Source organism: Streptomyces sp. ASQP_92, assembly GCF_025399895.1.
Taxonomy (GTDB): domain Bacteria; phylum Actinomycetota; class Actinomycetes; order Streptomycetales; family Streptomycetaceae; genus Streptomyces.
In genome coordinates, this window is sequence record NZ_JAODUA010000009.1 from 1 (window position 1) to 55,636 (window position 55,636).

General features: G+C 71.6%; 55 protein-coding genes. 29 read left to right on the forward strand and 26 right to left on the reverse strand.

Translation table 11 applies throughout. The features are described 5' to 3' along the window. Positions 1-59 precede the first annotated feature (59 nt). A complete protein-coding gene (locus N4G70_RS19945) occupies positions 60-608 on the forward strand; it encodes an N-acetyltransferase (protein WP_261714035.1) in 549 nt (182 codons plus the stop codon). A 56-nt stretch (positions 609-664) separates the two neighbouring features. Here N4G70_RS19945 and N4G70_RS19950 read toward each other — a convergent pair whose 3' ends face one another. Together N4G70_RS19950 and N4G70_RS19955 are read right to left on the reverse strand one after the other, a co-directional pair. Then, on the reverse strand, positions 665-1,366 hold the full coding sequence (locus tag N4G70_RS19950) for a response regulator transcription factor (RefSeq protein ID WP_261714036.1): 702 nt from the start codon (positions 1,364-1,366) through the stop codon (positions 665-667). Continuing rightward, positions 1,363-2,562 carry a sensor histidine kinase gene (locus N4G70_RS19955; protein WP_261714037.1) on the reverse strand — a complete coding sequence of 400 codons (1,200 nt, stop codon included), beginning with the start codon at positions 2,560-2,562 and terminating at the stop codon, positions 1,363-1,365. The genes N4G70_RS19950 and N4G70_RS19955 overlap by 4 nt, the downstream gene beginning before the upstream one ends. Before the next feature lie 130 nt (positions 2,563-2,692). On the opposite strand from N4G70_RS19955, the gene N4G70_RS19960 reads away from it, so the two are divergent. Together N4G70_RS19960 and N4G70_RS19965 are read left to right on the forward strand one after the other, a co-directional pair. After that, positions 2,693-3,613, forward strand: a complete 921-nt coding sequence (locus N4G70_RS19960) for an ABC transporter ATP-binding protein (protein ID WP_261714038.1) — start codon at positions 2,693-2,695, stop codon at positions 3,611-3,613. Further along, a complete protein-coding gene (locus N4G70_RS19965; protein ID WP_261714039.1) occupies positions 3,610-4,443 on the forward strand; it encodes an ABC transporter permease in 834 nt (277 codons plus the stop codon). Before N4G70_RS19960 ends, N4G70_RS19965 begins: the two co-directional genes overlap by 4 nt. A gap of 109 nt (positions 4,444-4,552) precedes the next feature. On the opposite strand, the gene N4G70_RS19970 is transcribed toward N4G70_RS19965, so the two are convergent. From N4G70_RS19970 to N4G70_RS19995, 6 genes are all read right to left on the reverse strand, one after another. Continuing rightward, a complete protein-coding gene (locus tag N4G70_RS19970) occupies positions 4,553-6,127 on the reverse strand; it encodes a type IV secretory system conjugative DNA transfer family protein (protein ID WP_261714040.1) in 1,575 nt (524 codons plus the stop codon). Continuing rightward, positions 6,128-7,552, reverse strand: a complete 1,425-nt coding sequence (locus N4G70_RS19975; RefSeq protein ID WP_261714041.1) for an ATP-binding protein — start codon at positions 7,550-7,552, stop codon at positions 6,128-6,130. A gap of 19 nt (positions 7,553-7,571) precedes the next feature. Continuing rightward, positions 7,572-9,119 (reverse strand): SCO6880 family protein, encoded by a 1,548-nt coding sequence (locus tag N4G70_RS19980; RefSeq protein ID WP_261714042.1) that lies wholly within the window; start codon positions 9,117-9,119, stop codon positions 7,572-7,574. Then, a complete protein-coding gene (locus N4G70_RS19985; RefSeq protein WP_261714043.1) occupies positions 9,116-10,483 on the reverse strand; it encodes a hypothetical protein in 1,368 nt (455 codons plus the stop codon). The genes N4G70_RS19980 and N4G70_RS19985 overlap by 4 nt, the downstream gene beginning before the upstream one ends. Beyond that, positions 10,473-11,336 carry a hypothetical protein gene (locus tag N4G70_RS19990; RefSeq protein ID WP_261714044.1) on the reverse strand — a complete coding sequence of 288 codons (864 nt, stop codon included), beginning with the start codon at positions 11,334-11,336 and terminating at the stop codon, positions 10,473-10,475. The genes N4G70_RS19985 and N4G70_RS19990 overlap by 11 nt, the downstream gene beginning before the upstream one ends. 173 nt (positions 11,337-11,509) lie before the next feature. Then, on the reverse strand, positions 11,510-11,818 hold the full coding sequence (locus N4G70_RS19995) for a hypothetical protein (RefSeq protein ID WP_053729027.1): 309 nt from the start codon (positions 11,816-11,818) through the stop codon (positions 11,510-11,512). A 403-nt stretch (positions 11,819-12,221) separates the two neighbouring features. On the opposite strand from N4G70_RS19995, the gene N4G70_RS20000 reads away from it, so the two are divergent. The 4 genes from N4G70_RS20000 (at position 12,222) to N4G70_RS20015 (ending at position 16,945) form a co-directional block, all read left to right on the forward strand. Further along, positions 12,222-13,148, forward strand: a complete 927-nt coding sequence (locus N4G70_RS20000; protein ID WP_261714045.1) for a serine protease — start codon at positions 12,222-12,224, stop codon at positions 13,146-13,148. Positions 13,149-13,223: 75 nt separating this feature from the next. After that, entirely contained in the window at positions 13,224-14,972 is a 1,749-nt protein-coding gene (locus N4G70_RS20005; protein ID WP_261714046.1) for a serine/threonine-protein kinase, read from the forward strand. A 58-nt stretch (positions 14,973-15,030) separates the two neighbouring features. Next, a complete protein-coding gene (locus tag N4G70_RS20010) occupies positions 15,031-16,038 on the forward strand; it encodes a bifunctional lytic transglycosylase/C40 family peptidase (RefSeq protein ID WP_261714047.1) in 1,008 nt (335 codons plus the stop codon). A 202-nt stretch (positions 16,039-16,240) separates the two neighbouring features. Next, on the forward strand, positions 16,241-16,945 hold the full coding sequence (locus N4G70_RS20015) for a phosphatase PAP2 family protein (protein WP_261714048.1): 705 nt from the start codon (positions 16,241-16,243) through the stop codon (positions 16,943-16,945). Positions 16,946-16,993: 48 nt separating this feature from the next. Here the strand turns inward: N4G70_RS20015 and N4G70_RS20020 are convergent, their stop codons facing one another. Both N4G70_RS20020 and N4G70_RS20025 read right to left on the reverse strand, forming a co-directional pair. Next, entirely contained in the window at positions 16,994-18,550 is a 1,557-nt protein-coding gene (locus N4G70_RS20020) for an FAD-binding oxidoreductase (protein ID WP_261714049.1), read from the reverse strand. 91 nt (positions 18,551-18,641) lie between these two features. Further along, positions 18,642-18,812 (reverse strand): hypothetical protein, encoded by a 171-nt coding sequence (locus N4G70_RS20025; protein WP_261714050.1) that lies wholly within the window; start codon positions 18,810-18,812, stop codon positions 18,642-18,644. An 89-nt stretch (positions 18,813-18,901) separates the two neighbouring features. Here N4G70_RS20025 and N4G70_RS20030 point away from each other — a divergent pair, with 89 nt between their 5' ends. Next, on the forward strand, positions 18,902-19,693 hold the full coding sequence (locus tag N4G70_RS20030; RefSeq protein WP_261714051.1) for a hypothetical protein: 792 nt from the start codon (positions 18,902-18,904) through the stop codon (positions 19,691-19,693). 194 nt (positions 19,694-19,887) lie between these two features. Next, positions 19,888-20,106 carry a hypothetical protein gene (locus N4G70_RS20035; RefSeq protein ID WP_261714052.1) on the forward strand — a complete coding sequence of 73 codons (219 nt, stop codon included), beginning with the start codon at positions 19,888-19,890 and terminating at the stop codon, positions 20,104-20,106. Positions 20,107-20,250: 144 nt separating this feature from the next. Here N4G70_RS20035 and N4G70_RS20040 read toward each other — a convergent pair whose 3' ends face one another. Next, entirely contained in the window at positions 20,251-20,595 is a 345-nt protein-coding gene (locus N4G70_RS20040) for a metal-sensitive transcriptional regulator (RefSeq protein WP_114039010.1), read from the reverse strand. Between the two features lie 221 nt (positions 20,596-20,816). Between N4G70_RS20040 and N4G70_RS20045 the strand changes: the two genes are divergently transcribed. Both N4G70_RS20045 and N4G70_RS20050 read left to right on the forward strand, forming a co-directional pair. Continuing rightward, a complete protein-coding gene (locus tag N4G70_RS20045; protein WP_053729022.1) occupies positions 20,817-21,437 on the forward strand; it encodes a DUF47 domain-containing protein in 621 nt (206 codons plus the stop codon). 7 nt (positions 21,438-21,444) lie between these two features. Then, the gene (locus tag N4G70_RS20050) at positions 21,445-22,443 is read left to right on the forward strand and encodes an inorganic phosphate transporter (RefSeq protein WP_261714053.1); all 999 of its coding nucleotides are present in this window, start codon (positions 21,445-21,447) and stop codon (positions 22,441-22,443) included. A 121-nt stretch (positions 22,444-22,564) separates the two neighbouring features. Here N4G70_RS20050 and pstB read toward each other — a convergent pair whose 3' ends face one another. From pstB to mshD, 8 genes are all read right to left on the reverse strand, one after another. Then, positions 22,565-23,341 carry a phosphate ABC transporter ATP-binding protein PstB gene (pstB, locus tag N4G70_RS20055; protein WP_261714054.1) on the reverse strand — a complete coding sequence of 259 codons (777 nt, stop codon included), beginning with the start codon at positions 23,339-23,341 and terminating at the stop codon, positions 22,565-22,567. A 47-nt stretch (positions 23,342-23,388) separates the two neighbouring features. Beyond that, complete coding sequence (gene pstA, locus N4G70_RS20060) at positions 23,389-24,465, reverse strand: phosphate ABC transporter permease PstA (RefSeq protein WP_261714055.1); 1,077 nt, start codon at positions 24,463-24,465, stop codon at positions 23,389-23,391. 150 nt (positions 24,466-24,615) lie between these two features. Then, positions 24,616-25,614 carry a phosphate ABC transporter permease subunit PstC gene (pstC, locus tag N4G70_RS20065; RefSeq protein ID WP_261714056.1) on the reverse strand — a complete coding sequence of 333 codons (999 nt, stop codon included), beginning with the start codon at positions 25,612-25,614 and terminating at the stop codon, positions 24,616-24,618. A 137-nt stretch (positions 25,615-25,751) separates the two neighbouring features. Beyond that, the gene (gene pstS, locus N4G70_RS20070) at positions 25,752-26,894 is read right to left on the reverse strand and encodes a phosphate ABC transporter substrate-binding protein PstS (RefSeq protein WP_261714057.1); all 1,143 of its coding nucleotides are present in this window, start codon (positions 26,892-26,894) and stop codon (positions 25,752-25,754) included. Between the two features lie 263 nt (positions 26,895-27,157). Continuing rightward, complete coding sequence (locus N4G70_RS20075; RefSeq protein ID WP_261714058.1) at positions 27,158-27,586, reverse strand: NUDIX hydrolase; 429 nt, start codon at positions 27,584-27,586, stop codon at positions 27,158-27,160. Further along, positions 27,583-28,629, reverse strand: coding sequence for a CHAD domain-containing protein (locus N4G70_RS20080; RefSeq protein WP_399036274.1), 1,047 nt, complete (start codon positions 28,627-28,629; stop codon positions 27,583-27,585). The genes N4G70_RS20075 and N4G70_RS20080 overlap by 4 nt, the downstream gene beginning before the upstream one ends. 100 nt (positions 28,630-28,729) lie before the next feature. Continuing rightward, positions 28,730-30,946 (reverse strand): RNA degradosome polyphosphate kinase, encoded by a 2,217-nt coding sequence (locus N4G70_RS20085; RefSeq protein WP_261714059.1) that lies wholly within the window; start codon positions 30,944-30,946, stop codon positions 28,730-28,732. A gap of 289 nt (positions 30,947-31,235) precedes the next feature. Further along, the gene (mshD, locus tag N4G70_RS20090; RefSeq protein ID WP_261714060.1) at positions 31,236-32,159 is read right to left on the reverse strand and encodes a mycothiol synthase; all 924 of its coding nucleotides are present in this window, start codon (positions 32,157-32,159) and stop codon (positions 31,236-31,238) included. A gap of 209 nt (positions 32,160-32,368) precedes the next feature. Between mshD and N4G70_RS20095 the strand changes: the two genes are divergently transcribed. After that, positions 32,369-34,183: a bifunctional UDP-sugar hydrolase/5'-nucleotidase gene (locus N4G70_RS20095; RefSeq protein WP_261714061.1), complete on the forward strand. Its 1,815-nt coding sequence runs from the start codon at positions 32,369-32,371 to the stop codon at positions 34,181-34,183. A gap of 620 nt (positions 34,184-34,803) precedes the next feature. Here N4G70_RS20095 and N4G70_RS20100 read toward each other — a convergent pair. The 5 genes from N4G70_RS20100 to N4G70_RS20120 form a co-directional block, all read right to left on the reverse strand. Next, on the reverse strand, positions 34,804-36,198 hold the full coding sequence (locus tag N4G70_RS20100; RefSeq protein WP_399036277.1) for a sensor histidine kinase: 1,395 nt from the start codon (positions 36,196-36,198) through the stop codon (positions 34,804-34,806). 5 nt (positions 36,199-36,203) lie between these two features. Next, a complete protein-coding gene (locus tag N4G70_RS20105; RefSeq protein ID WP_261714062.1) occupies positions 36,204-36,935 on the reverse strand; it encodes a response regulator transcription factor in 732 nt (243 codons plus the stop codon). A 131-nt stretch (positions 36,936-37,066) separates the two neighbouring features. Beyond that, a complete protein-coding gene (locus N4G70_RS37040; protein WP_315904272.1) occupies positions 37,067-38,266 on the reverse strand; it encodes a trypsin-like peptidase domain-containing protein in 1,200 nt (399 codons plus the stop codon). Positions 38,267-38,387: 121 nt separating this feature from the next. Continuing rightward, positions 38,388-39,410: a LacI family DNA-binding transcriptional regulator gene (locus N4G70_RS20115; RefSeq protein ID WP_261714063.1), complete on the reverse strand. Its 1,023-nt coding sequence runs from the start codon at positions 39,408-39,410 to the stop codon at positions 38,388-38,390. A 111-nt stretch (positions 39,411-39,521) separates the two neighbouring features. Beyond that, positions 39,522-40,289: a response regulator transcription factor gene (locus tag N4G70_RS20120; protein ID WP_120722254.1), complete on the reverse strand. Its 768-nt coding sequence runs from the start codon at positions 40,287-40,289 to the stop codon at positions 39,522-39,524. A gap of 312 nt (positions 40,290-40,601) precedes the next feature. On the opposite strand from N4G70_RS20120, the gene N4G70_RS20125 reads away from it, so the two are divergent. The 8 genes from N4G70_RS20125 (at position 40,602) to N4G70_RS20155 (ending at position 46,425) form a co-directional block, all read left to right on the forward strand. Continuing rightward, the gene (locus tag N4G70_RS20125; protein ID WP_261714064.1) at positions 40,602-41,420 is read left to right on the forward strand and encodes an alpha/beta hydrolase; all 819 of its coding nucleotides are present in this window, start codon (positions 40,602-40,604) and stop codon (positions 41,418-41,420) included. A gap of 33 nt (positions 41,421-41,453) precedes the next feature. After that, entirely contained in the window at positions 41,454-41,708 is a 255-nt protein-coding gene (locus tag N4G70_RS20130) for a MoaD/ThiS family protein (RefSeq protein WP_261714065.1), read from the forward strand. Between the two features lie 10 nt (positions 41,709-41,718). Further along, a complete protein-coding gene (locus N4G70_RS20135; RefSeq protein WP_261714066.1) occupies positions 41,719-43,194 on the forward strand; it encodes a hypothetical protein in 1,476 nt (491 codons plus the stop codon). A gap of 200 nt (positions 43,195-43,394) precedes the next feature. Beyond that, on the forward strand, positions 43,395-44,144 hold the full coding sequence (locus N4G70_RS20140; protein ID WP_261714067.1) for a DUF2993 domain-containing protein: 750 nt from the start codon (positions 43,395-43,397) through the stop codon (positions 44,142-44,144). A gap of 444 nt (positions 44,145-44,588) precedes the next feature. Next, the gene (locus N4G70_RS37170; protein WP_350751515.1) at positions 44,589-44,669 is read left to right on the forward strand and encodes an Ms5788A family Cys-rich leader peptide; all 81 of its coding nucleotides are present in this window, start codon (positions 44,589-44,591) and stop codon (positions 44,667-44,669) included. A gap of 190 nt (positions 44,670-44,859) precedes the next feature. Next, positions 44,860-45,705, forward strand: coding sequence for a sulfurtransferase (locus tag N4G70_RS20145; protein WP_261714068.1), 846 nt, complete (start codon positions 44,860-44,862; stop codon positions 45,703-45,705). 53 nt (positions 45,706-45,758) lie between these two features. Then, the gene (locus N4G70_RS20150; RefSeq protein WP_261714069.1) at positions 45,759-46,046 is read left to right on the forward strand and encodes a DUF1416 domain-containing protein; all 288 of its coding nucleotides are present in this window, start codon (positions 45,759-45,761) and stop codon (positions 46,044-46,046) included. A 118-nt stretch (positions 46,047-46,164) separates the two neighbouring features. Continuing rightward, positions 46,165-46,425 (forward strand): DUF3099 domain-containing protein, encoded by a 261-nt coding sequence (locus N4G70_RS20155; protein WP_261714070.1) that lies wholly within the window; start codon positions 46,165-46,167, stop codon positions 46,423-46,425. A 21-nt stretch (positions 46,426-46,446) separates the two neighbouring features. On the opposite strand, the gene N4G70_RS20160 is transcribed toward N4G70_RS20155, so the two are convergent. Beyond that, positions 46,447-46,812: a DsrE family protein gene (locus N4G70_RS20160; RefSeq protein ID WP_261714071.1), complete on the reverse strand. Its 366-nt coding sequence runs from the start codon at positions 46,810-46,812 to the stop codon at positions 46,447-46,449. A gap of 157 nt (positions 46,813-46,969) precedes the next feature. Between N4G70_RS20160 and N4G70_RS20165 the strand changes: the two genes are divergently transcribed. The 6 genes from N4G70_RS20165 (at position 46,970) to N4G70_RS20190 (ending at position 51,892) form a co-directional block, all read left to right on the forward strand. Then, positions 46,970-47,797, forward strand: a complete 828-nt coding sequence (locus tag N4G70_RS20165) for a hypothetical protein (RefSeq protein WP_261714072.1) — start codon at positions 46,970-46,972, stop codon at positions 47,795-47,797. Further along, positions 47,794-48,621 carry a hypothetical protein gene (locus N4G70_RS20170; protein WP_261714073.1) on the forward strand — a complete coding sequence of 276 codons (828 nt, stop codon included), beginning with the start codon at positions 47,794-47,796 and terminating at the stop codon, positions 48,619-48,621. Before N4G70_RS20165 ends, N4G70_RS20170 begins: the two co-directional genes overlap by 4 nt. Then, on the forward strand, positions 48,618-49,544 hold the full coding sequence (locus tag N4G70_RS20175; RefSeq protein ID WP_261714074.1) for a hypothetical protein: 927 nt from the start codon (positions 48,618-48,620) through the stop codon (positions 49,542-49,544). The genes N4G70_RS20170 and N4G70_RS20175 overlap by 4 nt, the downstream gene beginning before the upstream one ends. A gap of 295 nt (positions 49,545-49,839) precedes the next feature. Further along, a complete protein-coding gene (locus N4G70_RS20180; protein WP_120722247.1) occupies positions 49,840-50,412 on the forward strand; it encodes an FABP family protein in 573 nt (190 codons plus the stop codon). 66 nt (positions 50,413-50,478) lie between these two features. Further along, positions 50,479-50,916, forward strand: a complete 438-nt coding sequence (locus N4G70_RS20185; protein WP_261714075.1) for a Fur family transcriptional regulator — start codon at positions 50,479-50,481, stop codon at positions 50,914-50,916. A 10-nt stretch (positions 50,917-50,926) separates the two neighbouring features. Continuing rightward, positions 50,927-51,892 (forward strand): folate-binding protein YgfZ, encoded by a 966-nt coding sequence (locus N4G70_RS20190; RefSeq protein WP_261714076.1) that lies wholly within the window; start codon positions 50,927-50,929, stop codon positions 51,890-51,892. 140 nt (positions 51,893-52,032) lie between these two features. Here the strand turns inward: N4G70_RS20190 and dtd are convergent, their stop codons facing one another. Next, a complete protein-coding gene (gene dtd, locus N4G70_RS20195) occupies positions 52,033-52,458 on the reverse strand; it encodes a D-aminoacyl-tRNA deacylase (RefSeq protein WP_261714077.1) in 426 nt (141 codons plus the stop codon). 168 nt (positions 52,459-52,626) lie between these two features. Here dtd and N4G70_RS20200 point away from each other — a divergent pair, with 168 nt between their 5' ends. The 3 genes from N4G70_RS20200 to N4G70_RS20210 are packed head-to-tail and all read left to right on the forward strand — an operon-like array spanning position 52,627 to position 55,536. Continuing rightward, a complete protein-coding gene (locus N4G70_RS20200) occupies positions 52,627-53,226 on the forward strand; it encodes an ABC transporter substrate-binding protein (protein ID WP_261714078.1) in 600 nt (199 codons plus the stop codon). 59 nt (positions 53,227-53,285) lie between these two features. Beyond that, entirely contained in the window at positions 53,286-54,251 is a 966-nt protein-coding gene (locus N4G70_RS20205) for an asparaginase (RefSeq protein WP_261714079.1), read from the forward strand. Positions 54,252-54,276: 25 nt separating this feature from the next. Continuing rightward, entirely contained in the window at positions 54,277-55,536 is a 1,260-nt protein-coding gene (locus tag N4G70_RS20210) for a GNAT family N-acetyltransferase (RefSeq protein ID WP_261714080.1), read from the forward strand. Positions 55,537-55,636 lie beyond the last annotated feature (100 nt).

Here is a 55,636-nt window from a genome sequence, read left to right on the forward strand (position 1 = left end):
TAGACCGTAGAAATACGGTCACGGTGCGGGGCTTTTTCGCGTTGTGGCACTATTTCCGCATGCAGCACGCCATACGTCCCGTACGCGCCGATGAATGGCGCAAGGTCAAAGAGCTGAGACTCGCCGCGTTGGCCGATCCCGCGGCTCCGCTCGCTTTCCTGGATACGTGGGAGACCGCGTCCGCGCAGCCCGACTCGTTCTGGCAGGAACGTGCTGCGGGTGCTGCCCAGGGCGACTCCGTGCGGCAGTTCGTCGCCGAGGGGCCCGACGGCGCGTGGGCCGGCACCGTTGCGGTACTGGTCGAGGCCGGGGGCGCCGACGACATCTTCGGGACCCGCGTCGATACGTCACAGGGCCACCTCGTGGGCGTCTTCGTCAGGCCCGAGTGCCGGGGGACCGGGCTGACCGAGCTGCTGGTCGCGGGTGCGCTGGAGTGGGCCTGGTCGCTGGAGGAGCCGCGGCTGAACCGGGTTCGCCTCTTCGTGCACGAGGACAACGCGCGGGCCCAGGGTTTCTACCGCAAGGCCGGGTTCGTGGCGACCGGCGTCACCGCTCTGTTGACCGGGGACGGCCGGCACGATCTGGAGATGGAGATCGGGCGGCCGTAGCGCGGCTGGGGGTCGTGGCTTCCTGAACCCAGGTGAGCCGTAGGGACAGGACCTGCTCAACGGGGCAGGGTGACGAGCCCCATCTCGTAGGCGGTGATGACGAGTTGGACGCGGTCCCGGGCGTCCAGCTTGGCGAGCAGGCGCGACACATGCGATTTGGCGGTGGCCACGGTGATGAAGAGGTCCTCGGCGATCTCGGTGTTCGACCGGCCGCGCCCGATCAGGGCCAAGACCTCGCGTTCCCGTTCGGTGATGCCTTCCACCGGCCGTGGGGGGCGCACCGGGGCGGTTTCGGGGCGCCCGGCGAACTCCGCGATCAGACGGCGCGTGACACCGGGCGCGATCAGCGCGTCCCCGGCGGCGACCACGCGGACGGCCCCGAGGATGTCGTCGAGCGCCATGTCCTTGACCACGAACCCGCTCGCCCCGGCGCGCAGGGCACCGTAGACGTAGTCGTCCTCGTCGAAGGTGGTGAGGACGAGGACGCGCGTCGTGGTCGGCCCTTCGGTGATGAGGCGGGTGGCCTCGATGCCGTCCATGACGGGCATCCGGATGTCCATCACCACGACATCGGGGGCGAGTTCCTCGACCAGGCGGACCGCTTCGACGCCGGTGGACGCCTCGCCGACGACGTCGAGATCGGGGTGGTCGGCCATGATCACGCGCAGTCCGGACCGAACCAGCGGCTGGTCGTCGGCGAGCAGGACACGTACGGGAGCGTCGGCCGTCGGGCTTCCTGTCGTCGGGCGGTCCGTCATCGTGACTCCGCCGGGACTCCCACGGGTTCGGCCAACGGGAGGCGGGCCGTTACGCGGAAGCCGCCCTCGGGGCGTGGTCCGGCGGTGATGCGGCCGTTCAGGAGGGCCACGCGCTCGCGCATGCCGACGATGCCGAAGCCGTGGGGCGGGCCGTCCTCGGTGGTCCCGCGCCCGTTGTCGACGATGTCCACCGTCAGTTCCCCGTCCCCGTAGTCGACGGCCACCCGGCAAGCCGCGGTGCCCGCGTGACGGACCACATTGGTCAGCGCCTCCTGGACGATACGGTAGGCCGAGAGGTCGATGTCGACGGGCAGCGGGCGCTGTTCCCCGCTGCGGCGCAGGTCGACGCGTACACCGGCGTCCGCCGTCACCGTAACCAGCTCCTCGAGGTCGGCCAGGCCGGGCGACGGCGCGAGCGGCGCCCGTCCCGAGGGTTCCGCGTCGGGGTCGGCCTGGCGGAGTGCCACCAGGGTGCGCCGAAGGCCCGACAGGGTGTCCCGGCTGGTGGTTTCGATGGCCCGCAGCGCCTCCAGGGCCTCGGCGGGCTGCGTCTGGATGACGCGGCTTCCCACCCCGGCCTGGATGGCGATGATGCTGATGCTGTGCGCGACCATGTCGTGCAACTCCCTTGCGATCCGCAGCCGTTCGGCGACCACGGCCTCGGCCACCTCCTGTGTGCGCAGCGCCACCGCGTGCTCGCGCCGCTCGGTGACCAGCAGCCCGGCCGTGCAGGCCGCGGCCATCGCCAGGACGGCGATCACAACGTTGACGGTCAGGGACTCCCCGGACGCGAAGCCCCCCACGAGCAGCAGTTGGACGACGAGGGAGACGGCCACGGCGACGGTCGAAGCCCGCCGCGCGCGGGTGGCGACGAGGTGGGCCAGCACGAGGTCCACCGCAAGGAACGCCAGGAACTGGCCCTGATACGCGTCCGACTGGCCCGCGTCGCCGGTGCTCAAGCGGCCCGCCACCACGGCGGTGGCACCGAGAAGGACCAGGATCAGTGTCAGCACCGGCCCGCGGCGCAGGACGCCGACGAGCAGGGTTGCCGCGAGCAGGGCGCCGATGCCCTGGACCGTGCCGGAAGCCCGGGGCGCGCCCCCGATGAGCAGGCCCACCGCGAGGACGTACAGCACGCCTCCCGCCCAGGCGGTGACTCGTGTTCCCGTCGGGGCGGCGGGCGGTATGTCGTTCATCCCGTGAGGCTATCCAGCCGCCGCCCCTCTGGCTTCCGCCCGTGGGCTTACGTCCACGGGCGCATGCGGGCCCGGCATTGCCGCCCATGGCCCGCTGTCCTGAACGCGCCTGCCCGGCAGGGTTGTTCAGGTGATCGAAGTCAATGAACTCACCAAGCGCTACGGCGGCAAGACCGCCGTCGACCAGCTGTCCTTCACCGTGCGACCCGGCCAGGTCACCGGCTTCCTCGGCCCCAACGGCGCGGGAAAGTCCACCACTTTGCGGATGATCCTCGGCCTGGAGAGCCCCACGGCGGGGGCCGCCACCGTCAGCGGGGTGCCCTTTCGCCGTCATGCCCGGGGACTGCGGCACGTCGGCGCGCTCCTCGACGCCGGCCAGGTCCACGGCGGACGCACCGCCACGGCCCACCTGTCCGCCCTGGCCCGGAGCAACGGGCTCTCCCCGCGCCGGGTGGGGGAGGTACTGGACGCGGTGGGGCTGGCCGAGGCCGCGAACCGCCGGATCGGCGGGTTCTCGCTCGGCATGAAGCAGCGGCTGGGCGTCGCCACGGCCCTGCTCGGCGATCCGCCGGTGCTGATGTTCGACGAGCCGGTCAACGGCATGGACCCCGAAGGCGTGCTCTGGATGCGGCGCCTCTTCCGGCGCCTCGCCGCCGAGGGCCGCACGGTCTTCCTCTCCAGTCACCTCATGTCGGAGATGGAGAACACCGCCGATCAGCTGGTGGTCATCGGCCGGGGCCGGCTCATCGCGGCGGAGTCCGTGCGGGACTTCGCGGCGCGCAGCACCGGCGTCGGGGTCGTGGTGGGTACGCGGCAGGCCGCCGAGCTGGCGGCCGTACTGACCGCCGCGGGCGCATCGGTCGAACCGGAGGGGTCGGCGGGCGCCGAGAAGCTCGCCGTGACCGGGCTGGCAGCCGACCGGATCTCCGTACTCGCCTTCGAGAACGGGATCCTCCTGAACGAACTGACCACCCGCACCGCCTCGTTGGAGGAGGCCTTCATGGAACTGACCGCCGACAGCGTCGAATACCAGGCAGGACAACCACGATGACCACACTCGCCCCCGCCGCCGGGGCCGGCACGGCCGCGTCCCTCGCCGAGCCGCCCGCCCGCTTCGGTGATCTGATCGCCTCCGAGTGGATCAAGACGCGGTCCCTGCGCTCCACTCCATGGGTTCTCGCGCTCATCACCCTGTTCGTGATCGGGTCCGCCGTCGTGGCAGCGCTCGCGGACAAGGCCGCGGGCTCGCGGCCCGGCGCGTTCCTGCCCTACGACGCGTTTCCCTCGACCGGATACCTGACGCTGATACTGGTCGCCACCAGCATGGGGGCCCTCGCCGTCGTCAGTGAGTACAGCAGCGGTCTGATCCGCACCACCACCGTGGCCGTCCCCGCCCGGGGTGCGGTGGTGCTGGCCAAGGCGGTCGTCACCGCGGGGCTGTGGACCGCGGCCGGCACGGTCGCCTCGCTGGGTTCGTTCCTGGCGTCCCAGGCCGTCCTGAGCGGGCACGGGGCCGCGGTATCCCTCAATCACCCCGACGTGGTGCGGCCGTTGGTGGCCTCCGCGTTGCTGGCGCCGGTGTGCGCTCTGACCGGGCTCGGTCTGGGCGTTCTGCTCCGCCATGCCGCCGGGACCATGATCACCGGTGTCTTCGCCCTGCTGATGCTGCCCACCATGTTCTCGGAAAGCAGCCGCTGGTCGGCGGATTTCAGGCACGCGATGGTGTCGGCCGCCTGGACGCGCCTGGTCGCGATCTGGGAGCCGGACCCCGGATCCCTGGGCTACACCGCCACGGTCCTCGGCTCTTGGGCCGTCTATGTCCTGTGGCCGCTGCTCGCGGTCGCCCTCGCGGTGGTCGTCGTACGGCGCCGGGATGTGTGAACGCGTCTCCCGGAGGGGCTCGGCGATACGGGAACGGCGAGACGGGAACGGCGATAGAGGAACGGCGATAGAGGAACGGCGATACGAGCTCCTGGTGTCGCACCCGGACTTACGTCAGGGCCTCGGTCCAGCGGGCTCGGGCCTGTTCGGGGGAGCGGAGCAGGGCCAGGGGGTGCAGGCCGCGGCTCTGGCCGGTCGACAGGAGCTCCGGCAGCCGGGGGAGTGGGGCCACGGCCGCGACATCGTCCAGGACGAGCGTCATTGGTGGGTCGAGGCGACCGTCAGATGACCGTTCGGCCATGCGGCGGCCGCGCTCGACCACGTCTGAGGCGAGTGCCGTGAGCAGAGGCATCGCGGCGGGACGGGACCGGGGATCCTCGATCGCTTCACCCACCACATAAAGAGTGCCCCCCTCGTTCACGAATGATTCCAGAGCGAGCGAATCCGCTCGGTTCGGTGTGCACGCCTCGCGGATGTGGATCGAGGAGAGGCAGTCGAGGGCGCGGGCCGTCAACTGCTGTGCGATCTCCCGGCGTTCGGGATACGCGGTGAGGGCGGACTCCAGGAGCCCGGCACTGCCGCTCTGCGCCTTGGGGTGGGTGCGCAGGATGCGTACGGCCTCATGGGCGGCCGTGCCCTGGGCCCAGCGGTGCAGTTGCTTGATCGCCCTGCCGTCCCGGCTCTCCAGGGCGGCCGCGTGCAGCCAGCACCGCAGGAGGGTCTCCGCGGTGTCGGCCATCGCCGCGTCCATCCGGGCCTGGGGGCGTACGGGGGCGAGCAGGGCGGCGGCCCGGGCGGTGGCGGTGTCCTGGTCCTCGCAGCCGGCGGTGGGGGACCAGTGGAGGCGGGCGGGGGTGTCACAGCGGTGGGTGGGGTCGTAGACGTGGACGGGGCCGAGCTTGGCCCGGGCGTCCTTGGTCTCGGCCCACAGGGTGGCGTCCGAGGTGACCACCAGGGCGGGCCCCTCGGCGTCCTGGATCGCCTGGACGGCGGCGGGCCTTCGGGATTCGGGGGCGCCGAAGAGCAGCCGGGGGGTGGCCTGTTCGGCACGGGGGAGCGGAATGTGATCCGCGGGGGCGGTCGCGTACTCCCCTGTGGGGTGCGGGAGTTGGGGCGCCGTGGTGGCCGCCGCTACGGGCGCGGGATGGACCGGGGGCGCGGGGTCGGTGGGCCGCGTGGTGTGGATGGGCGGTGCGGTCTCGACGGGTTGTGCGGGGTACGGGAGCGGGGGCTCGGCGGCCGGGGTTCGCGGTGGGTGGGTGCCGGCGGGGGCGTCCGGAACGGGGGTCGCGGTGGCGGGGGCGGTCGCGGAGGTGAGTTTCGCTCTCGCGCGTACCGCGCGCCATCGGGTGAACGTTCCCAGAGCGAAAATCGTCAGAACGATCACGATGAGCAGTTCGCCGATCAGCAGACCCCAGAACAGGCCGTACCCCGACAGGGCCGAGGGCGGGGTGTCGGGCCAGGCCGCGGGCAGGTCGTGGGGGGCCGTGACCAGGGCGCGCAGGGCCATCGGGCTGTGCGTGAACGATACGCCTGGGGGCCAGGCCCCCTGGGTGAAGAGGCCGCCGAGGCCGGTGGCCGTCCACACCAGGACGGTCAGGCCGAGCAGAAAGGCCAGCAGTCCGACCAGGAGGGAGTCCGGGATGCCTCGCTGGTCGCCTCTCGGGGTGCCCGCCGCGCTCATTCAGGCCACCGTGGACTCGGGGGAGTCGGATGCCAGTCGTTGCCGTTCCATCGTCGCCGCTCGCCGTTCCGTCTCGGATTCGAGTTGGGAGTCCAGCTCCGAGGCCAGGATGTCGTCCGTGGCCGCGGATTCCGTCATGGCGCGGTCGGTGAAGACCAGGGGCCGTTCCCGCTCGGTGATCAGGTGTTTCACCACCTGGACGTTGCCGTTCACGTCCCATACCGCGATGCCGGGGGTCAGGGTCGGGATGATCTCCACCGCCCAGCGGGGCAGGCCGAGGACGCGGCCGGTGGCCCGTGCCTCGTCGGCCTTCTGGGCGTAGATCGTCCTGGTGGAGGCCATCTTCAGGATCGCGGCCGCCTCCCGCGCCGCGGCGCCGTCCACGACGTCGCTGAGGTGGTGGACCACCGCCACGAACGACAGGCCGAGGCGGCGGCCGAACTTCAGGAGGCGCTGGAAGAGCTGGGCCACGAAGGGGCTGTTGATGATGTGCCAGGCCTCCTCGACCAGGAAGATGCGCTTCTTCCGGTCGGGGCGGATCCAGGTGTGCTCCAGCCAGACGCCCACGATCGCCATCAGGATCGGCATCGCGATCGAGTTGCGGTCGATGTGCGAGAGGTCGAAGACGATCAGCGGGGCGTCCAGGTCGATGCCGATCGTCGTCGGGCCGTCGAACATGCCGCGCAGGTCGCCGTCGACCAGACGGTCGAGGACGAGGGCGACGTCAAGGCCCCAGGCGCGCACGTCTTCTATGTCGACGTTCATCGCCTCGGCCGATTCGGCCTCGGGGTGGCGCAGCTGCTCGACGATGTCGGTCAGGACCGGCTGGCGGTCGGTGATCGTGGCGTTGACATACGCGTGCGCCACCTTGAGAGCGAAACCCGATCGTTCGTCCAGGCCATGACCCATCGCAACTTCGATGATCGTTCGAAGCAGGGCGAGCTGGCCGGTCGTGGTGATCGCCGGGTCCAGGGGGTTGAGCCGGATGCCGCCGTCCATCGCGGTCATCGGGTCGAGCCGGATGGGAGTTATCCCCAGCTCGCGCGCGATGAGGTTCCACTCGCCGACGCCGTCCTCGCCCTGGGCGTCCAGGACCACGACCTGCCGGTCGCGGAACCTCAACTGCCGCAGCACATACGTCTTTTCGAGCGCCGACTTGCCGTTGCCGGACTCGCCGAGCACCAGCCAGTGGGGCGCCGGGAGCTGCTGCCCGTACAGCTGGAACGGGTCGTAGATGTAGCCCTTGCCGCTGTACACCTCGCGACCGATGATCACGCCGGAGTCGCCGAGGCCGGGGGCGGCCGTCGGCAGATAGACGGCCTGGGCCTGGCCCGTGGAGGTGCGGACGGGCAGCCGGGTGGTCTCCACCTTGCCGAACAGCAGGGCGGTGAAGGCGTCGGTGATGAGAGACAGCGGATCTCGCATGGCGGGTACTGCCTCTCAACTAGCGGCGGATTCCGGTCGCGAACGGCAAGGTGTTGACGAAGGCCCGGTGGTGCTCGCGGTCGCACCACTCCAGCTTCAGATACGACTTGCCCGCCGAGGCCCTGATGGTCCGCTTGTCGCGGGCCAGCGCCTCCGGCGAACGCGAGGACACCGTGATGTAGCCGACCAGGTTGACGCCGGCCGCGCCGCTCGCGAGGTCCTCGCCGCGCTGGTCGAGACGGCCGTGGGCGGCGATGTCGCGGGGGTCGACGGTGCGGTTCATCTTGGCCGCGCGGGACGCCTCGGCCTCGTCGTTGGTCTTCTCCGTGAGCATGCGCTCGATCGCGACTTCGGTGGGTTCGAGGTCCATGCAGACGGCGACCGTACGGATCACATCCGGGGTGTGGACGAGCAGCGGGGCGAGGAAGTTGACGCCGACCGGCGTCATCGGCCACTCCTTCACCCAGGCCGTGGCGTGGCACCAGGGCGCCCGGGTCGAGGACTCCCGGGTCTTGGCCTGGAGGTAGGTCGGCTCGACGGCGTCGAGCTCGGCCGGCCAGGCGTTGCGCTTGGTCATGGCCTGGATGTGGTCGATGGGGTGGTCCGGGTCGTACATGGAGTGCACGAGCGAGGCGAGCCGGCTCTGGCCCAGCGGCTGGCGTACCCGGATGTCGGCCTCGGCCAACCGGGCGCAGATGTCGGTGAGTTCGCGTGCCATGACGACCGCGAGGCCCGCGTCCCGGTCGAGCTTGCGGCCGTGCGGGTTGGCGGCGCGGGCCATGGCGTGCGCCTCGGCGGCGAGTTCGCGGCTGTACTGCATGCACGCGACGAGGTAGGCGCGGTGCTGCTCGCTGGAGGTGGACACCATCGACTGGAGCTGCTCGTAGGACTCCTGGAGCCAGCCCGGCGCCTTGGGGTCGCCGCGCTGGGAGACGTCCTTGGCGTGGGCGTCGGGGTCGGCGGGCAGGGTGCGGGCCAGCATCTGGAGGCGCGTCACGAAGCCGTCGCCGTTGGCGACGTGCTTGAGGAGCGTGCCGAAGCGGTCGACGAGCGCCTCCTGGTCCTCGCTGTCGCGCAGGCCGACGCCGGGCCCCTCGATCTCGATCGCGGCGGTGACGGTACGGCGGTCCGCGTGCAGCAGGACCGCGAGCTCGTCGGGGCCGAAGGGGGCCGCGAGCCAGTTGACGTGGCCGATGCCGGGCGGCGGCCCGACCTCGATCTCGCGCCCGTCGAGCCGTACGCCTGCCTCGGCCACGCCCGAACGGTAGGCGGTGCCGCGGCGCAGCGACCGCTTGTAACTGCGGTTGATCTCGAACCACTTGTAGAACGTGCGGTGCTTGTACGGGAGGTAGACCGCGGCGAGCGCCAGGAACGGGAAGCCCATCAGGAGCACGATCCGCAGCGACAGGACGGGGACCAGGAGTCCGCACATCATGCCGAGGAACGCGCCGCCGATGATCAGGACGATCTCGCCGGTCTCGCGGTTCTTGCCGACGACGGCCGACGGCCGGGCACGGCCGATCAGATACGTACGGCGGGGCGCGACCGGTTGGGACTGGGTCGTCAACGCCCTCCACCTCCAGTGTTCTTGTTACCTGCGGTGCCGCCGGAGTTGCGGCGGTGGGTGTGCGGGGTGCCGGACGTGGGTCCGGAGCCGCTGCGGGGCGGGGGTGCGGCGGAGGGGACAGTTCCGCCGCCGGCCCCGCCGGCCCCGCCGGAGCCGCGGCTGCTGTGGGCGGCCACGCCACCGGACAGGGGGTTGGTGGGGCGGGCCTGGGCGGCGCCGCCCCCCTGGTTGCCCCGGCCGCTGTGGGTCTTGATGCCCTGGGAGACCAGGGCGGCGGGCGAGGAGATGAGGGCCGCGGCCTGGGAGCCGTCGGTGGCCTGCTTGCGGTTGGTGCGGGCGGAGGCGATCTCGTCGCCGAAGCCGGGCACGAAGCGGTAGATCATCGCCGAGGCGAAGATCGCGAGCAGGATGATCGCGAGGCCGGAGACGACGGCCGAGAACGAGTCGGGGCCCTTCCCGGAGGAGAGCGCTCCGGCGAGCCCGAGCACGATCACGATGACCGGTTTCACCATGATCACGGCGATCATGATGCCGGCCCAGCGGCGGACGTGGCCCCACATGTTCTTGTCGACGAGCCCCGCGTACACCACGGTGCCGAGCAGCGCGCCGACGTACAACAGGGCCGCCCGGACGACCAGTTCGAGGAAGAGGATGCCGGAGGCGAGGATCGAGACGAGCGAGACGACGATCAGCATGATCGGGCCGCCCCCGATGTCCGTGCCCTTCTTGAGCGCGGCCGAGAACGACCCGAAGAACACGTCCGACTGGTTGCCGGTCGCGTTGGAGATCGCCTCGGTCACGGCGTCCGTCGCCGATACGACGGTGTAGAGGATCAGCGGGGTGAACGCGCAGGCGAGCACGGTCAGCCACAGGAAGCCGACGGCTTCCGAGATCGCCGTCGACAGCGGCACCCCCCGGATGGCCCGCTTGGCGACGGCCAGGAGCCACAGGACGAGGGTGAGGAAGGTGGCGGCGGCGAAGACGACGGCGTACTGGGTGCGGAAGCTGTCGTTGGTGAAGTCCACGGTGGCCGTGTTCTTCACGGCGTCGGAGAGCTTGCCGACGATCCAGGCGGCGGCGTCGGCGCAGCCCTTGGCGAGGGAGGTGAGGGGGTCGGCGGTCCCGGCCGGGTCGGGAGCCGTGGTTTTGGAACCGCCCTTGGCGCTGCCGTTCTCGCAGTACTCCTTGGCGAGGCCGACGATGAGGTCGCAGGGGTTGTTGCTGCTGCTCGGGCTGGGGCTCGGACTGCCGGCCGGTGTCGGCGTCGGGCTGGGCGCCGCCCAGGCGCCGGAGGCGAGCATCACCACCGAGGGTGGCAGGGCCGCGAGCAGGGAGTACGAGAGCGCACGCCGGCTACCGGGCATAGGTGAAGCCTCCGTATCCCTGAACGGCCTTGGCGATCTCGTCGGCGGTCGAGGCGCGGTTGTCGCCGCTGACGGGGGTGGGCCCCTCCGCCTGCGACGAGGACGCGATCTTCCAGTCCCCATCGATCCACTTGAGCTTCTCGGTGAGGGTGAACCAGGTCTGGGTCACGGGCTTGGTCGACCCCGCGCCGGCCAGGCCGACGAGGCCGGTGCACCAGACCTCGACCGTGGCGGACGTGCCGTCCTGCTGGGTCGCCTTGGTGCCGACCGGGACGGTGCGCGACACGAAGGTGAGCCCCGAGGGCGTGGAGCCGTCGTCGTTAAGGCCCACGTTCTTGAAGAAGCTCGGGGTGTACGCCTGGTCGAGCCTGCCGAGCAGCCCGTCCACGATGGCGGGGTCATGGGTGGCCCGCACGATCTCCCCGCGGGTGCTGGGCTTGAACATGCCGTCCGACCCCAACGCCACCGCGTAATTCGCCGCAGCCGACTGCGCCCCCTGCTCGGTCTGGGGAAAGCCCGAGGCGATTCCGGACTGCTTGCCGGACACCGGCTTCGTGCCCGTCGCCGCCGTGGACTGGGCGGTGCCCGGCTTGGCCGCGTTGTCGGGGGACGTGGCCGCGTCGTCGCCGCTGCGGTTCGCGAAGGCGATCGCCGCGATCAGGAGGACGACGACGCCGACCACCATGACCAGGGAGCGGGAGGTGCGCGGGGGCCGGCGGGTGGCGCCGTAGCCGTCCGTGGGGCCCTCGGGCATGCGGGTGCGGGTCTGGCGGGTGCCGCCGAGCGTGTTGAAGCGGTCGTCGGCGTGGCCGGAGTCGCCCCCGCCGTGGCCCGGCTCGTCGTCGAAACTCATGCCTGCGCCCCCTCGACCGTGTGCGGTTCCGCGTAGTACGACGGTAGCCGTGCTGGTTGCCGCGCGGGCGCGGTGTGGTGACTCGACATCAGGGGGACGCAACCTCTGCCGGTGGGCGCGACGGACGGATGGTGTGAGGGGGACGGGAGGGGAGAGGTTCGACTGACGCCGGGTCAGACAGCCATCCCGTACACGATGGTGAAGAGCGTGCCGAGCGAGCCGATGATGAAGACTCCGGTCAGGCCGGCCACGATCAGGCCCTTGCCCTGTTCGGCGCTGAAGGTGTCGCGCAGCGCCGTCGCTCCGATCCGCTGTTTGGCCGCACCCCATACCGCGATGCCGAGGCAGAGGAGGATGGCGACCGCCATCACCACCTCCACCATGATGCGGGCCTCGTTGCCGAGCGTCCCGAACGGCCCCCAGTTGGGGGCGATTCCGCCGATGATGGTGGTGATGTCGCCTTTTCCGGCTGCCAGGTACATGTAACTCACCGCCCCTGTCGGGTAGTTCGATGCCCCTGCCCCATGGCATGGGTCAGGTTCTATCTTCGCTGATGAAACCGCCGGAGTAGGACGCCTTCGCGCCTCTCTTTACCCGCTTTCGCACACCAGTGCCGGTCCGACCGCCCTGACCTGCGGCGAACCGGCTGTTGACGAAAGTGCGTATGGTCACTCTGTGTATCACGCAGGGTGACTCCGGGCAATGACTGTCGTTGTTACACCCTTGGGCCGCTTGTCGTGTCGGCGGCCGACGGCGCAGGTGGGGACCGGGGGCCGTTCATAGAAAGTTCTCAGAAAAGGTTCATGGTCGCTCTCAGTCGGGGCAGCGAGAGTCACAGTGTTCGCAGTCAGCAGCACGCCCGCCGACCACCAGGAGACGCACCGTATGAAGCGCACTGGCATCTTCGGGAAGAAGTTCGTGACCGGGCGCGGAAGATTCGGCGCGCTGTCGGCCGCCGTGGCGCTCCTCGTCATACCGGCGTACGGGGGCCAGGCCGCGGAGGCGAGCGGCCGGACGGCGCCCGCGCCGGCCACCGCCGAGAACGCCCGGGTGGGGGCGCTGTTCAAGGGGGGCCTGGGCGACGGGCACTACTGCACGGCGTCGGTGGTGCGCAGCGCGGGCCGCGACCTCATCGTCACCGCCGCGCACTGTCTGCCCGCGGACGAGTCGGAGGGTGGCAAGGCGGTGTTCGTGCCGGGCTACCGGGACGGGTCGGCGCCGTACGGGACCTGGCCGGTGGAGTCCGTGTACGAGGACGACCGCTGGAACGAGGACGGGGACCAGGACAGCGACGTCGCCTTCGCCGTGCTCGGGCCCGGCTCGGAGGGCGGCAGGAAGATCGAGGACGTGGTGGGCGGCGCCCCGCTGTTCGCGGGCCGCGCGACCGGGATGGCCGCCACGCTGACCGGTTATCCGTCCGATGCCGAGGTCCCCCAGGTCTGTACGAACACCGCCGTCGCGTACGGGAACACCCAGCAGCGGATCGACTGCCCCGACTTCCCCGGCGGCACCAGCGGCAGCCCCTGGGTCGTCGAGGGCGGGGCGGTCGCGGGGGTGATCGGGGGCTACCAGTTCGGCGGGGACGACCCCGACGTCTCGTACAGCGTCGTCTTCGGGCCGCGCACCAAGGCGCTGTTCCGGCTGGCGGAGTCGGCGGGTGCCCCGAAGACGGCGGCGGTGGCGAAGGCGGCCGCGCCCCAACCGGTCGCGAGCGGCGGGTCGCTGACCACACCTCAGCCCGCGGCGCCGGATGGGGATGCCGGGTCGGCTCCGTCGGGGCGGCCGATGGTGTGTGCCTGTCTGATGCCGTGAGGGCCCTTGCGGCGGTGTGAATCCCGGGCGCCACCCCGCAGTTGAACGCGCACCGTCACATGGCAGGGTTGAGCGGTGGACACGCTCAGGCCTTCGCAGGATCCGGAACGGATCGGTACCTACGCATTGCTCGCCCGGCTCGGGGCGGGTGGCATGGGGATGGTGTACCTCGGGCGGTCGCCGGGCGGGCGGCTCGTCGCGATCAAGGTGATCAAGGACGAGATCACCGACCACCCCGAGGCCCTGACCCGCTTTCGCCGCGAGGCGGAGACCGTACGGGCGGTGCGCAGCGCGTACACCGCGAACCTCATCGACGCGTCGCTGTCCGCGCCGCCGTACTGGCTGGCCACGGAGTACGTCGCCGGGCCGACCCTTTCCCACGCCGTGCGTGAGCGGGGCGCGTTCCCCGCGGACACCTGTCTGCGCCTGTTCGCGGCGCTCGCGGAGGGGCTCGCGAGTGTGCACGGGTACGGGGTGACCCATCGCGACCTGAAGCCCCAGAACGTCATCCTGTCGCCCCAGGGACCCCAGCTCATCGACTTCGGCATCGCCAAGGGCGCGGAGGACACGGCCCTCACCCGCACGGGCCTCGCCCCCGGCACACCGGGGTTCACGGCGCCCGAGGTGCTGATGCGCAATCAGGTGGGCGCGGCGGCGGACGTGTTCGCGCTGGGGGCGACGATCGCGTTCGCGGCGACGGGGCGGGCGCCGTTCGGTTCGGGTGCGATGGAGTCCGTCTCGTACCGGGCCGTGCACGAGGACATCGACGTCGAGGGCGTCGAGCCGGGGCTCGCGGCCCTGATCCGGGCCTGTGTGGCCAAGGACCCCGCGGACAGGCCCGGCGCGGGCGAGGTCATCGCGGCGTGCGGGGTGGACTCGGCGCTGGTGGAGGACCGGTTCTACCGGCCGCTGATGAGCCTCGGCGACGCGATCCCGCAGTACGCCGTACCGGCCACCCCCGCTCCCTCGGCCACGCCCGCGCAGGCCACCCCCGCGCTGGTGCACGACCTGCCCACGGCGGCGCCCGCCCAGCCGTCCGCACACCCCGCGACCTATGTGCCGACCGCGCTGGGCGCCCCCGCCAGGCGCCGCGCCACGCCCTGGCTCGCGGCGGGCGCGGTCGCGGTGGTGCTGGGCCTGGTGGGGGCCGGTCTGGTGTGGTGGCTGCCGGGCCGGGGCGAGGGCGCCGGGACCGCGCACGGCACCGCCACGCCGGCCCCGAAGGCCTCGGTGTCCGGCGCCCCGGGGCCGACCCCCGCCGCGGACACGACCGGCGGCGCGGTGAAGCCGGTGGGCCTGCCGGGGTACATCGAGCAGACCAACCCCTCGCGGGACTACTGGAACTCGCCGTCGGGGACCTGCGGGCTGCCCGTCGAGGAGCGGCTGAACCCGAACTTCCCCGCGTACTCGGTGACCGAGGCCGGAAGCCCGGAGCACAAGGAGGTGCTCAAGGGGAAGCTGAAGGTGGGCTTCATGATGAAGGCGTACGCCGACGGCCAGGTGAAGGCGCCCTATTACGTGTCGCTCGTCGTCAAGCCGCCGCACGCCATCGACCCGGACACCGGGGCCCCGGCGGCGGGCGTGCTCCAGCCGAATCTCTCCCTCGGTTATGCCAGCAAGCCCGTCGACCTCTTCGCCAAGGGCCTGGGACAGTGGGTCGAGTTCACCTATCCCGACGACTTCACCGAGACCGTCATGGGGAAGCCGCATCCCGCCGTCGAGGTGGGCAAGGACCCCGGGGACTGGACACTGCTCGTCGAGCATGTGAAGGGGCCGAAGGAGTACGCCTCCATCGTGTGCACGGGCTTCAAGGCGGGTGGCTGATACACGCCACTCCGGGAGAACGCCGGTGAATCCGGCCCGGATGGGGGAGGGTTGAGGGGTGCGCAAGGTCTGGTTGGTCGGCGGTGTCGGGCTCGGGGTGTGCCTGAGCTTCATCGCGCTGCTCGTCGTCGGCACGTATTCGGCCGCCGCCGGGCTCGCGTCCGGTTCCGGCTCGGCGGTGGGGCTCGCCAAGGGGGCGGTGCCCGCCGCGTATCGGGCCGTGGTGCAGAAGTGGGGCACCCTCTGCCCGGCCATCAACCCGGCCCTGCTCGCGGCCCAGCTCTACCAGGAGAGCGGTTGGGACCCCAAGGTGGTGAGCTCGGCCGACGCGCGCGGTATCGCGCAGTTCATCCCCGGTACGTGGGAGACCCACGGGATCGACGGCAACGGGGACGGCAAACGGGACATCTGGGATCCCGAGGATGCCATTCCGTCAGCCGCCTCGTACGACTGTGAATTGGCCAAATACGTCAAGGACGTACCCGGGGACACGACCGACAACATGCTCGCCGCGTACAACGCCGGGGCGTACCGCGTCATCCAGGCGCGCGGTGTTCCGGGCATCCGCGAAACCCAGGGCTACGTGAAAACCATCCGCTCCCTGGAGAAGAGCTTCGCCGCCCCCGTGGGCCGCGTGCAGCCCTCGCAGCAGGCGGCGGGGGCCATCTACTACGCGCAGCAGAAGCTCGGGACTCCCTACCTCTGGGGCGGGGAGGGGACGCCCGAGCAAGGGGGGCGGTTCGACTGTTCGGGGCTTACGCAGGCCGCGTACCAGAGCGTGGGGATCACGCTGCCCCGGGTCGCCAACGACCAGTACAACGCCGGCCCGCACCCCGCCCGCAACGAACTGCTCCCGGGGGACCTGGTGTTCTTCTCGACGGACCTCGGCAACTCGCGCGCCATCCACCACGTGGGCCTCTATGTGGGTGGCGGGTACATGATCAACGCCCCCTACACCGGCGCCGTCATCCGCTTCGACAAGATCGACGCGCCCGACTACTTCGGCGCGACCCGGGTCACCAAGGACGGTGCGGCCGCGCTGCCCGGCTCCAAAGCGGGGGCCTGAACACGGCCCCTCGATGGCTGGAACTCTCCGTGAAGCCAAGGCCCTGAGCTGGGACGACGAGTCACTCTTCGATAACGTCGGCGTGATCATTCGGTGGAGAGTGGAACGCGGCGGGCGCCGAGGGCGTTCCCTGGACAGTGACTGATGTACGTACTGACCACGGGGGTTGGTAGCAGGACGCAACAAGGCAAGGGGCCGCAGCATGGCTGGACTCGCATTCGACGGAGCGAATCCCGATGTCGGCCTGCTCTACGACATCAACGGCCTCGCCCAGGACGCCCCGTCCTGGTTCGACCGGGCGATGGCCTTCGTCGGGGAGTACGGCCTCCTGCTGGGCCTCGTGCTCGTCGTGCTGTGGTGCTGGTGGAGCGTGCGGCGCGCGGAGGACCGGCAGTCGGCGGTCGCCTCCGTCGCCGGGATCGTGTGGGCGCCGCTGGCCGCCGGGATCGCCGTCCTGGTCAACATCCCCATCCGCGGCTTCGTGCAGCGGCCGAGGCCCTTCCTCGACCACAAGGGCCTCGACGTCCTGGTCGACGGCAAGAGCGACTTCTCGTTCGTCAGCGACCACGCCACCCTCGCCATGGCCATCGGCACCGGACTCTTCGTCGCCAACCGCAAGTTCGGCCTGATCGCGCTCGGCCTCGCCCTGCTCGAAGGGTTCAGCCGGGTCTACATGGGAGTGCACTACCCGACCGACGTCGTGGGTGGTTTCGCGCTCGGCACCGCCGTCACGCTGCTCCTCGCGCCGCTCGCCCAACTGCTGCTGACCCCGGTCGTCGCGGCCGTCGCCCGCTCCCCCCGGCTCGGCCTCCTGGTGCACTCACGCCGGGCTCTGACGGTCGTTCCGGCCGCGCCCGGTGGCGCCGTCGGCCGGCCGGGCACCGAGGAGCGCGACCTCGCGGCCTGACCCGTGGACGACGCAGCTCCGCGTCCCCGTGGACGACCCGCCTGCGCGTCACAGCGCCTGCGGGAAGTCGAAGAGCCTGCCGGGGTCGTACTGCCGCTTCAGCTGCGCCAGGCGCCCCGCGTTCGCGCCGTAGTAGGCGGTACGCCAGTCGTTGAGCGCGGGGTCGGGATAGTTCTGGTAGGCCGCGCCCGAGGCGTAGGGGCGCATCGCGTCATGGGTACGGGCCAGCCAGGACTGCTGGGTGGTGCCGGGGGTGCCGGGGACCCACGAGGCGATGTACTGGGCGAGCACCCGTGAGGTGCGGTGCACGAAGGCGGTCGCGTCCGGGGCGACCCGGTTGATCGCGCCGCCGAGCGCGGTGAGCACGAGGGTGCCGCCGCCTCCGTTGTCGCCGGGTGCGATGCGGGTGAACTCCTCGGCGGATGACAGGAGTTGGCGTACGCCAGGCTCGGGGAGCGCCTTCGTGTAGAAGTCGGACTTCGCGGCGTACGTCTCGCGCTGGAGCACCCCCTGCGGGGAGCGGCCCGGGGTCGTGCCGGGCAGATGGCACTGGGCCTGGCTGAAGGTGGAGCACCCCGCGTACAGCAGCATCGCGTCCTGGAATCCGGTGCGGTGCAGGGCCACCGTGGAGGCGGGGGCGCCCGCCCGGTCGGCGAGGCGGTCGAGGGCGTTCTGGAGATCGCCGTAGGAACCGATCGAGAACGCGGCGACGTTGACGGTCGGATCGGCCCCGCCGACCGCGCCCGCCACATGGGCCGCGGACCAGATCTCGTCCGGCTGGTCGGGGCCCCACTCCTGCCAGGCCTCGATCACCCCGCGCGCGTGCCGCCAGGGCCAGGTGAGGAAGGCGGTCACCCCGCGGGGCGCCTGGTGCGTACGGAAGGTGAAGCCCGTGACCACGCCGAAGGTGCCGTTGCCCGCGCCGCGCAGGGCCCAGAACAGGTCCGGGTTCTGGTGCTGACTGGCCGTCAGTTCCCGTCCGTCGGCGGTGACGAGGTCGATCGAGGTCACGCTGTCGCAGGTGAGGCCGTAGGCGCGGGCCGTGACGCCGTGTCCGCCGCCCAGGGCCAGGCCCGAGACGGCGACCGTGGGGCAGGAGCCGCCGGGGATGGTGCGCCCGCCGCGCGCGAGGCCGGTGTAGACGTCCAGGAGGCGGGCGCCCGCGCCGATGGTGCCGTCGGCGCCGACCGTGTTCAGGCGCGATACGTCGATCACCAGGCGCCCGGTCCCCGAGGACCAGCCCGCGTAGTCGTGGCCCCCGCTGCGGACGGCGACCGGGGTGTGGTGGGCGCGGGCGTAGGACAGGCACTCCTGGACGTCCGCGGCGTGGGCCACATAGGCGACGGCGTCCGGCTTCTGGCCGTCGAAACGGGTGTTGTAGAGCTGGCGGGCGGTGGCGTAGTCGGCGTCGCCGGGGCGGACGAGCCTGCCCTCCAGGGAGTGGGCCAGCGCGTTCCAGTCGGCGGGCGCCGGGGGGCTCGGGGACGGAGTGCGGGTCGCGGTCGGGGTCGGCGTGGGCTCGGGGTGCCCGGAGGCGCCGCACGCGGAGGCGGTGAGCGCGGCCGCGGCGCCGGTGGCGGCGGTCAGGAGGGTGCGGCGGCGCATGGGGGCTCCCGGAGGGCGTGGGGCGGGCGCTGTGCCCGCTTCTTCCCCGCCCAGCCCCACGCCGAACCGGCCGCCCGCGACGGGCGCCGCCTCAGGCGTCGACGGGGTCCGGGGGAGCGGGGGGAGGGGGAAGCGCGAGGGCGTGGGTCTCGGCGTCCAGGCGGGCTCTGTCGCGGCTTCGGCGGGCCGGACCGGCCCAGCCGCAGGAGCAACGGGCCACGGCGAAGCTGCCGCGCTCCGTGAGGGAGGTCTGGTGGGACACCTCACCACCGTACTGCGGGCGTGACGGGGGCCGTACCGCGGTCGTTAGGAGGTACGGGCCAGTCCAAGGGCGTTGGGGGTTCGGCGGCGATGGTGGTGCAACGGCACGGAGCCGGGCGAGCGGGTGCGATCGTGGCCGCCGCGCTGGTGGGCGGCGTGATCGCGGGCGTCGCAGGGTGCGGCGGAAGCAGTGCGGAGATCGCGAGCGGGTCCGCGCCCGATCCGGCGGCGCTGGTGCGGGCGGCGGCCGATCGGCTGGTGGCGGCCGGGAGTTCGCGGGCCACCACCTCCATGGAGATGGCCACCGGGGGCACCCGGGTCACGATCCGGGGCATGGGCACGTACGACTTCCGGCGCAGAACCGGGGAGTTGACGGTGCTGCTGCCCCAGGACGCCAAGGGCACCGAGGAGCGGCGGCCGCTCACCGAACTCCTCGCGCCGGGCGCGCTCTACATGAAGAACCGGGGCGCCGGGGTGCCCGCCGACAAGTGGGTGCGCGTCGACACCACCACGCTCCCGGACGGCAACCTGGTGACGGGCGGCGCCACCGAGCCGTACGCGGCCGCCGCCCTGCTGCGCGGCGCCCAGGACGTGACGTACGTCGGCGAGGAGGACCTCGCGGGGGTGTCGGTGCGCCACTACCGGGGAAGCGCGGCGCTGCCCGCCTCGGTGACGAAAGGGTTCTCCCGAGCGGTCGTGCCGTTCGACGCGTACTTCGACGCGGCGGGACGGCTGTGCAAGGTGCGCCAGCAGTTCAGCTACGTCAACCGCGGCCGGCCCGTCGCGGTCGCCTCGACGACGCTGCTGTACGCGTTCGGGACGGCCGTGAACGTACGGCTGCCGGACGCGCGGGACATCTTCGACGGGAAGATCCAGCCGTAATCAGCCAGACATGGCCCCCTCAGGGGGGCCGGTGGTGGCGGAAATGGTCCGTCCGTGCCATGCGCGGTCCCTGCCCCTCTCCCTACGCTGGGAAGCCGACGAGGCAGCAGACCCGGCGAACAGATCGAGCGAGCGAACCGACCGAGCGAACGGCAGCGAGCGACGACCGGTGGGAAGAGGTCGAGGAAGAGGTGATGTGCGTGGCTTCGCTTCGCGGTGCGACCGTCCAGGACCACGTGGCCCTCGTCGAGATCGAACTGTGCGGTGAGTTGATGATCGCGGCGTCCGCCGCCGAGGGGGACCGGCTCAGCCCGGACCTCATCGACGAGGTGCTGAACGTGGGTCAGTCCGGTGCCGGGCAGTCGGCGGAACGGTCCTGCGGGGTGGCCGGTCGCGGGAGCGCCCGGCCCTGAAGCCCGGCGGGCCGCCGCCGTCGCGGTGCCGGCGGCGCGACGTCTTCGGGCGCGGCGCCTTGGGCGCGGTGCCTTTCGGGCGCGGCCGGGGCTGGTTCCGCCGCGCCCGGGCGTGGGGCGCCCGCGCCGGACGGGGCGGGGGAGTCAGGTGCGCATCATGCGGGCGATGGCCTTGGTGGCCTCCTCGACCTTGGCGTCGATCTCGTCGCCGCCCTTGACCGCCGCGTCCGCCACGCAGTGGCGCAGGTGCTCCTCCAGGAGCTGGAGGGCGAAGGACTGGAGGGCCTTGGTGGACGCGGAGACCTGGGTGAGTATGTCGATGCAGTAGACGTCCTCGTCGACCATGCGCTGGAGGCCGCGGATCTGCCCCTCGATCCGGCGCAGCCGCTTGAGGTGCTCGTCCTTCTGCTTGTGGTAGCCGTGCACGCCGTGGTCGTGATCGGTCAGGGGGGGCTCGACCGGGGGGCCGGCTGCCTCGGTGGTCGTCATCGCGTCCTCCCGTTGTCCTTCATGTGCCAAGTGGCTGCCTTGTGCGGCAAGGGGCTTGATACCCCTCATGGGTATATGGTAACGAATTTCCGGCCCCCCTGGCGGGGGTCCGTGCTGATCACTGTGCCCGATGGGCGACACTGAGGAACGCCGGTTAGCCGTGGCCGGATGATGCGCCTAGCATCAGCCTGACCGAATCCCAAGCACTCCGAGGACCCCACGTGCGCTTTCGTCTGACCCCCAGGGAGACGAGCTTCTACGACATGTTCTCCGCATCAGCGGACAACATCGTCACGGGCTCGAAGCTCCTCATGGAACTGCTCGGAGCGGACTCCGCGTCCCGGGCCGAGATCGCGGAGCGTATGCGGGCGGCGGAGCACGCGGGCGACGACGCCACCCACGCGATCTTCCACCAGCTCAACTCCTCCTTCATCACGCCGTTCGACCGCGAGGACATCTACAACCTCGCCTCGTGCCTCGACGACATCATGGACTTCATGGAGGAGGCCGTCGACCTGGTCGTCCTCTACAACGTGGAGGAGCTGCCCAAGGGCGTCGAGCAGCAGATCGAGGTGCTCAACCGGGCGGCCGTGCTGACCGCCGAGGCGATGCCCAACCTGCGCACGATGTCCAACCTGACCGAGTACTGGATCGAGGTCAACCGCCTGGAGAACCAGGCCGACCAGATCCACCGCAAGCTGCTCGCCCACCTCTTCAACGGCAAGTACGACGCCATCGAGGTGCTGAAGCTCAAGCAGATCGTGGACGTACTCGAAGAGGCGGCGGACGCGTTCGAGCACGTGGCGAACACGGTGGAGACCATCGCCGTCAAGGAGTCCTGACCCAGTCATGGACACCTTTGCGTTGATCGTGACCATTGGCGTCGCGCTCGGATTCACGTACACGAACGGCTTTCACGACTCGGCGAACGCCATCGCCACCTCGGTGTCGACCCGGGCGCTCACCCCCCGGGCCGCGCTCGCGATGGCCGCCGTGATGAACCTCGCCGGTGCCTTCCTCGGCAGCGGCGTCGCCAAGACGGTGAGCAAGGGCCTGATCTCCACGCCCGAGGGCAACAAGGGCATGGGCATCCTGTTCGCGGCGCTGGTCGGCGCGATCATCTGGAACCTGGTCACCTGGTACTTCGGGCTGCCGTCCTCGTCCTCGCACGCCCTGTTCGGTGGCATGGTCGGCGCGGCGCTCGCGGGCGGGACCACCGTGTACTGGTCCGGTGTGCTCGACAAGGTCGTCATCCCGATGTTCATCTCGCCGGTGATCGGCCTGATCGCCGGTTACCTCGTGATGTGCGCCATCCTGTGGCTGTTCCGCAAGTCGAACCCGCACAAGGCCAAGCGCGGATTCCGTATCGCGCAGACCGTCTCGGCGGCCGGCATGGCGCTCGGGCACGGCCTCCAGGACGCGCAGAAGACCATGGGCATCGTGGTGATGGCGCTGACCATCGCCGATGTGCAGTCCGCCGGCGACGAGATCCCGATCTGGGTCAAGTTCGCGTGTGCGGCGATGCTGTCGCTCGGCACGTACGCGGGCGGCTGGCGCATCATGCGCACCCTGGGCCGCAAGATCATCGAGCTGGACCCGCCGCAGGGCTTCGCGGCGGAGGCCACCGGTGCCTCGATCATGTTCGGGTCGTCGTTCCTGTTCCAGGCGCCGATCTCCACCACGCATGTGATCACCTCGGCGATCATGGGTGTGGGCGCCACCAAGCGGGTCAACGCGGTGCGCTGGGGCGTGGCCAAGAACATCATCCTGGGCTGGTTCATCACCATGCCGGCGGCGGCCCTGGTCGCCGCGGTGAGCTACTTCGTGGTGCAGCTCTTCTTCGGCTAGCCCCGGCAGCCGTACAGAGCGACACCCGTACAAGGCAATGGGCCCGCCTCCCCTGAGGGAGGCGGGCCCTTCGTCGTGCGGTGGCACCGCCATGCAGCACCGCAGACGGTCGGGGGCGGGCCTAGCCGAAGCGGCCCGAGATGTAGTCCTCCGTGGCCTGCACGGAGGGGTTGGAGAAGATCCGCGCGGTCTCGTCGAGCTCGACCAGCTTGCCGGGCTGCCCGACGGCCGCCAGGTTGAAGAAGGCCGTACGGTCCGAGACGCGGGCCGCCTGCTGCATGTTGTGCGTCACGATGACGATCGTGAAGCGCTCCTTCAGCTCCCCGATCAGATCCTCGATGGCGAGGGTGGAGATCGGGTCGAGGGCCGAGCACGGCTCGTCCATCAGCAGGACGTCCGGCTCCACCGCGATCGCCCTCGCGATGCACAGGCGCTGCTGCTGGCCGCCGGAGAGGCCCGAACCGGGCTTGTTGAGGCGGTCCTTGACCTCGTTCCAGAGGTTGGCGCCCTTGAGGGACTTCTCCACCACGTCGGCCAGCTCGCTCTTCTTGAACTTACCGTTCAGGCGAAGCCCCGCCGCCACGTTGTCGAAGATCGACATCGTGGGGAACGGGTTGGGGCGCTGGAAGACCATGCCGACCGTGCGGCGCACCGCCACCGGGTCGACCGCGGAGCCGTACAGGTTCTCGTCGTCCAGGAGCACCTTGCCCTCGACACGGCCGCCGGGGGTCACCTCGTGCATGCGGTTCAGGGTGCGCAGGAACGTCGACTTGCCGCAGCCGGACGGGCCGATGAAGGCGGTCACCGAGCGCGGCTCGACGGTCATCGATATGTCGTCGATCGCCTTGTGGGCGCCGTAGTAGGCGGAGAGGCCGGATACGTCGATTCGCTTGGCCATGGCTAGCTCACTGTCTTTCGGGAGGACTGGTCGCTGAGGGGGTCGCGTCAGCGACCGGTCTTGGGGGCCTTCCAGCGGGCGATGCCGCGAGCCACCAGATTGAGGATCATGACGAAGGCGATCAGGACCAGGGCCCCGGCCCACGCGCGGTCGTACGCCGCGTCGCTGCCCACCCGGTACTGCTCCCAGATGTAGAAGGGCAGCGAGGACTGGGCGCCTTCGAAGGGGTTGGTGTTGATCAGCTGGCTGCCGAAGACGAGCAGCATGATCGGGGCGGTCTCACCGGCGATGCGGGCGATCGCGAGCATGACGCCCGTGGTGATGCCGCCGATCGCGGTCGGCAGGACCACCTTCACGATGGTGCGCCACTTGGGCACGCCGAGGGCGAGGGAGGCCTCCCGCAGCTCGTTCGGGACGAGCTTGAGCATCTCCTCGGTGGAGCGCACCACGACCGGCATCATCAGGATCGCGAGCGCCAGCGAGCCCATGAAGCCCGAGGGCTGGAGCTCGAACATCAGCATCAGGGTCAGGATGAACAGGCCGGCCACGATGGACGGGATGCCCGTCATGACGTCCACGAAGAAGGTGACGCTCTTGGCGAGCGCGCCCTTGCCGTACTCCACCAGGTAGACCGCGGTCAGCAGGCCAAGCGGCGCCGAGATCAGGGTGGCGAGGCCGACCTGTTCCAGGGTGCCGATCAGGGCGTGGTAGACGCCGCCGCCGGTCTCGAAGCCGGGGACGCCGGCCATCGAGTGGGACAGGAAGTACCCGTCGAGGACCTTGGTGCCGCGGCCGATCGTCGTCCACAGCAGGGACGCCAGCGGGATCACGGCGAGGATGAAGCAGACCCAGACCAGGGAGGTCGCCACCCGGTCCTTGGCCTGCCGCTTGTTCTCGACGGCCGTGGTGACCGCGTACGAGACGAGGATGAACAGCAGCGCCGCGATCAGGCCCCACTGCACCTTGCTGTGGAGGTCGAAGGCGAGGCCGATGCCGACGGCGAGCGCGATCGAGACGGCCGCGAAGCCGGCCCCCGCCCAGCGCGGCAGGGCACGGTGGCTGAGGCTGCCCTTGCGGGGGGCCGGGGTGGCCGGCCGGGCGTCCTGGACGACTGCGTGGCTCATGCGGGGCTCCCTTCGGGGCGGAGGTTCGGGCGGGGTCGGCGCCGGTGGGCTGCGGCCGGGTGTCCGGGGGCTGTCCCCCGGGGGAGCGCGGCGCTCATGCGGGGCTCCCTTCGGGGGCGGCGGTAGGGACGTCCCGGGTGCGGTCGGCGCTCATGCGGCGGCCCCCGAGTACTCCTTGCGGCGCGCGATGATCATGCGGGCGGCGCCGTTGACCAGCAGGGTGAGGACGAACAGGACCAGACCGGAGGCGATCAGGGCGTCCCGGCCGAGCTGGTTGGACTCGTCGAACTTCGCCGCGATGTTCTGCGCGAAGGTGCCGCCGCCCGGGTCGAGGACGTGCAGCGACAGGACGTAGCTCGGGGAGAGGACCGTGGCGACGGCCATCGTCTCGCCGAGCGCGCGGCCCAGGCCCAGCATCGAGGCGGAGATGACGCCGGAGCGGCCGAAGGGCAGCACGGACAGGCGGATGACTTCCCAGCGGGTCGCGCCGAGGGCCAGGGCGGCCTCCTCGTTCATGCGCGGGACCTGGAGGAAGACCTCGCGGCTGACGCTGGTCACGATCGGCAGGATCATGATGGCGAGCAGGATGCCGACGGTGAACATCGAGCGGGCGACGCCGACTTCGGTCTTCTCGAAGACGAACATCCAGCCCATGTAGGTGTCGAGCCACTCGTTGAGGCCGCCGAGGTAGGGCACCAGGAACAGGGCGCCCCAGACGCCGTAGACGATCGAGGGCACCGCGGCGAGCAGGTCGACGACGTAGGCGAGCGGCGCGGCCAGCCTGCGCGGCGCGTAGTGCGAGATGAACAGGGCGATGCCGACGGCGACCGGGACCGCGATGGCCATCGCGATGACCGAGCTGACGACGGTGCCGAAGAGCAGGACCGCGATGCCGAACGCGGGCGGCGAGCCGGCCGGGTTCCAGTCGAAGGTGGTCAGGAAGTTGCCCTGGTCCTGCGAGATCGCGATGCCGGCGCGGACGCTGAGGAAGGCGGCGATGGCCGCCATCACGACGAGCAGCAGGATGCCCGAGCCCCGGGAGAGCCCGAGGAAGATCTTGTCGCCCGCGCGGCCGGTGGCAGCCGTGCGCAGGGCGGAAGAGGAGCCGGGAGCGGGTGGCGGTGTGTCGCTAACTATGGAAGAAGCCATGGTCTTTCCGGTCTGTGGGCGGGAACCGGACGGGTTCCCTGGCGGCGGTGCACCGGATGGTGTGCGGCGGGGGCCGGATCGGGGCCCCCGCCCCACGCGAACCGCCGGGTCTTCGGCCCGGCGGTCCAACTGTGGCCTTACGAGAGGGAGTTGACCGTCTCGATGACCTTGGCGTTGATCTCGGCCGGGATCGGCGCGTAGCTGGCGTCGGTGAGCAGCTTCTGCCCGTCGGCGCCGGCGGTGTAGGAGAGGAAGGACTTGACCGCGGCGAGCGTCGCGGGCTTGTTGCCCTTGTCGCAGGCGATCTCGTACGTGACCAGGACCAGCGGGTAGGCGCCGTCGGCCTTGGTGGTGTAGTCGAGCTTCAGCGCCAGGTCCTTGCCGGTGCCGGCGATCTTCGCGGCGGCGATGGCCTTGGAGGCGTTCTCGGCGGTCGCCTTGACCGGGGCGGAGGCGCCGGTGTTGATGTCGACCGTCTTGATGGACTGCGAGGCGGCGTAGGAGAGCTCGAAGTAGCCGATCGCGCCGTTGACCTGCTTGACCTGGGCGGCGACGTCACCCGAGCCGGAGGCGGCCTGGCCACCGGAGGCGGCCCACTTCTTCGCCGGCGGGTAGGGCCAGTCGGCCTTGGCGGCGGCGGAGAGGTACTTGGTGAGGTTGTCGGTGGTGCCGGAGTCCGTGGAGCGGTGGAAGGCCTGGATCGCCAGGTCCGGGAGCTTGGCGTTCGGGTTCAGCTTGGCGATCGCCTCGTCGTTCCACTTGCTGATCTTGCCGTTGAAGATCTTGGCGATCGTGGACGCGTCCAGGACCAGGGTGTCGACGCCCTCGACGTGGAAGCCGATCGCGATCGGGCCGCCGACCATGGGCAGGTTGATGCCCTGGCCGCCGCCGGTGCAGACCTTCTTGGAGTCCTCGACCTGCTGGGCGTTGAGCGGCGAGTCCGAGCCCGCGAAGCCGACCGTGCCCTGGGTGAACGCGACGATGCCGTCACCGGAGGAGGAGGCCTTGTAGTTGATCTGCGCGTCCTTGCAGGCCGCCATGTAGTTCTTGACCCACAGGTCCATGGCGTTCTTCTGGGCGGAGGAGCCGGAGGCCAGGAGCTGGCCCTTGGCGCCGTCGCACTTCACGCTGGAGGCCGCGCCGGTGGTCGCGCCGCCGCCGCCCGTGCTCCCGCCGCCGCTGTTGTTGTCGCTGCCGCACGCCGTGAGGGCCAGGGCGCTGGACACGGCGATGACGCCGAGGGCGGTGGCGCGGAGCCGGTTCTTGCGCTGAAGCTTCACTGTCGGGTGTTCCTTCCGGGAGCCGCCGGGGTCCGTTCGTTGTACGGCGGCGTGCGCTGGATGGGCGGTGAGGCGGGATGCCGTGCACCGTGTAAGGCCGAAATTAGGCAGAACAGGTGAAGCGGTCGGCGGGGGAGAGTTAACGGAAGGTGAACCGTGGCGGGCAGTGCGGTGCCGACCGTTATCGGTCCGTGTTCCGCGGGCCGGTCCCGACCCGGCACGCGCCCGCCCCGTGCCCCCCTTGGGCCGGGCCCGGACCGGTTTCAGGCGCGGTTCAGCGCGTCGAGCAGCGCGAGGACGAGCTGGCGGTCCCGGGGCTGGGTGAGGCGGTGGTGGGCGGCGGCCGGGGGCAGCCAGAGCAGCCGGTCCACCTCGTCGTTCGCGGTGAAGCGGCCCTCGCCCGCCTCGGCGGCCCAGTAGTCGACGCGCTTGGGGCGGCCCTGGCCGTCCGTGTAATGGACGGTGGGCAGGGCCGCGCCGGGCACGCACCGGAAGCCGGTCTCCTCCAGGACCTCGCGCAGGGCGCCCGCGAGCGGCTCCTCGTCCCGCTTCAGCTTGCCCTTGGGATGCGACCAGTCGTCGTACCTCGGCCGGTGTACGAGGCAGATCTCCAGGGCTCCGTCGCCCCACGGGGAGCGGCGCCACAGGACGCAGCCCGCGGCCAGGACGGTTCCGTCGGGTGCGGTGCTCATGATGCGGCCGGGGTCGCCGCCGGTGCTGTGGTCACCGCCCCAGGCTGCCAGACGCGCTGGAAGGTGAAGCGGGCCGCCTCCACCTCGTGCCGCTGGTCGGCGTGGAGCACGCCGAGGGCGTACGCGGTCGCCGGGGCGATCTTGGGGGTGCGGGCGGCGGCGGCCGCGGCGGAAGCGGCTTCGGCGGCGTCCCGGTGGCGGTCCAGGGCCACCCCGGCGGCGGCCGTACGCTCGGGGCGCTCCGGCTCGCCGGGCCGGTGGTCCAGGACCTCCCGCGCGTACCGGTGCAGCCGCAACAGCAGCCGCACCTGATGCCAGGGACCGTCCTGGCGCTCGCTCTCCTGGCCGAGCGCCTCGGCGTTGTACGGATGGGCCGCGCGGGCCAACGGCAGTGCGGCGACGGCCCGTTGGAGCCGTTCCTCGGCGTCGAGGGCGGCCGGCACCAGCACCTCGGCGGCCTGGGCCGAGGCGGCGGACGCCAGCGGAACCTCCCCGGCGAGCAGCGCGACCGCGTCCGCCACCGCGTGGAAGCGGGAGGAGCCGAGCGCCTGGAGCGCCGCCGAGTGGGCCCGGGTGCGGGTCAGGGTGAGCTGCCGGTCGAGCAGGGCTCCGGCGCGGGCGGCTCCCACGGTGAGGGTGCCGGTGTCCCCGCGCGGCGGCGGCACCCGGGTGCCGGAGAGCCGGTGCAGGGCGTCCAGGAGCCGGGCGAGCCGGGCCGAGCAGGAGTGCTCGGCCGCCAACGTGGCCGAAAGCCAGCCCAGTTCGCCGCGCAGCTGGTCGGCCCAGGCGGCGTCGAGCAGCGGGCGGAAGGTGTACAGGGTGGCGCTGACGCGGCGGGCGGCGGAGCGCAGCGCGCGGGCGGCCTCCTCGGCCGAGCGGCTGTCGGACCCCGCCTCCTGGTGGTGGCGCAGCCCCCGCAGGAAGTCCCCGGCCCGGGCGTGCAGATAGGGAGCCAGCACCTCGCCGGCCGACGCGTGGGCCGCGGGCGTATGGACGTCGGGGGACAGGGCGTGGTCGGCCGGGCCCTGCTGGTCCGGGTTCAGGGCGTGGACTCCCCGTGTCTGCGTGCCCGGGTGCGGGGCGTGGGCCGCCCGCCCCAGCGGGTCGGGGGCCGGGGCGTCGGGCGCCGGCCGGGCGGTGTTCTCAGGGCGTTGCACGCCGGCGCCTCCGGGCGTCTATCAGCATCTCCTGTACGTTCCGCAGCGGCTGTCCCTCGGCGTCGGCCGAGTGCCGGGTCCAGTTCCCGTCGGCGCTCAGGTGCCAGGACGCGGTGGTGTCCGACATCCCGGTCTCCAGGAGCCGGCTCAGGGCCGCGCGGTGGGCCGGGTCGGCGACCCGGACCAGTGCCTCGATACGGCGGTCGAGGTTGCGGTGCATCATGTCGGCGCTGCCGAACCAGACTTCGGGCTCGCCGCCGTTGCCGAAGATGAAGACCCGCGAGTGTTCCAGGAAGCGGCCGAGGACCGACCGTACCCGGATGTTCTCCGAGAGGCCGGCGACTCCGGGGCGCAGGGCGCAGATGCCGCGCACCCAGATGTCCACCGGCACGCCCGCCTGGGACGCCCGGTAACAGGCGTCGATGACGGCCTCGTCGACCATCGAGTTGACCTTGATGCGGACGTGCGCGGGCCGCCCGGCGTGCTGATGGGCGATCTCCTTGTTGATCCGGGCGACCAGGCCGTCCCGCAGGGACTTGGGGGCCACGAGCAGCCGGCGGTAGGTCTCCCTGCGGGAGTATCCGGACAGCCGGTTGAAGAGGTCCGAGAGGTCGGCGCCGACCTGCGGGTCGGCGGTCAGCAGCCCCAGGTCCTCGTAGAGCCGGGCCGTCTTGGGGTGGTAGTTGCCGGTGCCGACGTGGCTGTAGCGGCGCAGCGCCTCGCCCTCCTGGCGCACCACGAGGGAGAGCTTGCAGTGTGTCTTGAGGCCGACGAGCCCGTACACCACATGGCAGCCGGCCTCCTCCAGCTTCCGCGCCCACTTGATGTTGGCCTGCTCGTCGAAGCGGGCCTTGATCTCGACGAGGACGAGCACCTGCTTTCCGGACTCGGCCGCGTCTATCAGCGCGTCCACGATGGGCGAGTCGCCCGACGTCCGGTACAGGGTCTGCTTGATGGCGAGCACGTCCGGGTCGGAGGCGGCCTGTTCGAGGAAGGCCTGCACCGAGGTGGAGAACGAGTCGTAGGGGTGGTGGAGCAGCACGTCGCGCTCGCGGACCGCCGCGAAGATGTCGGCCGCGGAGGCCGACTCGACCTCGGCCAGGTCGCGGTGGGTGCCCGCGATGAACTTGGGGAACTTCAGCTCCGGCCGGTCGAGCGCGGCGATCCCGAAGAGACCGGTCAGGTCGAGGGAGCCGGGCAGCGGGTAGACCTCGGCGTCCGAGACCTTCAACTCCCGTACCAGCAGGTCGAGTACGTAGGGGTCGATGGACTCCTCGACCTCCAGGCGCACCGGCGGCCCGAAGCGGCGGCGCATGAGTTCCTTCTCCAGCGCCTGGAGCAGGTTCTCGGTGTCGTCCTCCTCGACTTCGAGGTCCTCGTTGCGGGTCACCCGGAACATGTGGTGCGCGAGCACCTCCATGCCGGGGAACAGCTCCTCCAGGTGTGCCGCGATGACGTCCTCCAGCGGGACGTAGCGCTGCGGCGAGGCCTCCAGGAAGCGGGAGAGCAGCGGCGGGACCTTCACCCGCGCGAAGTGGCGGTGGCCCGAGACGGGGTTGCGCACCACCACGGCGAGGTTGAGCGAGAGCCCCGAGATGTACGGGAAGGGGTGCGCGGGGTCCACGGCCAGCGGCGTCAGGACCGGGAAGATCCGCTGCCGGAACAGGGTGAAGAGGCGGGCCTGCTCCTTCTCGGTGAGCTCGGGCCAGCGGATCAGGTCGATGCCCTCGTCGGCCAGGGCCGGGGCGACGTCCTGCTGGTAGCAGGCGGCGTGGCGGGCCATGAGCTCGCGCGAGCGCGTCCAGATCAGGTCGAGGACCTCGCGGGGCTGGAGGCCGGAGGCGGAGCGGGTGGCGACGCCGGTGGCGATGCGGCGCTTGAGGCCGGCCACCCGGACCATGAAGAACTCGTCCAGGTTCGAGGCGAAGATCGCCAGGAAGTTCGCGCGTTCGAGGAGCGGGGTCGACGGGTCCTCGGCGAGCTCCAGCACGCGCTCGTTGAACGCGAGCCAGCTGCGTTCGCGGTCCAGGAAGCGGCCCGAGGGCAGCTCGTCGCCCTCGCTCTCGTCCTCGTAGGCGTCCAGGTCCGCGTCGATGTCCGGCTCCAGGTCGGAGACGGCGGCCGCCAGGGTGTGCGGCCGGTGCCCGGCTATGGAACCGACGGACGGCTGGGGCGGGACTTCGGCGCTGGGCTGCTGGCTCATGTCCCCATTGTTCCGCGCACCGGGGTTCTCCAGCGCGTCGGAGAGGGCGGGAGTGAGGGCCCGGCTGGTGCCGGGTGGGGGAACTGGTCCGTTCCGGGAGGCGAGCGCCGGCGGCTTCATTACGCGAGCGTCGCAAGCGTGTCTGAATAAATGGTTACGAGGACATGGCGTGCGGGCAAGCGGACCCGGGCCCTGGGGCGCCGCGGGGCGCCTCAGGGGGCGGGGCCTTGGCTCGGTCGCGTCAGGAGTTGTCAGGAATTCGCGGGTGGGTCGGGACTCCGCGGGTGGGTCAGGACTCCGCGCGGTACATCAGGTCCACCTCGTGGGTGGTGAAGCCGAGGCGCTCGTAGACGTTGAGCGCCGCGGTGTTGTCGGCGTCGACGTACAGCATGGCGGTGGGCAGGCCCTCGGCGGCGAGGTGGCGCAGGCCCGCCGCGGTCAGCGCCTTGCCGAGGCCGCCGCCCTGGGCGTCCGGCCGGATCCCCAGCACGTACACCTCGCCCAGCTGCTCCTCGGCGTGCACCTTGGTCCAGTGGAAGCCGATGAGCTCGCCGTCCCGCTCCGCGAGGAGGAAGCCCTTCGGGTCGAACCACGGCTCGGCCTTGCGGTCGTCGAGGTCGCGCTGGGTGAGCGACCCCTGCTCGGGGTGGTGCGCGAAGGCGGCCGCGTTCACCGCGAGCCAGGCCGCGTCGTCCTCGCCCGGCGCGAAGGCGCGGACGGTGACGCCCTCGGGCCAGACCGGCTCGGCGATGTCCAGCGGGCTCAACGGCCGCCGCAGCTGGCGCAGTTCACGGAAGAGGGTCAGGCCAAGCACCTGGGCGAGATGACGCGCCGCCGAGTGGCCGCCGTGCGCCCACACCCGCAGCCGCTTGCCGGTCGCCCCGAGCAGCGCGCTGCCCAGCGCCCGGCCGTGCCCCTGGCCGCGGTGCGCGGGGTGCACCACCAGCTCGGCGGCGGGCGCCTCGACGGGGTCGGTGTCCTCCAGCTGGGCGTACCCGGCGAGCACATCGCCCAGGGTCAGCAGAAAATGCCGCACTCCCTCGCGCCGGCCCCCGCGCAACTGGAGCCGCCCCTGCTCGGAGACCGCCTGCTGCCCGTCGGCGCGGCCGGCTTCGGCGAGCAGGTCGAGGACGTCCCGCGCCTGGGAGTGGCTGAGCTCGTCGAGCGTCTGGATGTCGCGGGAGGACGGAACGGGGGCGGCTGCGTCTGTCATGGGTACGAGGGTACGGCGGAGGCCCTCGTGAACGGAGGTGGGTGCGGGCCGGGTTCGCCGGGCGGAGTCCCGGGGGAGCCCGCCCCGGACGCGTACCCGAACCCAACGGCAATCAGCTCGTGACCCGCCACCCCCTGTTGCGCTACGCGCGTTGACCTTAGGCTGCGCCGGGACTCCACCCGGACTCTCACAGGGGACACACAGAACACATGCCAGCGAAACCCCACATGAAGCGTGCGGCCACACGAATGTGGGCGGGGGCCGCCGGACTCGCCACCGTCGGAGCGCTCGTCGCCGCGATGCCCGCTGACGCGCACGACCGCGGACACGGACACCACCCGAAGCCGGACCGCACCGTCGACGTCCAGCTCCTGTCCTTCAACGACCTGCACGGCAACCTGGAGCCCCCCGCGGGCTCCGCGGGCGCGGTGACGGAGCGTCAGGCCGACGGCACCACCAAGTCGGTGCCGGCCGGTGGCATGGAGTACCTCGCGACGTCGCTGCGCACCGCCCGCCAGGGCCACCCGTACTCGGTCACCGCGGCCGGCGGCGACATGATCGGCGCGAGCCCGCTGCTCTCGGGGATGTTCCACGACGAGCCGACCATCGAGGCGCTCAACAAGCTGAAGCTGGACGTCACGGCCGTGGGCAACCACGAGTTCGACGAGGGCGCCACCGAGCTCGCCCGGATGCAGAACGGCGGCTGCCACCCCACCGACGGCTGCTACGAGAAGGGCAAGAAGTTCCCCGGTGCGGACTTCCCCTACCTCGCGGCCAATGTGACGAGCGAGAAGACCGGCAAGCCGATCCTCAAGCCGTACACGGTGTGGAGGAAGAACGGCGTCAAGATCGGCTTCATCGGCGTGACGCTGAAGGGCACCCCCAACGTCGTCACCGCCTCCGGCGTCAAGGGCCTCAAGTTCGCGGACGAGATCGAGACGATCAACAAGTACGCCAAGGAACTGGACCGCCAGGGCGTCAAGTCCATCGTCGCGCTGATCCACGAGGGCGGGATGCCCGTCACCAACGCGTACAACGACAGCTGTGACACCAACGGGCCCGGCAGCGGCGTCTCGGGCCCCATCGTCGACATCGCCAAGGGGATATCGCCGAAGGTGGACGCCCTGGTCACCGGCCACACCCACCAGGCGTACGTCTGCACCATCCCCGACCCGGCGGGCAACCCGCGCCTGGTGACCTCGGCGGCCTCCTTCGGCAAGCTGTACACGGACACGACGCTGACCTACGACCGCCGCACCAACGACATCGTGCGCACGGCGGTACGGTCCCCGAGGTCCGCGAACCACATCGTGCGCCGGGACCAGGCCAAGGCGGCCGACATGACCCAACTGATCGCCCGTTGGGGCGCGTTGGCGGCGCCGGTGGCCAACCGGCCGCAGGGCTTCATCTCGGCCGACATCAACGGGCGCGGCTCGGACGCCCCCGAGAAGCCGCTCGGCGACCTCATCGCCGACGCCCAGCTCGCGGGCCTCTCCGCCCCCGACAAGGGCGGCGCGCAACTCGCCCTCATGAACCCCGGCGGCATCCGCTCCGACCTCGTGTACAAGGCGAGCGGCGCCGAGGGCGACGGGGTCGTGACCTACGGCGAGGCGTTCACGGTCCAGCCGTTCACCAACATGATGAACGTCGTCGACCTGACCGGAGCGAAGCTCATCACCGCGCTCCAGCAGCAGGTCAGCGGCGCGAACGCGGCCGACCCCAAGATCCTCCAGGTCTCCAGGGGCCTGACGTACACGCTGGACCTGACCAAGTCCGGGGCGGCGCGGGTCGTCGTCGACACGATCAAGCTGAACGGGGTGGCGATCGACCCCGCGAAGACGTACCGGGTCGCGATGAACGAGTTCCTCGCGGGCGGGGGTGACGGGTTCCCGGCGCTGGTCGGCACGAACAAGCTGGTCGGGGCGTCGGACCTGGACGTCCTCGACGCGTACCTGGCGGCGAACTCCTCGGCGTCGGCGCCGATGGCTCCGCCGGTGGGGGGTCGTATCGCGGTGCTGAAGTAGCCGTGCGGCGGGGCGTCGCGGACGCGGGTCGCTCGCATCCCGGCGCCCCCTCGCCATTGCCCGGGCGGCGGCCACCTCGCGCGATTCCCGCGCCCGCGCCCCCGCCGTGCCCTGCGGCCGACGCCCCGCTTTGCGCAGTTCCCCGCGCCCCTAACCCCGCTCGACCCTGCGGATCGTGGTCGCTTCTCGCGCAGTTCCCCGCGCCCCTAACCCCTTTCGCTCCTGCGGGCCGTGGTCGCTCTTTGCGCAGTTCCCCGCGCCCCTCAACCCTCTCGACCCTGCGGACCGAGGTCGCTGCTCGCGCAGTTCCCCGCGCCCCTTAACTGCTCGGTGCTGGGGCACCTTCAGCCCGTCCGGCGATTGAGGACGAGCGCCGTTCAGGCGCGATACGGGGTCTGGGGCGGAGCCCCAGAGGTCCCGGCACCCTCCAACCCTGCGCTTACGGGCGGGTGGGTGGGCGAGGTGCCTCGGGGTCTGGGGCGGAGCCCCAGGTGGGCCGGAACCCTCCAGCCCCGCCGCACGGGCGGGCGGGTGGGAGAACGCCCCGGGGTCTGGGGCGGAGCCCCAGGGGGTCGGGGGCGGCCGAGGCCGCTGTACGGGTGGCGGGAGGACCCCCGGGGTCAGGGGGGACCCGGGGGCGGGGAGGCCGCGCCCGGCAGGGTGAGGGTGGCCAGCGTGCCACCCCCCTCCGCGGGACCCAGTACAACCTCACCCCCCGCCCCCCGAACCGTCCGCGCCACAATGGAAAGCCCCAGCCCCGACCCCGGCAGCGCCCGAGCCGAGGGAGAGCGCCAGAACCGTTCGAAGACGTGCGGAAGATCCTCCGCGGGGATCCCCGGCCCGTGATCCCGCACCGAGAGCACCCCCCGGTCCAGGGTGACCGTGATCGCCCCGTGCGGCGGGCTGAACTTCACCGCGTTGTCCAGCACGTTCACCACCGCCCGCTGCAACGCCGCCGGCTCGGCCCGTACGTACCAGGGCGCGAGCTCCGCCGTGATCGTCAGCTCGGGTCCCCGCAGCCGGGCCCGGTCGAGCGCGACCCGGGTGATGTCGTGCAGCCCGACCACCTCCAGGGGACCTTCACGGACCGCGTCTGGACGCGAGAGTTCCTGCAAGTCGCCGATGAGGGCGGCGAGTTCGGTCATCTGGGCCTTGACGGACGCCATCAGCGCCTTGCGGTCGGCGGGCGGAATGGCCCGCCCGGTCTCCTCGCTCCTGGCGAGCAGCTCGATGTTGGTACGCAGCGAGGTGAGCGGCGTACGCAACTCGTGGCCCGCGTCCGCGATGAGCTGCGCCTGCCGGTCCCGGGACGAGGCGAGCGCCGCGGTCATCGCGTTGAACGAGAGGGAGAGCCGGGCGATCTCGTCCTCTCCCTCGACGGGGATGCGCACGGTGAGGTCCTCGGTGCGGGCCACGTGCTCGACGGCACCGGTCAGCTTGTCCACCGGCCGCAGCCCGGTCCGCGCCACCCACAGCCCCGCCGCGCCGGCCGCGACGACGCCGATGCCGGCCAGTCCCGTCAGGAGCAGGGCGAGCCGGTTGAGCGCGGAGTCGATCTCGGTGAGCGAGCGGGACAGCGAGACGGTGGCCCAGCGCCCGGCGAACTCCTGGCGCTGGGTGTGCACCCGTACGTCCATGCCGTCGTCGGTGGTGCTGCTGTGCAGGGCCTCGGCCTTGACGTTGCGGGCCACCGCGATGTCCTGGGACGTGACGCGCACGGGCGGCGAGTCCGGTGCCACGCAGCGGGTGCCGTCCGGCAGCACCACCTGGATGTAGGCGAACGGCTCTTTCCCCGGCGGCAGGCTGCCGTCCGCGAGGCAGGACTGGAGGGCGGCCTGCACCAGGCTGGCGGGCGCACTGGTGTTGCGGAGCGTGGTGTCGAGCTCCTCGCGCAACTGGGCCCGGGTCAGCAGCCAGCAGGTGACCGAGACCGCCGCCACCGCGATCGCGACCGCCGTGGCGACCAGCAGGGCGAGGCGGGAGCGGAGCGGCATGGCACGGTAGCGGCGGACCAGACGGTTCACTCCGCGCCGCCCGGCCGCAGGGCGTACCCCACGCCCCGCACCGTGTGTACCACCCTCGGCTCGCCCCCCGCCTCGGTCTTGCGGCGCAGGTACATGACGTACACGTCCAGGGAGTTGGAGGAGGGCTCGAAGTCGAAGCCCCACACCGCCTTGAGGATCTGCTCGCGGGTCAGGACCTGGCGGGGGTGGGCGAGGAACATCTCCAGGAGGGTGAACTCGGTGCGGGTCAGCTCCACCACCCGGTCGCCGCGGGTGACCTCGCGGGTCGACAGGTCCATCCGCAGATCCGCGAAGGTCAGCACGTTCCCGGCGTCCTGACCGGTCGCCCCGGCATCGACCGCGTACGAGCTGCGGCGCAGCAACGCCCGGATGCGGGCGAAGAGTTCGTCGAGCTCGAACGGCTTGACCAGGTAGTCGTCGGCGCCCGCGTCGAGCCCGGTGACGCGGTCGCCGACCGTGTCCCGCGCGGTCAGCATCAGGATGGGCGTGGTGGAGCCGCCCGACCGCAGCCGGCGGGCCGCGGTGAGCCCGTCCATCCGCGGCATCTGGATGTCCAGGACGATCAGCTCGGGCCGGTACGCCTCCGTCTTGGCGAGGGCGTCCAGGCCGTCGACGGCGACCTCGGTGCCGTACCCCTCGAAGGCGAGACTGCGCTGGAGCGCCTCGCGGACGGCGGGCTCGTCGTCGACGATCAGGATGCGCTGCGGGTCGTCATCGGCGGGGCTCATGAGCGGGTTCCTTCTTCTGTCTCTCTGCCGGCTCGGAGCATCAGCCTCGCACGCGGACGGTGTGACGCGGGGGGTCCTGCCACCCGGCCCCGGTGGGTGTCAGCCGGTACCGGTACCGGCCGGGGCGGGTGTCAGTAGCTGCCGCTGAAGGGGTCGGCGGAGGTGTCGCCGCCCTGGTTGGCGGAGCCCCCGGTGTCGGCGCCGCCGCTGCCGCCGCCGCGCAGACTGGCGAGGTCGGACTTGACGGTGTTGATCGGGATGGCGAAGCCGAGCCCGACACTGCCCGCCGTCGAACCGCTCTGGCCGCCCGAACTCGGCGCGTACATCGCCGAGTTGATGCCGATGATGTTGCCGTTCATGTCGATGAGGGCGCCGCCGGAGTTGCCCGGGTTGAGCGAGGCGTCGGTCTGGAGCGCCTTGTAGGTGGTCTTGGAGGAGCCGGTGTCGCCGTTGAACTGCTGGCCGCCGAACTCGAACGGCCACCCGCCCTGGCCGCGCCCCTGACGCCCTTGTCCCTGTCCCTGGTTGCCCTGTCCCTGGTTGCCCTGTCCCTGGTTGCCCTGCTCCTTGGCGACGGTGACATCGCGGTCGAGGGCGGAGACGATGCCGCTGGTGACGGTGCCGGTGAGGCCCTCGGGGGAGCCGATGGCCACGACCTGGTCGCCGACCGCGATCTTTCCGGAGTCGCCGAGGGAGGCGGGCTTGAGGCCGCTCGCCCCGTCCAGCTTGATCAGGGCGAGGTCCTTGTCGGGATCGGTGCCGACCACCTTGGCGGTGTAGCTCTTGCCGTTGCTGAGCTTGACCTTGACCGAGGTCGCGCCCGCGATGACGTGGTTGTTGGTGATGATCTCGCCGCCCGCCGTGATGATCACGCCGGCGCCGGTCGACTCGCCCGAGCCGGACGTCGCGTTGATCTCGACGATGCTCGGCATCACGGCCTTGGCGACACCCGAGACGGTGCCGTTGGTGCTGTGGGAGGCGTTGGTGCCGCTGACTCCGGAGCTGACGGAGGCGTTGTCGTGGCCGACGTAGTGCTCGACGACGCTCGCGGTGCCGCCGCCCATGGCCGCCGCGACGATGGCGACGGCGGCGATCAGGCCGACGGAGCGCTTGGCGCGCCGGGGCCGGGGGGCGCCGGGCTCGCCCGCGGTGGCGGGCATCGCGTGGCCGGGCATCGGCGTGGCCGGCTGGTACGGGGGCGGCGGCGGATAGGCGCCCGCGTAGGCCTCGGCCTCTCGCCGGGCGTCGTCCTTGGCTCGCTGCCAGGACTCGTCAGAGTGGATCGGCTGCTGCTCGGGGTACTCGCCGCTGTGGCGGGGGCTCTCGGTCATGTCTATGACCTTCGCCACGGATGATGAGAGCAGTCTGAGGACCGGGTAAGAAGCCCGGCAGAACCGCGTTTGCCCGAAATAAAGACGCCTCGCGGCGCCCGGGGAACGGTGTGTGGGCGGGTCAGCCGCAGCCGCAGGACCGGCGGACGACGAGCCGCGAGGGGAATTGCTTGAGACGCTCGCGGCGCGACCCCGCGACCCGCAGCGCGTCGTCGAGGACCAGATCCACCGCGGCCCGCGCCATCGCGGGCCGGTCGGAGGCGATCGTGGTCAGCGGGGGATCGGTGAGGGCCGCTTCCTTGACGTCGTCGAAGCCCGCCACGGCCAGCTCGCCCGGCACGTCGATGCGCAGCTCGCGGGCGGCCCGCAGCACGCCGATCGCCTGGTCGTCGGTGGCGCAGAAGATGGCTGGCGGCCGCCGCGGCCCGGCGAGGATCTCCAGGGCCACCTGGTAGGCGTCGTAACGGTTGTACGGGGCCTGGAAGAGGCGGCCCTCCAGGGAGCGGCCGGACTCCAGCATCGCCCGGCGCCAGCCCTCGACGTGGTCGGCCACCGGGTCGCCCACGGCCGGCGTCGACTCGATCCCGCCGAGGCAGGCGACGTACTCATGACCGTGTTCGAGCAGGTGACGGGTGGCGAGCTGGGCGCCGCCGATGTCGTCGGTCACCACCGCCACGTCGTCGATGGCCTCGGGCCGCTCGTGCAGCAGCACCACGCGGGCGTCCCACGCGTCGATCTCGGCGGCGGCCCGCTCGCTGGGGCCCTGGCTGACCAGGATCAGACCGGCGACCCGCATGCCGAGGAAGGCCCGCAGATAGTGGACCTCGCGGTCGTCGACGTAGTCGGAGTTGCCGACCAGGACCATTTTTCCGCGCTCGGACGCGGCCTGCTCGACGGCGTGCGCCATCTCCGCGAAGAACGGCTGGCGCGCGTCCGGGACGATCATTCCTATGAGGTCGGTACGCCGCGACGCCATCGCCTGGGCGACCCGGTCGGGCCGGTACCCCAGCTCCTTGATCGCGGCGAGGACACGCTCGCGCGTGGCCGGGGCGACCGGCCGGGGTCCGTTGTTGATGACGTAACTGACGACGGCGGTCGAAGTACCCGCAAGTCGTGCCACGTCGTCCCGCGTCACCTTGGCCACGCGCGGCAGTCTACGCGGGGTGACCCCCCGCTGGGCAGGCCGTATCGCAGGTCGTACCCCATGCGTGATCTACCGCTGCGTCACCGCCGCGTCACCGGCGGAAGGCCCGCGTCACCGGTTGGAGGACCGGGCCGCCGCCTCCTTCGCCTCGGCGGTGGCCGCGTCCACGACCGCCTTCGCCTTGGCGCCCTCGGTGGAGCGCTCGGGCTTCTCCGGCGTCACGAAGCGGTAGCCGACGTTGCGGACGGTGCCGATGAGCGACTCGTGCTCGGGACCGAGCTTGGCCCGCAGCCGCCGTACGTGGACGTCGACCGTGCGGGTGCCGCCGAAGTAGTCGTAACCCCAGACCTCCTGGAGGAGCTGGGCGCGCGTGAACACCCGGCCCGGGTGCTGGGCGAGGTACTTGAGCAGCTCGAACTCCTTGAAGGTCAGGTCCAGGACCCGCCCCTTCAGCTTCGCGCTGTACGTCGCCTCGTCGACCGAGAGGTCGCCGTTGCGGATCTCCATCGGGGAGTCGTCCGAGGTGGCCTGCGCGCGCCCGGTCGCGAGCCGCAGCCGCGCCTCGACCTCGGCGGGACCCGCGGTGTCGAGCAGCACGTCGTCGATGCCCCAGTCGGCGGTGACGGCGGCGAGCCCGCCCTCGGTCACCACGAGGATCAGCGGACAGCCGGGACCCGTCGAGCGGAGCAGCTGGCACAGCGAACGCACATGGGGCAGATCGCGGCGGCCGTCGATCAGGATGACGTCGGCGCCAGGGGTGTCGACGAGGGCCGGCCCCTCGGCGGGGGCCACCCGCACACTGTGCAGAAGCAGGCCGAGGGCGGGGAGCACCTCCGCCGACGGCTGGAGGGCATTGGTCAGGAGCAACAAGGAGCTCATCGTGCTCCCCCTACCCCGGTTGTCCGCTTCGTATCGTGCACGGTTCGCTTGCCCATAACGTCGTTTCCTCCTCGGTCCCTGCGGAGGGGGGTCCCCCTCCGCTCTTTCGGAGCCGGGGGGCGTTGCGGCACTGCTTCGTACTGGTCCTGCTGGTGGCGCCGTCCTGTTGGTGGTGCCGGTCCTGCTTGCTGGTGGTGCCGGTCCTCACGCCCTGTGTGAGCGTTTGTTCACCCGTCCGTTACAACGACCGGGAAACACAAAAGGACCCGGGGGCTACGTTGCCCGGATCCTCTGCCAAGGAGAATAGCCCACATGAATGGCGAGGCAGAGGGTCGATTTCACAGTTCCGCTGTTTCCTCGATCACTCCCGGCCCTCTGCGCGCCACCCTGCGTACGTCGGACGGTGTCCGGATCCAGGCGGTTTACACCCCCTGGACGAGGGGCGCCTGCGACACCGCCATCGTGGTCGCGCACGGCTTCACCGGCTCGGCCGACCGGCCCGCCGTCCGAAGGGCCGCGGCCGTCTTCGCCCAGTACGCCGCCGTGATCACCTTCTCCTTCCGCGGGCACGGGAGGTCGGGCGGCCGCTCGACGGTCGGCGACCGCGAGGTGCTCGACCTCGCGGCGGCCGTCGAGTGGGCGAGATCACTCGGGTACGCCCGGGTGGTCACCGTCGGCTTCTCGATGGGCGGCTCCGTGGTGCTGCGGCACGCGGCGACCCATCGGGGGAGCGCCGCGGGGCGCACGGAAGCAGTGGCGGCGGTCAGCGCGCCCGCGCGCTGGTACTACCGGGGGACGGCCCCCATGCGGCGGGTGCACTGGCTGATCACCCGGCGGTCCGGCCGGCTCGTGGGCCGCGTCGGCTTCGCCACCCGGATCCACTCCGAGGACTGGGACCCGGTGCCGCTCTCGCCCGTCGAGGCGGTTCCGCTGATCGCGCCGACCCCGTTGCTGATCGTGCACGGCGACCGCGACCCGTACTTCCCGGTGGACCACCCCCACATGCTGGCGGCGGCCGGACCTGCGCAGTTGTGGCTGGAAAAGGGCATGGGGCACGCCGAGAACGCGGCCGGTGACGAGCTCCTCGGGCGGATCGCCACCTGGCTGATCGCCGCGCGGCCCGCCGGGTAGCCCATCATGGAGGGCGACGAAAGGAGCCTGACCATGGCAGCGGGAACCATCCGCTTCTGGGCCGCGGCCAAGTCCGCCGCCGGTGTCGCCGACGAGCCGTACGCGGCGGAGACGCTGGCCGAAGCCCTCGACGCGGTGCGCGAACGGCACCCCGGAGAGCTCACGCGCGTCCTGCGCCGATGCTCCTTCCTGGTCGACGGTGACCCCGTCGGCAAGCGGAAGCATGAGACCGTACGCCTTGCCGAGGGCGGCACGGTCGAGGTGCTCCCGCCGTTCGCAGGAGGGTGACCCCCACGTCATGAGCGAGCAGTACCCGTATCAACAGCAGCCCCAGTACGACGAGTACGGCCGGCCCGTGCAGCCGCAGGCCCCCTACGGGGAGCCCGCGCAGCAGCCGCAGTCGCAGCCGTCGTTCCCGTACGAGCCGTACCAGGACCAGCAGGACCAGCAGGGTCAGCAGGGCCACCAGGACCTCTCGGGCCGGCAGGGCCGGCACGGTCAGCAGGGCTTCCATCAGGACCAGCAGGGCCTCCATCAGGACCAGCAGGGCTTCCATCAGGACCAGCCGGCTCAGCAGGACCCCCACCAGCAGGACCCCCACCAGCAGTACACGCAGACCTGGGAAGGGCAGACCTGGGACACCCAGTACCAGCCCACTGTCGCGCCGACCCAGCAGGCCGCCGAGCCCGCGCCGCGCCGGGGCCGCCATGCCCAGCCCGCCGAGTCCTGGCAGGAGGGCGCGTCGGTGAACGCGGCCCGGCCGTGGGAGGAAGGCGCCGGGGCGAACACCGCCCAGCCCTGGCAGGGAGGCGAGCCACGGCAGGACGGCGGCTCGGCGGGTGGCGCGTATCTGCCGCCGCAGAACGGCGGGGGCACGACGTCCGTGCCGCTGCCGCCGGAGGTGCCGATGGCGTCCGGACCGGCCGCCGAGCCGGTGTACGAGCCCGCCGCGACCCCGGCCGCCGGGGCCGCCGGAGGGCCGGCCTACGGCTCGCCCACCACGGTCGGCAACGCGCGGGTCACCGACGCCCAGCGGGCCCGCGCGGAGGGCCGCTCGCCGATCATCGCGCCCGGGATGCAGCCGGCCGCGCTGACCGCCGCGCTCGGCCTGCTCCTCGCGGTGGCGGCCCCGATCGGCCCCTACGCCCTGGCGGTGCCGCTCGTCGCCCTCCAGGCCGTGACGGCCGCCGGCTGGTTCCGCCTGAACGGGATGTGGCCGGCCCGCCAGGGCATCGCGCTCGCCTTCGCGGGCGGACTCGTCGCCGACGTCGCCCTCCTCGCGCTCGGCCGGGAACACGCTCCCGCCGCGATCCTGGGCACCCTCGGGGTCTGGGTGCTGCTCACCCTCGTCCTCCAGCTCCGCTCGCACGCGGAGCCCGACGAGCGGATGTACGGGCTGATGGCGACGGTCGCCTCGGCGGCGCTCGCGATCCTGGCCGGCGGATATCTCGCGGCGCCGCCGCACGCGGTGTCGGTCGGCGCGGCCGCGGTGGCCGTCGCGGCCCTCGCCCGGGCGCTTCCGCTGCCCTCGATGGCCCCCGTGGCGGTCGCGCTGCTCGCGGCCGCGGGCGCGGGCGTCGCGGTGGGCGGTCCGACCGGCATCGGCGCTTCCGGAGCGCTGCTGGGTCTCGCGGCCGGCGCCTGCGCGCTGATCGGGCTGCGGGTCGCCTCGTACGACTACCCCTCCCGGTTCGTCCACCTGACGGCGGGCGTGGCCCTGCCGCTCACGGCGGCCGTCCCTGTGCTGTATCTCATCGGGCGCGCCGTGGCGTAGGGAACCGGGGTTAGGCTCGCGATCGTCATTCGGGTGGATCACGAACACGGAGAATCGATCAGCTCTGGTCGATCGACCGGATTCCGATCGACCGGATTCCGGTCGATTCGATGTCCGATCGACCGGGTTTCTGGTCGATCGGGTTCTGATCAAAGGGTCGAGGGCCGACTGGCGGCCGACTGGTGGGGGACACGTAGGCAATGCGAGCACTGCGAATACTTCTGATCATCGCGATCGTCCTCGGCGGCATCTTCGTCGCCGTGGACCGCGTCGCGGTGAACATCGCCGAGTCGAAGACCGCCGACAAGATCAAGAGCAGTCAGCGGCTCGCCTCGACCCCCGACGTCGACATCAAGGGCTTCCCCTTCCTGACCCAGGTGGTCGGCAAGGAACTGGACGAGGTCGACGTCTCGCTGTCCGGGGTCACCGCGACGGCCGGGGGCCACTCGGTCAACGTCACCGAGGTGACGGCCGAGCTGCACGCGGTGAAGATCGACGGCTCCTTCTCGTCGGCGGTGGCCGGGCGGGCGCAGGGCGCCGCGCAGATCTCGTACGCGGACCTGTCCAAGGCGGCGCCCAAGGGGGCGACGGTGGGCTACGCGGGCCCGGAGCGGGCGGCCAAGGGCCAGGTCAAGGTGAGCGGCCCCCTCGCGGATCTCCTGGAGGGCCAGGGCGTGACGCTGCCGGCGGCCATCAAGGCGCTGATCCAGGGGCGGACGGTCTCGGCGTACAGCACGGTGAGTCTGAACGGGTCCGGGGCGGTGCAGCTGAGGGCGGAGTCGCTGCCGGCGTTGCCCGTGCCGGGGTTCGACCAGCGGTTGCGCAAGGCGGTCGACTACGACCTGAAGATCGATGGCATGCCGTCGAGCATCAAGCTCAACAAGGTGACGGCGTCGGAGACGGGGTTGCGGTTCTCGGGGGAGGGCACGGAGGTCCGGCTGGCGGGCTGATTCTCCCCCACCCCGCCCCTTCCCGAGACCCTCCGGGGGCGTCCTCCACCTGCGGACCGTGCGTGGCTGGTCGCGCAGTTCCCCGCGCCCCCAAACCCGCCTCCGTCCGCGGACCGTGGTCGCTTTTCGCGCAGTTCCCCGCGCCCCTTAACTGCTCGGTGCGGGCCGGTACGGGACACCTCAGCCCGTCCGGCGATTGAGGACGAGCGCCGTTCAGGCGCGAACGGGGTCTGGGGCGGAGCCCCAGGGGGGCGGGCCCCCGTACCCGGGGGCCCGGATCGTGAGACGGCTTGGTCCGTAGGGCAGAAGACCCGCCCCACACCCGGCCCGGGGCCACCTCCCGAGGGGGTCGAGGGACGGCCGCGTATCAGTATGCGGATGATCGAGTCTCAGCATGCGACACACCGGTGACACGCCCCGGTATGCGTCCCTACGATCGGACGCATGAAGCGACAGGCGGACCTCACGAAGCGGCGGGCAGTAGACCTGTGCCGCGTCGCCGCCATGCTCTGTCGCCCCTTCTGAGCGGGACGCTCAACTCCCGCATTCCCCGGGCCCGTTGGCCGCGAACGACCGTACCCGGGTCGACCGGACCACAGGGCCACCCCGTGCCGCCGCAGGCGAACCGCACCCGCACCGCACTCGCACCGCACCCGCGCCGCCGCGTCCCCGCACACCCGCACCGCCCCCGCAGACTGCCCCGGAGGAGAACAACATGAGCCGCAGTGACGTCCTGGTAGACGCCGACTGGGTCGAGGCCCACATCGACGACCCGACGGTCGCCATCGTCGAGGTCGACGAGGACACCTCGGCCTACGAGAAGAACCACATCAAGAACGCGATCCGGATCGACTGGACGAAGGACCTCCAGGACCCGGTCCGCCGCGACTTCATCGACCAGGAGGGCTTCGAGAAGCTCCTCTCCGCCAAGGGCATCGCGAACGACACCACCGTCGTCCTGTACGGCGGCAACAACAACTGGTTCGCCTCGTACGCCTTCTGGTACTTCAAGCTCTACGGCCACCAGGACGTGAAGCTCCTCGACGGCGGCCGCAAGAAGTGGGAGCTCGACTCCCGCGACCTCGTGGACGGCGACCAGATCCCCAGCCGCCCGGCCACCCAGTACAAGGCCCAGCCGCAGGACACCTCGATCCGCGCCTTCCGCGACGACGTCGTGAACGCGATCGGCAACCAGAACCTCGTCGACGTGCGCTCGCCCGACGAGTTCTCCGGCAAGCTGCTCGCCCCGGCCCACCTCCCGCAGGAGCAGTCGCAGCGTCCGGGCCACGTCCCGTCCGCCCGCAACATCCCGTGGTCGAAGAACGCCAACGACGACGGCACCTTCAAGTCGGACGAGGAGCTCAAGGCCCTGTACGAGGCCGAGCAGGTCGACCTCGCCAAGGACACCATCGCGTACTGCCGCATCGGTGAGCGTTCGGCCCTGACCTGGTTCGTGCTGCACGAGCTGCTCGGCCAGGAGAACGTGAAGAACTACGACGGTTCGTGGACCGAGTACGGCTCCCTCGTCGGCGTGCCGATCGAGCTCGGCGCCAACAAGTAACCCGCACAGCCCGCGTAGCCCACCCGCCAGACCGTAGACCGTAAGGAAGAACCATGTGTGGAGCGAAGGCCGGCGGCCCCGACGCCTCGACGATCAAGCCCGGTGAGACCACGATCCAGGGCCAGGTGACGAAGGACGGCGAGCCCGTGGTCGGCTACGTCCGCCTGCTCGACTCGACCGGCGAGTTCACCGCCGAGGTCCCGACCTCGGCCACCGGACAGTTCCGCTTCTACGCGGCCGAGGGCACGTGGACCGTGCGCGCCCTGGTGCCGGGCGGCAGCGCGGACCGTACGGTCGTCGCCCAGACCGGAGGCCTCGCCGAGGTCGCCATCGCCGTCTGACCGACGGCGCGATCGCAGGACCGGCCGGAGGGCCGCACCCCGGGGGTTGGACGCCTTGGAATGGGGTGCGGTCCTTCGTGCCGTATCGGGCCCGGCGTTCCGGTCGTACGCTGGACACATGTTGGCCCGGCGCCGGCGCGGCTATTTCTGGATGATGGGCGGCTGCATCCTGCTCTTCGTGTCCGCCTGGGGCTTCGTGCGCCTCTGGTCGATCCCGGTGGCCGTCGGGATGTGCGTCGTCGCCATGGTGATCCCGCCCGTCGCGGCGATGGTCGCCAACCGGCGCGGCCCCGACGACCGCTGGTGGGACGACCCCTCGGGCGACCCCAAGTCGGACGAGTGGTGGGACGAGCTGGACGGCAAGAAGCGCCGCCCGTAGCCGTACGCGGCGGATCGGGGCTCAGTACACGAGCGCCTGGACGTCGTCCGCCATGATCTCCTGGACGAAGACCTGCGCCCCGGCGATCCGTACGCCCTCCAGGACGTCCTGCTCCGTGATCTCCCGGCGGGTCGCGCACTGCGTGCACAGCGTGATGCCTCCGCCCGCCTGAATCGACGCGATCAGGTCCGGCAGCGGCGCGGCGTGGGGAAGCGAGAACTCGGCGGCCCGGCCGGGCAGGGCGAACCAGGACGCCTCGCCGGTCAGCCAGAGGGAGACCTCCACCCCGCTGGCCACGGCCACCGCCGCGACGGTGAAGGCCTGCGAACACCGCTCGGGCGCGTCGGCGCCGGCGGTCACCTTGATCACGAGCTTCTGCTTGGGCATATGCCGAACTGTAATCCGCCGTGCCGCAACCTCCCCCCGCCCCTGTGAGTCTGTTGTGTGCCGCAGGTGGAAGGCAGGCTCCTGCCGCCCCGCGCCCAGATTCGCCAAGCCCCGTGTTCACCACGTTTTGTGTGCACCAAGTCCTGTGGGGGGACCCATGAGTTCGTCGCAAGAGCCGCCCGGCATGCCCGGGCCCGACCCCGAAGCGCGGCCCGCGCCGGATCCGTCCGGCGCCGAGGTCCCGGACGGGATCCCCGCGCGTCCGCGCCGCCGCCGGGGCCGCACCACCCTGATCGTCGCGGGCGCCGCCGTGCTGGGGGTGCTGGCGGGCACCGTCACCGGATACGCCGTGCAGTACCAGCGGCAGCCCACGCCTTCGGCACCGCTCGCCCAGCGGGATCTGCCCGAGTCGAAGACCGCGCCGGCGGACAACAGGACGACGGCCCGCTCCATCTCGGCCAACCGCTGGAGCGAGAAGACGGACGGCGATCTGCGCCGCCTCCTCGTGTCGGCGCCGGACGGCGCGAAGATCGAGGAACGCCCCGACTGGCAGGACCTGCTCCTCACCGCGGCCGATTACGAGCACCCCGACGCGGCGTTCTCGCACCTCCTGAGCACCGGCTTCCGGCGCAGCGCGACGACGTCCTGGTCCCAGGACGGCCGTGTGTACGTCACCGTCATCCTGACCCAGTTCCGTGACGACACCGCCGTCAACTCCAAGGAGTTCGCCCGGAAACAGCAGGACTTCATGGCGGAGGACGATCACGCCGGCAACTACGGCAAGCCGATCCCGGGCAGCGTCGACGGACGCACCTACGTGTACGACAAGCCGCAGACCAAGCCCGGCTACGAGCCGCTGTACGAGGGCCGGGCCTTCGCCTGGCGCGACGGCACCTTCATGGAGGTGCTGTACGAGAACAACTCGGGCCCCATCTCGGAATCCGCCCTGCAGGCGCTGGCCAAGCAGCAGTTGGAGCGACTGTGAACGACCACGACGAGCCCACGACCGAGCAGCGCACGGCCGAGCGGCCGACGACCGTGGAACCCGCGCTCGGGGAAGCCGCGACCGAGTCCCCCGAGCCCACTCCCCGTCGGCGCCGCCGCCTCGTTCCGTTCGTGGCGGGTGCCGTCGCGCTGCTGGTCGTGGCCGGGGGTGCCGTCTGGGCGTTGGGCAAGCTGGGAGACGCGGACCGCACTGCCCCGACCGTGCTCCAGGCGACGCCGAGCGGAGCGGCGACGCCCACGCCCCGGGCCGCGGCCCCCGTCCGCGCCGGGCTCGGCGGCAAGCTGCTTCCCCTGCCTTGGGACTACGAACTCGGCCCGGACATAGGCGAGTTCGGCAACGACGCCGTGTTCGGCGCCCAGCAGGCCGTCGCCATGCTGAAGGACGGCGGGCGCCATCTCCCGGCCGATGAGCGGGAGAAGAACGACAAGGCCATCGACGGCCTGAAGGTCCAGGGCGTCGCCCTGCGCAGCTACACCAAGGACGGCGTCGTCACCGAGATGCGGCTGTCCCAGATGGAGAACACGAAGGCGATCAAGGAATTGAACGCCTTCCAGGGCGAGTTCGCGCACGCCCTCAAGGCGCTGCGCGCGGGTCCGAAGATCGCGGGCCACGCCAACGCCGTGTGTTTCCTGCTGCCCAAGGACGACACGGTGAAGCTCGACGCGATGTTCTGCAACGCCTTCGAGGGTGACGTCATGGTCGGTACGTACACCTACGGGCCGGCCCCGCTGGACACCGACGCCGCGGCCAAGCTGCTCGGCCGGCAGCTCGACCTCATCAAGTCCCCCGGGGAGTCCGTGTGAGCGACCTCAATCAAGCGAACGAGCAAGCTGTCCAGGGCGGCCAGGGCCAGACCCCGACCCCGCCTGCGGACGCGGTCCCGCCCGTGACCCCGGCCCCGCCCTCGGACCCGCCCCTCGCACCCCCGCTCCCCGAAACACCCCCGCCCGCCGCCCCCAAGGACCGCCGAATACTGCGGGCCGTCTCGCGCTGGACCGCCGCCGTGGTCGTCTTCGGGGTGCTCGGCAGCGGGGTCGCGTACGGGATCACCGAGCGGGAGCGCACCGACGTGCCCGGCCTCTCCACCAAGAGCGACGGCCGCTGGGACTACCCCCGGCTGGTGAAGCCCGCGCTTCCGGCCGGGGCCGCGCTGCCGTTCGCCGCCGACAACCCCGGGATGATCCACTACGCCGATCTGGAGCAGCTCCTGCTGCCCGCCCCGGCGGGATCCGTGCCGGACGCCACGCTCAAGGGGGAGAAGAGCCGGATCTCCGCCGACCGGTTCCTCCAGGAGTTCGGGACCGATTCGCGGGTCTCCGAGATGCGCCAGGACCTCGCCCAGGGCGGCCCGGTCCAGTTCGCGGCCCGCGGCTGGACCATGCCGGACGGCACCGCCACCCGTATCTATCTGGTGCGCTTCCACAGCGCCGGGTACCAGAACGTGTTCAGCACCCTGTACCTCTCCAATGGAGGCGTCGCCCCGCGCACCCTGAAGGACGTGGAGGGGGAGTCCGCGCTCGACGAGGAGTACGACTTCGGCAACGGCATCCCGCACGTGCGCCACGACGTGTACGCCGAGTCCGCGCCGACCGGCCCCGTCCAGGTGCGGCATGCCTACCTCACGGCCGGTGACGTCCTCGCCCTGGTCGTCCAGTCGAGGAAGGGCTCCGCCGCCGCGGTCCCCTTCCACCAGACCACCGTGTTGCAGGAACAGCTTCTGGGCTGAGCGGCCGAGACCGCCGGGCGGCCCGGCCCGCCCCCGCGCCGGGCCGCGCCACCGGCGGCGTACCTCACAGAGAGGGCCGGCCCCCCCACCCATTAGGCTGGGGGCCGGCCCTGACCGCCCCTACACCCGCTCATGCGAGGAGCCCCCCGTGCTTGAGGCTGTTTTCTCCACCCTCCTTGTCCTGGTCTGCGTCGGCGTCCTCGCCTTCGCCGGGCTGACCGTCAAGAAGCTGTACCAGGGTCAGCGCTAACCACCCCGACGCTCACCCCGACCGCAACGAAGAGATCGCAGCCTCATGATCGAGATTCCGTCCGACCTCCACCCCGACCTGGTTCCCCTGGTCTTCCTCCTCGGCACGTGGGAGGGCGCCGGCGTCACCGACTTCCCCGGCGCCGAGAAGGCGAACTTCGGGCAGTCCGTGACCTTCTCCCACGACGGCCGTGACTTCCTGGAGTACGTCTCGCACTCCTGGATCCTGGACGCCGAGGGCAACAAGGTGAAGCCGCTGGAGTCCGAGTCGGGCTTCTGGCGCATCGACAAGGACCGCAAGGTCGAGGTCGTCATGGTCCGCGACCAGGGCATCGTGGAGATCTGGTACGGCGAGCTCGCCCACCAGAAGCCCCAGATCGACCTGGTCACCGACGCCGTCGCCCGCACCGCCGCCTCCGGCCCGTACACCGGTGGCAAGCGTCTGTACGGCTACGTCAAGAGCGATCTGATGTGGGTCGGCGAGAAGGCGACCCCCGAGGTCGAGCTGCGCCCCTACATGTCGGCGCACCTGAAGAAGGTCGTCACGCCCGAGGAGGTCGCGGACATGGCGCGGGGCCTCGGTGACCTTCCGGACGACGGCATCGCCTTCTTCAAGTAGGCCGCCCCGCTCAAGCGGTCGCCTTCCGCCCGGGGCGGTCGCCGCGATGACTCCTACACTGGGGGCGTGGTGACCACCGACTGGCAGAGCGACCTCCGCAGGCGCGGATACCGCCTGACGCCCCAGCGACAGCTCGTGCTGGAGGCCGTGGACGTACTGGAACACGCGACGCCCGACGACATCCTCACCCAGGTGCGGAAGACGGCGGGCGGCGTGAACATCTCCACCGTGTACCGGACCCTGGAGCTCCTGGAGGAGCTGGGTCTGGTCTCGCACGCCCACCTGGGCCACGGCGCCCCGACGTACCACCTGGCCGACCGCCACCACCACATCCATCTGGTGTGCCGGGACTGCACCGAGGTGATCGAGGCCGACGTCTCCGTGGCCGCCGACTTCACCGCGAAGCTCAGGGACACCTTCGGCTTCGAGACGGACATGAAGCACTTCGCCATCTTCGGGCGCTGCCAGGACTGCGCCCGGAAGGCCGCGGACGCCGAGTCGTAGGCTTGCGTACATGAAGAGCCCCCTGCTGTCCCTGCCCGGCGCCGTCCCCGCCGAGGGGCCCGACGAAGGAGTCGCGGCGCACTACGGCGACCTGTTCCGCGAGCAGCGCGCGCTGGCCGGCGGCACCGGCCTCGTGGACCTCTCGCACCGCGGGGTCGTCACCGTCACCGGCGACGACCGGCTGAGCTGGCTGCACCTGCTGCTCACCCAGCACGTGAGCGACCTGCCCGCCGGACAGGCGACCGAGGCGCTCGTCCTGTCCGCGCACGGACACGTCGAGCACGCCCTCTATCTCGTCGACGACGGCACCACGGTGTGGATCCACGTCGAGCCCGACACCCAGGGCGAGCTGATCGCGTACCTGGAGTCGATGAAGTTCTTCTACCGGGTCGAAGTGGCCGACCGCACAGGGGAGTTCGCGGTCGCCCATCTGCCGGCCGGTTCCATCGCCGAGGTGCCGGACGGGGTGGCGGTGCGCGAGACGGCGTACGGCCGCGATCTGTTCCTGCCCCGCGCCGACCTGGAGAAGTACGCCGCCGAGGCCGGCCCCCTCGTGGGGATCCTGGCCTACGAGGCGCTCCGGGTGGAGGCCCACCGGCCCCGGCTCGGCTTCGAGACCGACCACCGGACGATTCCACACGAGGTCGGCTGGATCGGCTCGGCCGTCCACCTCCAGAAGGGCTGCTACCGGGGCCAGGAGACGGTCGCCCGTGTCCACAACCTGGGGAAGCCCCCGCGCCGCCTGGTCTTTCTGCACCTGGACGGCAGCGAGGTGCTGCTGCCCGGCTCGGGTACGCCGGTGCGGCTCGCGGCCGACGGCGCGGAGGGCCGTCAGCTCGGGTTCATCACGACCTCGGCCCGCCACCACGAGCTGGGCCCGATCGCGCTGGCCCTGGTCAAGCGGAACGTGCCGGTGGACGCGGCGCTGCTCGCCGGGAACACGGCGGCGGCCCAGGAGGTCGTGGTCGAGCCGTAGGCCGGGTCTGCCGCTGAGCCGGGCGGCTCGGGCGTCGACAGGTCCCGTCCACCGCCGGGGCGCGGCGGCTGGGACGTTGGCAGGTCCCGTACCCGGCCGGGCGCGTCCCTCGCCCAGAGCGCGGCCCGCACCCGTGCGGCTCAGACGTCGACGACGATCGTGAACGGGCCGTGGTTGGTGAGGGACACCCGCATGTCCGCGCCGAACCGGCCCGTCTCCACCTGGGCGCCCAGCGCCCGCAGTTGGGCCACCACCTCGTCGACCAGGGGCTCCGCCACCTCGCCGGGGGCGGCCGCGTTCCAGGTGGGGCGGCGGCCCTTGCGGGCGTCCCCGTAGAGAGTGAACTGCGAAATCACCAGCAAGGGCGCATTCACGTCCGAGCAGGACTTCTCGCCCTCAAGGATGCGAACCGACCACAGCTTGCGGGCGAGCTGGGCCGCCTTGTCCGGATTGTCCTCATGGGTGACGCCCACCAGGACACACAGGCCCTCGCCCGTGATCTCGCCGACCGTCTCACCCGCCACGACGACCTTCGCGCCGTCGACTCTCTGCACCACCGCTCGCATGCGCCCCAACCTATGCCACTGGCGAGTCCGAATTCCGAGCGGCTGAACGGGTGCAGTGCACCTGCACGTGCCGTACCGGGAGTGGCACGATGCGTACAGGCGGTGCTTCCCCTTGGTCCTTCGGGCCCGGGGAGACCCCATGCACCGGTCGAGGGGACGGAAAGACGCATGACTACACCAGGCGCCGGGCAGTCGCCCGGTCCCGTATCGCTCACCCGGACCAGCCCGCGTACGACGACCGCCGTGCGACCGCCCGTGCGGCGGGCGGGCGGCACCCTGCCGCCCCAGCGCGGCCACGACCTGGCCGCGCTCCGCCTCGCCGAACTGCGCACGCTGCGCCGGCAGTCGCAGCGCGACGAGGCCGACCTCAGCTATGTGCGGCGGCTGCTGCACGGCCGCATCGACATCCTGCGCGCGGAGCTGGCCCGGCGCACCGGGCCGCAGGCGCCGGTGGTGGAGCGGCTCGCCGAGATCCTCACCGACGCACCGTCCTCACACCGGGCCTCGGCCCGCCATGTCACGCTCTCCGCGCCGCGCAGCGAGGAGTACCGGACGCTGGCCGCCGAGATGGACGCCGAGGTCGAGCTGTCCGACCTGGAAGCCCGTACGGACGAGGAGCTGCACACCGCCACCGGGCGCCTGATCCGCTACGAACAGCACGTCTCGCGGCGCCGCAAGGAGGTCCAGCGCACCGCCGACGATTGCAGCGCGGAGATCGCCCGCAGGTACCGTGATGGGGAAGCACAAGTAGACGATCTGCTCATCTGACCCGCCCGTCCGGAAGCGACCCCTCCGGGGCGGGGCACCCCGTCCGGAAGGCCGCACCCATGACCGCCGTGTCCTCGACGTCCCCGATACCCCCGGTCCTCGCCGAAGTCGTACGTTCCGGATTCGTCGAGGGCCACCATCGGGGCTCGCTGGTGGTGCTGGCGGCCGACGGCAGTGTCGAGTTCTCGCTCGGCGACCCGGCCGCGCCCGTCTTCCCCCGCTCGTCCAACAAGCCGATGCAGGCCGCCGCCGTGCTGCGCGCGGGCCTCGACCTCTCCGGCGAGCGCCTGGCCATCGCCGCCGCCAGCCACTCGGGCGAGGGCTTCCACCTCGATCTCGTACGCAAGATGCTGGCCGAGCACGGGCTGAGCCCGGACGACCTCCAGACGCCGCCCGACCTGCCGCTGGACGCCGCCGAGGCCGAGACGTACCTGGCCGCCGGGCACGTGCGCGAGCGGCTCACCATGAACTGCTCGGGCAAGCACGCGGCGATGCTCGCGGCCTGCAAGCAGAACGGCTGGGACCTCACCACCTACCTCGACCCCGCGCACCCGCTCCAGCGCCTGGTCCTGGAGTCCGTCGAGTCGGCCGCGGGCGAGCCGGTCGCCTCGGTCGGCACGGACGGCTGCGGGGCGCCGCTGATGGCGATCGGCCTGACCGGCCTGGCCCGCGCCTTCCGCACCTTCGCGACGGCGGACCCGGGCTCGGTCGAGGGCCGGGTCGCCGAGGCGATGCGCGCCCACCCCGAGTACGTGGCCGGCACCCGGCGGCCCGACACCTGGCTGATGCGCGAGGTGCCCGGCACCCTGTCGAAGATGGGCGCCGAGGCCGTGCAGGCGGTGGCGTTCGCCGACGGGCGCGCGCTCGCCTTCAAGGTCGACGACGGCGCGATCCGCGCGCTCGGCCCGGTCCTGGCCCGCGCGCTGCGCCTGATGGGCGTGGACGCGCCCGTGGTGGACCGCATCGGCCGGGCGCCGCTGCTGGGCGGGGCCGCGGAGGTCGGCGAAATTCGGGCGACATTCTGAGCGGGGCCCGCCTAGCGTGACCGCCATGAGCATCCCGGACACGCCCGGCATCGAGGTCCGCAGCGTCACCGACGACGAGTTCACCCACTGGATGAAGGCGGTCGCCGTGGGATTCCTGCGCTCGTCGGCGGTGGGCGAGGAGTACACGCGTGACCTGCGGGCCAACTGCGACCTGAGCCGGGTGCGGGGGGCCTTCGACGACGGCCGGTGCGTGGCCACGCTCCGGTCCTTCGCGCAGGAGCTGACCGTGCCCGGCGGCGCCGCGCTGCCCGTGAGCGCCGTCAGCGGCGTCACCGTCACGCCCACCCACCGCAGGCGCGGCCTGTTGACCCGGATGATGGCGGCCGATCTCGCGGCGGCCCGCGAGCGCGGCGACGTGGCGTCCACGCTGATCGCGGCCGAGTACCCGATCTACGGCCGGTACGGCTACGGCCCGGCCACCCAGCTCGCCGAGTGGGAGATCGACACCGCCCGCAGCGGCCTCGACCCGCACTGGTCGGGCCCGGCCGACGGTGGCCGCGTGGACCTGGTGGATCCGGCCGAGGCCGCCAAGCTCGGCACCGAGGTGTTCGAACGTTTCCGGCCGTCCCAGGCCGGTGCGATCAGCCGCGACCGCCGCTGGTGGGACCTGACCACCGGCGTGGTCCGCCGCGACGGCCCCTGGACCGAGCCGTTCTTCGCGGTGTACCGCACGGCCGACGGCGAACCCGCCGGGATCGCCGCGTACACCGCCGACGAGCGGTGGAGCGACGCCAAGCTGCCCGAGAACACGGCCACGGTGAAGACCCTGATCGGCCTCACCCCCGAGGCCGACCGCGCCCTGTGGCACTTCCTGTGCTCCATCGACTGGATCCGCACGGTACGCACCGGCTACCGCGCCCCCGACGACCTGCTCCCGCTGTTCTTCCCGAACCCGCGCGCCGCCAGGATCGTGACCCACAGCGACTTCCTGTGGCTGCGGCTGATCGATGTCGTACGGGCCCTTGAGGCACGCGCGTACGCCGCTGAGGGCGCCCTCGTCCTGGAGGTCGAGGACGAGGCGGGCCTGGCCGCGGGACGCTTCCTCCTTGAGGCGAGCGAGACGGGCGCGCGCTGCACGCCCACCACGCGCAGCGCCGAACTGGCCCTGGACGCAAGGGAGTTGGCCTCCCTCTACCTCGGCGACGAGTCGGCGTCGAGGCTGCTCGCGCTCGGCCGGGTCGTGGAGGAGCGACCGGGGGCGGCGGCACGCGCGGACGCGCTGTTCCGCACGGCGCGCCGCCCCTGGTGCCCCGACATGTTCTGACCCCCACCCCCGTGGGGGATCGTCACATGCCGGCTGGGTGCCGTCGGCGGGCGACAGGGGGGGGCGGCGTGCGCGCAGCACGGGTCCGGCCTCTGTTCTT

Coding starts and splice junctions, on each gene's coding strand:
- N4G70_RS20050 (WP_261714053.1), top strand. CDS start 21,445: ATGGACACCTTTGCGTTGATCGTGACCATTGGCGTCGCGCTCGGATTC.
- N4G70_RS19950 (WP_261714036.1), bottom strand. CDS start 1,366: ATGACGGACCGCCCGACGACAGGAAGCCCGACGGCCGACGCTCCCGTA.
- N4G70_RS20180 (WP_120722247.1), top strand. CDS start 49,840: ATGATCGAGATTCCGTCCGACCTCCACCCCGACCTGGTTCCCCTGGTC.
- N4G70_RS19990 (WP_261714044.1), bottom strand. CDS start 11,336: ATGAGTTTCGACGACGAGCCGGGCCACGGCGGGGGCGACTCCGGCCAC.
- N4G70_RS20200 (WP_261714078.1), top strand. CDS start 52,627: ATGACTACACCAGGCGCCGGGCAGTCGCCCGGTCCCGTATCGCTCACC.
- N4G70_RS20000 (WP_261714045.1), top strand. CDS start 12,222: ATGAAGCGCACTGGCATCTTCGGGAAGAAGTTCGTGACCGGGCGCGGA.
- N4G70_RS37170 (WP_350751515.1), top strand. CDS start 44,589: ATGAAGCGACAGGCGGACCTCACGAAGCGGCGGGCAGTAGACCTGTGC.
- N4G70_RS20040 (WP_114039010.1), bottom strand. CDS start 20,595: ATGACGACCACCGAGGCAGCCGGCCCCCCGGTCGAGCCCCCCCTGACC.
- mshD (WP_261714060.1), bottom strand. CDS start 32,159: ATGACAGACGCAGCCGCCCCCGTTCCGTCCTCCCGCGACATCCAGACG.
- N4G70_RS20075 (WP_261714058.1), bottom strand. CDS start 27,586: ATGAGCACCGCACCCGACGGAACCGTCCTGGCCGCGGGCTGCGTCCTG.
- N4G70_RS20035 (WP_261714052.1), top strand. CDS start 19,888: ATGTGCGTGGCTTCGCTTCGCGGTGCGACCGTCCAGGACCACGTGGCC.
- N4G70_RS19945 (WP_261714035.1), top strand. CDS start 60: ATGCAGCACGCCATACGTCCCGTACGCGCCGATGAATGGCGCAAGGTC.
- N4G70_RS20165 (WP_261714072.1), top strand. CDS start 46,970: ATGAGTTCGTCGCAAGAGCCGCCCGGCATGCCCGGGCCCGACCCCGAA.
- N4G70_RS19975 (WP_261714041.1), bottom strand. CDS start 7,552: ATGCGAGATCCGCTGTCTCTCATCACCGACGCCTTCACCGCCCTGCTG.
- N4G70_RS20205 (WP_261714079.1), top strand. CDS start 53,286: ATGACCGCCGTGTCCTCGACGTCCCCGATACCCCCGGTCCTCGCCGAA.
- N4G70_RS19965 (WP_261714039.1), top strand. CDS start 3,610: ATGACCACACTCGCCCCCGCCGCCGGGGCCGGCACGGCCGCGTCCCTC.
- N4G70_RS20105 (WP_261714062.1), bottom strand. CDS start 36,935: ATGAGCCCCGCCGATGACGACCCGCAGCGCATCCTGATCGTCGACGAC.
- N4G70_RS20130 (WP_261714065.1), top strand. CDS start 41,454: ATGGCAGCGGGAACCATCCGCTTCTGGGCCGCGGCCAAGTCCGCCGCC.
- N4G70_RS20160 (WP_261714071.1), bottom strand. CDS start 46,812: ATGCCCAAGCAGAAGCTCGTGATCAAGGTGACCGCCGGCGCCGACGCG.
- N4G70_RS19955 (WP_261714037.1), bottom strand. CDS start 2,562: ATGAACGACATACCGCCCGCCGCCCCGACGGGAACACGAGTCACCGCC.
- N4G70_RS20085 (WP_261714059.1), bottom strand. CDS start 30,946: ATGAGCCAGCAGCCCAGCGCCGAAGTCCCGCCCCAGCCGTCCGTCGGT.
- N4G70_RS19970 (WP_261714040.1), bottom strand. CDS start 6,127: ATGAGCGCGGCGGGCACCCCGAGAGGCGACCAGCGAGGCATCCCGGAC.
- N4G70_RS20120 (WP_120722254.1), bottom strand. CDS start 40,289: ATGAGCTCCTTGTTGCTCCTGACCAATGCCCTCCAGCCGTCGGCGGAG.
- N4G70_RS20125 (WP_261714064.1), top strand. CDS start 40,602: ATGAATGGCGAGGCAGAGGGTCGATTTCACAGTTCCGCTGTTTCCTCG.
- N4G70_RS19995 (WP_053729027.1), bottom strand. CDS start 11,818: ATGTACCTGGCAGCCGGAAAAGGCGACATCACCACCATCATCGGCGGA.
- N4G70_RS20140 (WP_261714067.1), top strand. CDS start 43,395: ATGCGAGCACTGCGAATACTTCTGATCATCGCGATCGTCCTCGGCGGC.
- pstA (WP_261714055.1), bottom strand. CDS start 24,465: ATGAGCCACGCAGTCGTCCAGGACGCCCGGCCGGCCACCCCGGCCCCC.
- N4G70_RS20135 (WP_261714066.1), top strand. CDS start 41,719: ATGAGCGAGCAGTACCCGTATCAACAGCAGCCCCAGTACGACGAGTAC.
- dtd (WP_261714077.1), bottom strand. CDS start 52,458: ATGCGAGCGGTGGTGCAGAGAGTCGACGGCGCGAAGGTCGTCGTGGCG.
- N4G70_RS20155 (WP_261714070.1), top strand. CDS start 46,165: ATGTTGGCCCGGCGCCGGCGCGGCTATTTCTGGATGATGGGCGGCTGC.
- N4G70_RS20190 (WP_261714076.1), top strand. CDS start 50,927: ATGAAGAGCCCCCTGCTGTCCCTGCCCGGCGCCGTCCCCGCCGAGGGG.
- N4G70_RS20030 (WP_261714051.1), top strand. CDS start 18,902: ATGGTGGTGCAACGGCACGGAGCCGGGCGAGCGGGTGCGATCGTGGCC.
- N4G70_RS20145 (WP_261714068.1), top strand. CDS start 44,860: ATGAGCCGCAGTGACGTCCTGGTAGACGCCGACTGGGTCGAGGCCCAC.
- N4G70_RS37040 (WP_315904272.1), bottom strand. CDS start 38,266: ATGACCGAGAGCCCCCGCCACAGCGGCGAGTACCCCGAGCAGCAGCCG.
- N4G70_RS20150 (WP_261714069.1), top strand. CDS start 45,759: ATGTGTGGAGCGAAGGCCGGCGGCCCCGACGCCTCGACGATCAAGCCC.
- pstC (WP_261714056.1), bottom strand. CDS start 25,614: ATGGCTTCTTCCATAGTTAGCGACACACCGCCACCCGCTCCCGGCTCC.
- N4G70_RS20020 (WP_261714049.1), bottom strand. CDS start 18,550: ATGCGCCGCCGCACCCTCCTGACCGCCGCCACCGGCGCCGCGGCCGCG.
- N4G70_RS20095 (WP_261714061.1), top strand. CDS start 32,369: ATGCCAGCGAAACCCCACATGAAGCGTGCGGCCACACGAATGTGGGCG.
- N4G70_RS20015 (WP_261714048.1), top strand. CDS start 16,241: ATGGCTGGACTCGCATTCGACGGAGCGAATCCCGATGTCGGCCTGCTC.
- N4G70_RS20210 (WP_261714080.1), top strand. CDS start 54,277: ATGAGCATCCCGGACACGCCCGGCATCGAGGTCCGCAGCGTCACCGAC.
- N4G70_RS19985 (WP_261714043.1), bottom strand. CDS start 10,483: ATGCCCGGTAGCCGGCGTGCGCTCTCGTACTCCCTGCTCGCGGCCCTG.
- pstB (WP_261714054.1), bottom strand. CDS start 23,341: ATGGCCAAGCGAATCGACGTATCCGGCCTCTCCGCCTACTACGGCGCC.